Origin of the sequence: Dyadobacter sp. LHD-138 (assembly GCF_030929615.1) — a bacterium.
GTDB lineage: Bacteria > Bacteroidota > Bacteroidia > Cytophagales > Spirosomataceae > Dyadobacter.
The window spans coordinates 1-57,671 of sequence record NZ_JAVFVU010000031.1; the positions used below are offsets into that span (position 1 = coordinate 1).

Genomic DNA, 57,671 nt, shown 5'->3' on the forward strand with positions numbered 1-57,671 from the left:
AGTCGACACAATTGTACTTTCCCGATACGCCGCACCCAATCGTAAATTAAAACTCCCCAATCCAATCCTGGAAATATGAGCCAAGGAGATCGATTGGAGAATTTTCAAGGAAGGCCTATTATTAAACGCAGAGGCAGGCGAGTTTTACGCGGAGGTACAGGAGTTATTTTTGTTTTAGATCACAACAGAAAACCGCGCAACTCAGCGCAGAACTCCCTTTACTCTGCGTTTAAACTCAGTGTAAAGGGAGTTCTGAGGTTTTCTGTTATGTCTAATATTTCAATCATTACCTGAAACAAAGAACAACTCCTGTACCTCCGCGTAAAACCGCTCCCCCTACCTCTGCGTTTAAACTCATCGCTCAATTTCGAAGAACTTTACATCTGCCTTTACCTTTTCCAGAATTTTCTGTGAGCGTTCCGGGCGGGCATCAGTGATAAATACCTGGCCTAAAAATCCGTCATCGATTAATTCGATCAGTTTATTAATTCTGCGGTCATCCAGTTTATCAAAAATATCATCCAGCAAAAGAACGGGTGTTTTTTCCTTTTCTATTTTTAATAATTCAAACTGAGCGAGTTTCAGCGCGATGACAAAAGATTTCTGCTGTCCCTGAGAACCGAATTTCTTCAGCGTTATGCCATCTATTTCAAAAACATATTCATCCTTATGCACACCCTTGCCCGTGCGCTGGGCATGCAGGTCGCGTGAACGGTTTTTCCGGAATTCAGCAGCAAAATCTTCCGAAGCAACTTCGCTTTCATAGGATACCTCCACCTGTTCTTTTCCACTGCTTAAAAACGCATAATACTTCCTGAACAAAGGCAAAAAACGCTCCATGAAAGCGCGCCGGTGCTGATAAATCCGGACCGCCAGCACAATCAACGGCTCGTTATACGTGTCCAGCAAATCTTCATCCAGATAATTCCGTTCGGCAAAGAGTTTTAATAAACCATTCCGCTGGGTCAGAATTTTATTGTATTGTAAAAAATCCGTTAAATATTCCGGGGTTGCCTGTGCCAGTACCCCATCGAAAAACCTTCTCCGCTCCTCACTCCCGTCGCGGATCAGATCGGTGTCATTGGGCGCAATCAGCACCAGCGGGAAAAGTCCGATATGATCACTTAACCGGTCGTAATTTTTTTTATCCGCCATAAAAACCTTCCGCTGCCCACGCTGAAAACTGCATGTGATCTGAATATTTTTATCAGAATCATGAAAAATTCCATCCAGTAAAAAAAAATCCTGGGCGTGACGGATACCGAGCGCGTCCTGGTTATGAAAGGCACTTTTGGTAAGTGTCAGGAAGTAAATAGCGTCTAAAAGGTTTGTTTTACCACTTCCGTTTTCTCCGACAAGGCAATTTACACGCTCTCCAAACGTAAAACCTCTCTCTTCATAGCTCTTAAAGTACGTAAGATGGAGCTTTTCTAACCACATGAACTTCTTTGTTATATAGTTTATGCTTATTTTCGCAAATCATTTGCGTCGTTACCGGCAAAAACAGATCTTGTTCAAACCACTAACTTTAAGACAAAGTTCTGTCTTTATAAACGAGAACCAAATACATGGCCACCGTTACTGAAAAAAAGAAAGCATCAGCCCCCAAATTAAAGCATTCGAAAGAACGCTATATGTTCTGGTTCGAGAACATGTTATTACAACGCCGGTTTGAAGAAAAAGCTGGCCAGCTTTATGGTCAGCAGAAAATCCGCGGATTTTGTCACCTTTACATCGGTCAGGAAGCTTGTTCTTCGGGAGCAGCTACTGCCCTGACAAAAGATGACAAATACATCACGGCTTACCGTGACCATGGTATTCCTTTGGCGTTAGGTACAGATCCAAAAGCGATCATGGCCGAGCTTTATGGTAAAAAGACAGGAACAACCAAAGGAAAAGGTGGTTCTATGCACATTTTTGACAAAGAGCATAATTTTATTGGCGGACACGGTATCGTTGGTGCACAGATTCCTTTGGGAGCTGGTATCGCCTTTGCTGAGAAATACAATAAAACCGGCAACCTGTGTATCTGTTATTTTGGTGACGGAGCCATTCGCCAGGGCGCTTTCCACGAAACGCTGAATATGGCCATGAGCTGGAAATTGCCTGTTATTTTCGTTGTTGAAAACAATGGCTATGCAATGGGAACTTCGGTTGCCCGCTCTTCCAACGTTACTGAACTTTACACATTGGGTGAGGCTTATGATATTCCTTCTGAGCCCGTTGATGGGATGAGTGTGGAAGCAATCCATGAAGCCGTTTCCCGTGCGGCAGAACGTGCCCGTAAAGGTGATGGACCAACTTTCCTGGAATTCCGTACGTACCGCTACCGTGGACACTCGATGTCTGATCCTCAGAAATACCGTTCGAAAGAAGAGGTTGAGGAATACAAACACCGCGATCCGATCGAACAAATCAGAGCCGTCATTCTGGATAACAATCTTGCAACAGCGGAAGATCTTGAAGCAATTGACAAAAAAGTGAAAGAAATTGTAGCTGAATCCGTTCAATTTGCCGAAGAATCTGACTTCCCGGATGCAAAAGAAGCATACACGGATGTTTACGTTGAGAATGACTATCCATTCATCATGGATTAATTTTTGATTATAACGTTATTAAAAAAAACCCGTCGAAACGATCCGACGGGTTTTTTGAGTAATTTCGATTTTTCGTCAATATAAAAGATCGCAATCTTACTTTTCTCCGTATATAGTGATCAATACCTAAATATAGTATGCCCTTAGATCAAGAATTTGAGCAAGAAGAAGAAGGAACAGGCCAGGAGATGTCGTTTATCGGGCATCTTGAAGAATTAAGATGGCATGTTATCCGCGCTGTTGGATCTATTTTAGTTTTTGCTATTCTAGCTTTTGTTTACATTAAGGAAATTTATCATTACGTAATTATCGCACCTTCACAGCCACATTTCTGGACTTACAGAATGTTATGTTTGCTGTCGGAAAAGGTGGGGTATGACGAACTCTGTGTTAAAGAACTTAATTTTAAACTGCAAACCATCGGAATGGGTGACCAGTTTACCATGAGTATGACTTCGGCAGTTATTGCCGGGTTAATATTTGCATTCCCTTACGCCTTCTGGGAAATATGGCGTTTTATAAAACCCGGACTAAAGGCATCTGAACGCCAATCAGCCAGAGGAGCCGTTTTTTATGTAACATTTCTTTTCTTCTCAGGCGTTCTTTTTGGCTATTTCATCGTAACTCCGCTGGCTATCAACTTCCTGGCAAACTACACGTTGGATGAGTCTATTATCAATGAATTCAGTCTTGCATCTTATATCTCGCTGGTTTCTACGCTGACATTAGCCTGCGGTATTGCATTTCAATTACCAATCGTCGTATTTGTTCTTTCGAAAGTAGGCGTTTTAACGCCGAGTTTCATGCGTGAATATCGCAAACATGCCATGATCGTGATTCTGATCGTAGCCGCGGTTATTACTCCTTCACCGGATATTTACAGCCAGATTCTGGTAGCAATCCCGCTATTACTCTTATACGAAGTCAGTATTTTGGTTTCGAGAAAAGTAGAAAGAGAAAAACTACGTGAAGAAAAAGCGATGCAGGGACCATTGTAAGTGGTTCATGGTATCCATTAAAAGAAGAAATTAAAATTTCATACAGACCTCGGCCAATCGGTCGAGGTCTTCTTTTTGGTGTATGGCACTAATCACCAATCTTGTCACCGGCGGATCTGTGGGTTGCGGATAGGAAAAGCAGGAGCAGAGAATTTCATTTTCCTCTAAATGATCAAACAGCTTATTGTCCAGACTGCAAAAAACAGGATAATCTTTTTTGTGAACAAACAGCTTGGTTCGTTTTAACCTTGTGGCGACGTATTGAATATTTGAAAGTAACCGCTGATGCGCCTCAGGATAGGCATTTGTATCTAATAATTTTTTGAGGGCATACATATAAGCCGGAACAACCGGGGAGGCTCCTGCAAAAAACGGGCTTTTACGCACCGTCTCAACGACATTTTCGTCACCCAAAATTACACCTCCTGCAATGCCAATAGCCTTATTTAAAGAGGAAGTTACAATGAGTCTTATCTGCGAAAAAGATGATAACTCCTGATAAACCCCGGTTCCATCCTTCCCTATTACGCCCAATCCATGAGAATCATCGACTACAAGGAAAATCTGCCTGGAAAAAGGGAGTTGCCTGAAAATTGAAAAATCAAAACTTTGCACGAAGGGCGACCCTACCGAATCTGAACAAATGATGTGAATATCGTCCTGATCACTATTCTGAATTCTCCAAACGGTATCTTGCGCCCACTCCTCCCAGCTTACATCATCGCAAATATATTCAAGTCCCCACAACGCGGGGTGCAGATCAGGGGCGTAGTAGCAATGAATTTTGGGCAAATGAAGAAGTGAATCCGGCAAACCGGACACGATAATCCCGGGTAGTTCCTTGACCAACAACTGGCCCGCCCACATCCCTGATGATGTCGTGAGCGCCGCAGGTGCCCCGGAAAATTTCGCTAATGCCATTTCCGTTTCTTCGTAAATACTTAGTCTCAGGCTATTATTTCTGGAACTTCCAAAGTGTGTTCCATACATTGAAAAACCTTCTTTTAAATAGCTTAGAAAGCCTTCGTGATGACCCATGCCAAGATAATCCGTCCCGCTGAACCAGAGATATTCTTTTCCATTATTCAGCCTAACCTTTCGGTCAGGAAGATGGCTGGCTGGATAGATATTCATTTCAGGAAGGCTCCGGTGCCGTTTTCTGAACCATAGATAACCTTGCCGTAGTCAAAGGTCACACCCATAGCCGGATCATTCTTGATCAGCAAGGAACCATCCATGTCGACATAATCCAGCAAGGGAAGTAAATGGGCAATTGCAGAAATTCCGACACTGGATTCGGTCATGCAGCCTACCATGGTTTTCATATCCAGACTTCTCGCTTCTGCGATCATCCGTCTGGCGGAGGTTAATCCCCCACATTTTGTAAGTTTGATGTTAACCCCGTGAAAAAGACCGTAACATTTTACCACATCACTTTCCAGGATGCAGCTTTCATCAGCGATAACAGGCAACTCGCTTTGCACAAAAACCTTTTGCATTCCTTTCACGTCGTCTGCCGGCAGCGGTTGTTCAATAAATTCAACACCCAGTGCTTTCAGCTCCGCTGAAAATCTGATGGTTTGCTCCGCCGTCCATGCACAATTTGCATCCACACGAAACGCAGCATTGGTATGCGACCGCAATTCTCTTACGATCCGGAGATCATCGTCTGTACCCAGTTTTATTTTATAGATCGGCCAGGGAAGTTCCTGCATTTTTGATACCATTTTTTCAACGGTATCAATCCCGATGGTGAAGTTCGTCAGGGGATTCTCATCAATGGATAAACCCCAGCTTTCATAAAGTTTCTGACCCTTTTTCTTGGCGAACAAATCATTCGCCGCTTCGTCCAAAGCACACTGCGCAAACGAATTTGCCGCGAGATAAGGATTTACCTTCGCCCAAAGTGCTTCCGGAGAAGTCAAGGGATCCTGTTCAATGATCGGACGAATGCTTTCCAGCGAAGCGATCATTTTCTCGATCGTCACCCCATAATACGGATTGGAAGTAGCCTCGCCAAATCCGCTGAATCCGCCATCCCTCAGCTCCACAATGAGTGTGGGCTGTACATCTCGGGAGTCGTGGGCGATGGTAAAAGTATGTTTCAGTTCAAGGTTGTAGGGATGGAATAGAATCTGCATACTGTGTCGGTCAGGTATAGGTTACAATCTAATTTCTCATATCAAGTCCCCACGACAGCTTACTGCGCAGCGTATCCAGAAAACTATCGTCCCTCATTTTGATTAGTCGCGCCGTAAAATCAGCTTTACTCACCGTAAGTTCCGTCACTTCATCCACCACCCTGGAACGGGAATCCATCGACACCAGAAAATTATTGCTGCGGCTTTTCACTTCCAGTCTTATGATTGAAGAATCTTCCACGACAAGCGGGCGCACATTCAGGTTATGCGGACTAACGGGGGTAATAATAAAATTCTGGGAATGCGGGACCAGAACCGGCCCACCGCAGCTCAAAGAATACCCTGTTGACCCCGTCGGTGTCGAAATAATCAACCCATCTGCCCAATAAGAATTCAGAAATTCGTCGTTGAGATAGGTATGGACCGTGATCATCGAAGCAGTATCCGTCTTGGTGATCGTGAAATCATTTAAACCAAAATTTCTGCCTTCAAATAAATCTATATTGGATTCAACTTTTACAAGCGTCCGTTCGTCAATTTTGTACTGATTATTTTCCAGTGCTTCAATCATATCGGAAATGCGCTCCGGAGATACCGTTGCAAGAAAACCCAGGCGGCCTACATTGATACCGACCACGGGAATCCGTCTTTTGCCCACATGCGAAATCGTTTCAAGCAGCGTACCGTCTCCGCCCATGCTGACAACCAGTCGGGCGTCAAAAAGCGCGTCCGGGTTGTCGTAAACCAAATGTGAATAATGCTGGATACCCTGGTTATCCAAAAAGGATCGGAACGATTCAGAAAGCTGCACCTCAATGTGGCGACGCATCAACTCACTGAACATAGATTCTATGTACGGGCGGGCAGACTCATTAAAGTTGCGTCCGTGAATGGCTATTTTCATGAAAGAAAAGTATGTGATCCTTTTTGCCCGAAAGATACGGGACAAAATGCCGATTGGCAATGTACTATTCCGGGAAAATTATGTCGCTAAATAACGAAGTAGCATGTCCAGCCGCTCCTGATCCACACTTTCGATCGGATCACTGGCATGTGCTTCTTCAATATCGTATCCAAACCGCTCCAAAGTTGCTATTACAGGCGTAATATTGGTCCGGTTTAATTTTAAAGTCAGCAGCGAGGCATCCGCGGGATGCAACGACTCGCTGGAAGAATAATAGCTGCTAAGCACCTTTACTCCATTGGATTCGATCAAACGGCTGATTTCGGATAAAGAATAATCCCTTTCAGCTATTTTCAAAACAATCACCGCGCCTTTTTCCTGAATACCCAGCTCGCTAACAAATTTTTCGATCAGATTTCTGACGAGAATACAGCCTGTTAGTGCTTTGTTTTCATGAACGACGGGAATGATATCCAGCGCAAATTCATTCACAAGCCGCAGCAATTCATAAGGATGGTTATCCTCGGTCGCGAAGACATCCTCATGCTGGATAATAATCCGGGCAATCGGCTGGGTAGTATCCGCGATATCAAAAAGAATATCCTCGGATACAATTCCTCTGTATATCCCCGAATCTGCCACCACAAGCTGCTTTGTCCGAAATTCATCCATCCAATCCAAAGCTGTACCTACCGTATCGGCAAGTTTCAGTATGGGTATCATGGGATTAATTAACGATGCAGCTAACATAACTGAAAAAGAGTGTTTTTATCGAATCTATGAAAAAACTGGATACCTGTCAACTTTCACGTAAAAAGAATATTTTGTATAACAAAAAAGAGCCGTTAAAGGCTCTTTAAAAAATGACTATTCCACCGGAACCGACACATGTTTTTCTAAAAAGCGTTCTACTATGACATTAAACTTGTCGGGATGCTCCATCATCGGCGCATGGCAGCACTTATCTATAAAGTGCAATTCCGAACCTGCGATGAGACGGTTAAATTCATAACCCACATGCGGTGGTGTAATCGTATCATTCAGTCCCCACACCAATAACGTTGGAACCTTAATTTTATATAGATCTTTTGCAAGATTATGCCGTTGTGCCGACTTGGCAATGCCCACAATGCTCATGCACTTCGGAATACTGGAAGTCGTTTCAAAAACTTCGTCGATAAGGTCTTTGGTCGCTACTTCCGGATCATAAAAAGTGTACGCGACACGTTCTCGGATGTATTCATAGCTTCCTCTTTTCGGGAAAGATCCGCCCATCGAGTTCTCGAAAAGGCCGGAACTTCCTGTCAATACAAGACGCTGGACATTCTCCTGATTTTTCAAAGTATAAAGCAGACCGATATGTCCGCCCAGGGAATTCCCCAGAACTGTCACATTTGTCAGATTTTTAAACGCAACAAAATCTTCCAGAAAGGCCAATAGCGCATCCAGGCCAGCCTCGCGCGGAGGCAGCTCATAGATTGGTAATAATGGAATGATCACCCGATATCGATCAGAGAAACATTCAATAATCCCGTCCCAGTTACTCAAAGCGCCAAAGAGCCCATGCAACAGCAATAATGTTTCGCCCTTTCCTTCGTCGATGAATTGAAACTTGCCTTCTGCATGTACCGTATATTTCATTCTGTTACCAGGGGTTATTTTTTTATTCAGAATTTCTTTAAAAGCGAAAGAGTTCAATTATTTCCACTAAAAATATAGAAAAAAAACAAATGCACTTTTCTGATAGTATACAAAACTAGTTCTTTTTTTTAGATTGTCCTTAGCCGACGGACAATTAATATCATTTTATTTTCTTGTAAATATTATATTAATATATCGTTATTAATAAGATTTACATAGAAAGGTGCAATTTATGATATTAGTTCCCGCGAAGGGCACTGTAAATAAATTGATCTTAATTTTCGCGGGTAAATTTTACTGCAAATTGTCTTAGTTTAATTGTGACGAACTGAGTAAAAGAAAAACCTGATTTGTGAAGATGGTGCAGGTATAATCCTGACCGAATTTACCATTAACCTGTTGAACACCGAAATTTAATAATAAGTAATTTGTATCTGAATTAGAAAAAAATTAGAACATTCAAAAATATGGATCTGGAACTTAGGGACAAGGTGATTATAGTTACCGGCGGTGCGAAAGGTATAGGAAAAGGCATTGCGAAGGTCTTGGCCTCGGAAGGCGCAATTCCCGTCATTATCGGCAGAAATGAAGCGGATAACCTGGAAACCGTCGCAGAAATAGAAAAGGAAGGCGGCAAAGCATTTCAGGTTGCCGCCGAGTTATCCAGGCCGGAAGCCTGCGAAAAAGCCGTGAAAGTAATCCTGGATACCTTTGGCAGAATCGAAGGTGTTGTGAACAATGCCGGTGTAAATGATGGCGTCGGATTGGAAAACGGGAGTTATGAAAAGTTTGTTCAAAGCCTGCACAGCAATTTGATCCACTATTATCTGATTGTCCATCATGCATTGCCCGCTTTGAAAAAATCAAAAGGCGCGATTTTAAATATCGGGTCAAAAACGGCGGAAACCGGCCAAGGCGGTACTTCTGCCTACGCAGCCGCCAATGGTGGCCGCAATGCGTTAACACGTGAATGGGCGGTTGAGTTACTGCCTTATGGCATACGTGTCAACGCCATCATCGTCGCTGAATGTTATACGCCGCTATACGAAAAGTGGATCCGGACATTGCCAAATCCTGAGGAAAAACTCGCTTCCATTATCAGTAAAATTCCGTTGGAAAACCGGATGACAACCGCAGATGAGATTGCCAATATAACTGCATTCTTACTTTCTGCACGGTCAAGCCACACCACCGGCCAGCTTATTCACGTCGACGGTGGCTATGTTCATCTGGACCGTGCCATCAGCGAATAACCTAGTTTCACCCAAATAAATCCTTTACGATGAAATTTTCCATTTTTTCTCTGCTGCTGATCACCGGGATGAGCGTTTCCTTATCCTGTTTTGCCCAAAAGGAAATGCCGTTGTATCCCGGCAAAATTCCTAATAGCACATCGGCAGCAAACGAAGAAACAACGGTGAAAGGCGTTGTAAGGAATGTTTCAAAACCTACACTTTCCGTGTTTTTGCCCGAAGCAGGCACTGCCAATGGCGCTTCCGTGATTATTTGCCCAGGTGGTGGCTATGGCGTTTTGGTCATTGAGCGGGAGGGATTTGAAGTAGCCCGGGCATTTAACAAAATGGGTATCACCGCTTTTGTTTTGAAGTACCGTCTTCCGAGCGATAAAACATTGGAAGACAAATCCATCGGGCCATTACAGGATGCCCAGCAGGCAATAAAGACGGTTCGTGAACGGGCAAGAGAATGGAAACTGGATGTCAGTAAAATTGGCATTATGGGGTTTTCTGCCGGCGGCCACCTAGCCTCCACCGCAGGAACGCATTTTAGCGATCCGCTTATCGAGAATAAGTCCGGTACGAGCCTGAGACCGGATTTTATGATCCTTATTTACCCGGTAATCAGTTTCCTGGATGCGCAGGGGCATAAAGGATCACGGGCCAACCTGATCGGGCAGTCTCCAACCGAGGAAAAAATAAAATATTTTTCCAGCGAATTGCAGGTTCAGCAATCAACGCCACCCACCTTCCTCACACATGCCGGAGACGATACCGTCGTGCCTGTGCCTAACAGCTTAATGTTTTACGAAGCCTTAAATAAAAACAAGATCCCGGCTGATCTCCATCTTTACTCGAAAGGTGAACATGGCTATCTTAAAACGCCGACTTTTGATGTCTGGTTTGGTCAATGTCTGAACTGGATGAAAACAAATCAGTTTATTCCCTGAGCATTAAACCCGAATATTCTCTTTTTTCATCGAATCCAGTTTTTCAAACGGGGAGTTGTTGCTGATATATTCCGGAACAACTTCCTTTAAAACAGCTACCATTTTATCATCATCACCCGTTTCCATGGCTTGCTCCAAAAGCTGCAACAGGCTGCTTATCGTATGGCTGCAAACGGGCCTGAGAAATGCTATCGTTATTTTTGCATGGCGGGTAACACGATGCGCTTCATCATTTCTTAATCGTTCTTCCAAAAGTTTCTCGCCAGGACGAAGGCCAGTGTAGGTCAATTTAATATCAATCCCGGTTGTCAACCCTGCCAATCCGATCAGCTTTTCCGCCATGTTTTTGATCACCACGGGCTCTCCCATATCAAAAACAAAAACCTCCCCTGCCTGACCGACCGTTCCGGCTTCCAATACCAACAGACAGGCTTCCTGCACTGTGATAAAATAACGTGTCATTTCAGGATGGGTTAAAGTAAGGGATGCCCGGTCATTGATCTGTTTAACAAAAAGCGGCAACACAGAACCCTGCGTTCCCAATACGTTTCCAAAACGGATTGTAACAAAGCGGGTTTTTGCAACAGGTTTATCATTAAGACTTTGTAAATACATCTCACAAACCCGTTTACTGGCGCCCATTACGCCCGACGGATTGACCGCCTTATCCGTAGAGACAAAAATAAATTTCTCGGCCTTATACATAACCGATAAATCCGCAAGAAGCTTCGTTCCAAAAATATTGTTTCTGATCGCTTCATACGGATGTTTTTCCATGATCGGCACGTGTTTGTTTGCAGCGGCATGAAAGATAACCTGCGGCCGATATTTTTTAAAAATATGCATCATCCGGTGGTTGTCCGTAACATTGGCTGGCATCGTCTGAACATCCGTTTCGTCCGGGGATATTTCACGAAGCAGCGCATCGAGTTCATAGATCCCGGATTCGTTTGAATCTATCAGCAACAATTGTTTGGGTTTGAAAGCAATAATCTGCCGCATCAATTCTTTCCCGATGGATCCGGCAGCACCGGTGATCATTATTTTCCTGCCTTTTATAAATGCGTTGATATTCCCCTTGTCGAAATCAATCATTTCACGGTCCAGAAGATCTGCCATGTTGAATTTGAGCGGCTGATGCCCGTGGAAATCATTTTCCGGTGTAGGTGTTTTACTGAATAAAAAATCTGCCATAGCAACTATAATTAATGGTTTAATTACGGACTATTAAAGATTTTCCCTAACGTTATGAGCTGACTTAATACTTACGTCGATTTTAAAAAAAGTAACAAAAAAAGAGCTACATCAAGGATGTAACTCTTTCTACGATATATTGTAATGTAAAATTCTTGATCTAAATAAGTCCTTCTAGCAGCCCTGGAGCCAGACCAAACAGGATTGTAAGTACGGTGGCCAGGATCAACACGATCTTGTAAAAAGGTGCCACCCTGATTTCTCCAAGATCGCCCTCTTTCAAGTAAGAAGCAATGATAACGCGGAAATAGTAATAAATACCAACAGTCGACATTAAAACGGCAATAGCCGGAACCCAGATAATCCCTCTATCCGCCGCGCTGCTGAATACGAAGAATTTCCCCCAGAAACCTGCTGTTAACGGGATTCCTGCCAATGATAACATGGCAACCGTCATCACAAAAGCAAGGAAAGGGTTTTGTTTTGCCAATCCGTTGAATGCGTCATAACGCTCATCCGGCTGTCCATCCAGCGTTTTCTCTTTTGAAACCAGCATCAAAACGCCAAATGCTACAATCGTTGACAAAGAATAAGCCACAGAATAAAACACAATGGCGTTCTGTGTTGGTTTTGACAATGCGGTAAGGGCGATCAGCAAATAACCCGCGTGGGAAATCCCGGAATAGGCCATCATCCGCTTAAAGCTGTTCTGAGTTGTCGCCCCGATATTTCCAACCATCAATGTTAGAATGGCGATGACTGCGACAACAATCCACCAGAAATCATAAACACCAGTAAACGAGTGAGACAATAATCTGTAAAGTGCGGCAAAACCAGCAGTCTTTACAATCGTTGACATAAATGTTGTAAAGATCGTCGGCGCTCCTTCGTATACATCCGGCGTCCAGAAATGGAAAGGAGCCGCAGAAACTTTAAACAGCATACCGATCATCAGCAGCAATAAACCTGCATACAAAAGGTAAGAAGGAACCGCTTGTTGTGTCGTAGAAACATAGGCCTGAATAGCGTTAAGGTCGAACGATCCCGTTGCGCCATAAAGCAATGTTATGCCAAAAAGCATGATACCCGATGCAAATGCCCCCATCAGGAAGTATTTCAACGCAGCTTCATTCGAACGTAAATTCCGCTTGTTGCTACCCGTCAGGACATACATGGCAATGGAAAGAATTTCAACACCGATGAACAGCATAATCATATGCTCGAACCCGATCATCATGATCGCTCCTACGAGAGAAAACAGCATCAGCGCGTAATACTCCGCCGGTTCTGCTTCCGCATTATCCTGAAAACCGCCCGAAATGGCAACGATCATAAAAGCAGAAGCCAGTACGATGCCATTAAAAGCCAATGTAAGGTTATCAACCCGGAACATGTCATAAAAATATAACAACGGTCCTTTGTTCCACTCAAAGAAATTAGTCGCCAACGCGATGGCAAGAAAAAGCAAAACAGCTGGCAATAAAATATTCTTCGATTTCGAGAACCCTAGAAAGAGCGTTACGATTCCAAGAACTGACAACAAAACAATGGGATACATAATTATTTATTATCGTTTGTCATTAATAGAGAGCGGTCGGCGGTCAGCTTTCGGCTTTCGGATTATATCAATTAATTATTTTCGCTTCGGAAAATCTATTTTGCAACCAGTTGTAAAAGATGGCTTACCGCCGGTTCGGAAATCGTCAAAAATGTATTTGGATAAATTCCAATCCAAAACACCATAATGACCAAGGGCAACAACACAGCTTTCTCGCTGAATGTCAGATCCTGAAAACCTTCAACCCATTTGGATCTTGACCCGAACATTGACATTTGGAATAAACGAAGCATATATACCGAACCAAGAATGATTGTCAAACCTGCAATGGCTCCCAACCAGCCGTTAAATGCGAAAACGCTTGACAACAACAGGAATTCACCTACGAAACCATTGGTTAGCGGCAAAGCAACGCTTCCTAACAGTAAGATCATGAAATAAACGCTCAGCTGCGGTGCCATTTGGGTAATACCTCCCAATTGATCCAGATTGCGTGTTTTTGTACGCTCCAGAATAATGTCAATCACAAAGAACAAGCCTACCACGTTGATTCCGTGCGCAAGCATCTGAATGATGGCTCCCTGCAAACCATTTGTTGAAGCTGCAAATACTCCAGCCGCCATTAATCCAACGTGGGCGAAAGAAGAATAAGCAATCAGACGTTTCATATCACGCTGCTGAATGGCGATAATCGAACCGTAAATAATGCCGATTACAGAAAGAATAACAGCAAGCATTCCATAAGTCTGCAAACCAAGCGGAACAATTGGAAGCAATAAACGAATCAAACCATAAACCCCCATTTTAAGCATGATACCTGAAAGAAGCATCGTAGCCGGCGTAGGCGACTCGGTATAAGTATCCGGCTGCCAGGTATGGAAAGGAAACAAAGGCATTTTGATAGCAAAAGCAACAAAGAAAGCCCAGAATACAAATCCCTGAGATTTGGCAGATAATTGTAATTGATAGAATGCCGTAATGTCGGAAGTATGTGTCCCCGGCGTCTGGTAATAAAGGTAGATCAATGCAACGAGCATGAACAAACTACCAAACATCGTATAAATGAAAAACTTGAAAGTGATTTTCAGGCGATTTTCTCCACCCCAGACAGCTGCCAGGAAGTAAATCGGAATAAGAGCCGCTTCGAAGAAAAGGTAGAACACGAAAGCATCCGTTGCTGCAAACACGCCAACCAATGCCGCAGACATAAAAAGGATCAGCGAATAAAAGGCCGAACCGTTTTTGTACGTATGCCCAAACGTTGAAAGTATGATAAGCGGCGTTAAAAATGCAGTCAATAATACCAGGAGCAAACTGATCCCGTCCAAGCCTGCACCAAAAGAAATGCCTGCTGATGCAAGCCAGTTGTATTTGAACGCAAACTGAACACCGGCAGCCGGGTCAAATTGAGACCATACAAAAAGGGCCAGTCCCAACTCTGCAAGCGCGCCAATGAGCGCTACCTGTTTTGCCGAATTCGCACCAACAACAAGGGTAATAACGCCAGCCACAATGGGCAAAAGTATTAAAAGAAGAGTAAGCATATTTTCAAGTCAACGGTCAGCAATAAATGGTGAACGGTATAAATATTTAATATGTCAGTTTCAACAAAATGCCTTAAATCAACAACTTCCAGAAAAGGATGATCACAATGCCTAAAACCATTGCAAACACGTAATCTCCGGTAGAACCCGTCTGCGTTTTGCGCAGCAATCCGCCAAGGAATGCGATCAGTCTTGCCGCGCCATTTACAAACAGATCAATAAAGAACTCTCCGAAACTGTATAATACGTTTGACAACATCTTCATTGGCTTTACAAAAACCGCATTATACAGTTCGTCTACATAATATTTGTTGTAAACAAGATTCTGTATCGCTGATTTTTCTTCCGAATCCGGAGCCGGCACACTTTCCTTCTGAACATACATGACGTAAGCTACTATTAAAGAAAGCAATGCTACACCGACTGAAACGGCCATTAAAATGTATTCTTCCGAATGGGTAAGTGTTGTTGGCAGGAATGCCTCCGGATTAATCTGACGGGATGCTTCATACAACGGACTCATAAATTCGGCCAGGTGATGCGTACCATGCAATGCTTCCGGCACACCGATAAATCCGCCCAAAGCAGAAAGTACGGCAAGGATCACCAAAGGAATTGTCATCGATGCAGGTGATTCGTGTAAATGGTGCTCCTGATCATGCGTACCGCGGAATTTTCCAAAAAATGTAAGGAAAAGCAAGCGGAACATATAAAAAGAAGTCATCAGCGAACCCAACACACCCACTACCCAAAGCAATTTATTATGTTCAAAAACGTGCGCTAAAATTTCATCTTTTGAGAAGAATCCTGCAAATGGCGGAATACCGGAAATAGCGATCGTTGCAATCAGGAATGTCAGGAAAGTAACAGGAAGTTTTTTACGCAAACCACCCATCGAGCGGATATCCTGTTCGTCGGACATGGCGTGAATAACGCTACCCGCGCCAAGGAACAATAACGCTTTGAAAAATGCGTGGGTGATTACGTGGAACATCGAAGCCGAATAAGCCATCGCGCCCAAGCCCATGAACATATAGCCCAGCTGACTTACCGTAGAATAAGCCAATACCTTTTTGATATCGTTTTGTAAAAGACCGATAGATGCGGCAAAAAGAGCAGTCGCGCCACCAATAATGCCAACCCATTCAAGCGTTGAAGGAGCCAGTGAATAGAGGACATTTGAGCGGATCACCATGTAAATACCCGCTGTAACCATCGTCGCTGCGTGGATCAGGGCAGAAACCGGAGTTGGCCCCGCCATCGCATCCGGCAACCAGGTATACAATGGAATTTGCGCCGATTTCCCCATCGCTCCGATAAACAGGAACAAGGTGATCGCGATGATCACAGGATCACCAATCTGAAAGCCTGTTGCCTTGCTGAACACTTCAAGGTATTCAACCGAACCAAACGTGGCGATGATGGTGAAAATCCCCAAAAGGAACCCCAAATCACCCACACGGTTCATAATGAATGCCTTACGGGCAGCATCGTTGTAATTTGTATTTTTATTCCAAAACCCGATCAGCAGATAAGAGCAAAGTCCCACACCTTCCCAGCCGATAAACATGATCACATAATTGGACCCCAGTACAAGCAGCAGCATGAAGAAAAGGAAGAGATTCAGATAAGCGAAAAACTTACCGAAACCTTCATCATGTTTCATGTAACCAATGGAGTAAATGTGTATCAACGCCCCTACACCGGTAATGATCATCAGCATCAACAACGAAAGCTGATCGATTTGGAAAGAAAAAGGGATGTTAAGATCGCCGACCGTGATCCAGTTGAAAAGCGGCAGGACAAAAGGAGTGCTTCCAGCAGAAACGAATGCGTTGAAAGCATTCAGGGAAAGAGCAAAACTACCGATAACAGCTAATGATCCGATTATTCCAACTGCACCTTTGGGTATTGAACGGAATCCGATGCCATTGATCAGAAAACCCAGTAGCGGTAATAATGGAATCAGAACTAGTAATGAAGCAGACATATTCTATATTTTGTATATTAACCAATAAGGCTTACCATTTCAATTTATTGAGGAAACCGATGTCCGTATTACGCGTATTCCGGTAAATCATCACGATAATCGCCAAACCTACGGCTACCTCGGCTGCGGCCACGGCCATGATGAAAAACACAAAAACCTGACCGGAAGGATCTGACCGGAAAGATGAAAAAGCGATCAATAACAGGTTGGCAGCATTTAACATCAACTCAACAGACATAAAGATAATGATAGCATTCCGGCGTGTAAGAACACCGATGATACCAATTACAAAAAGTAATGTACTGAGGATGAGATAATATTGAAGCGGGACATTCTGAATAACCTCTGGTATATTCGGGTTCGGGATCATAGCAGATTTACCTTAATGGGTATTCGATTAAAAATAGTCAATAATTTAAAATTTTCAGGGCGGGAGATTTTTTGCTCCCCGCTACTGAACCAATTTTTATATACTGGCAAAAATAGACATAAATACCGCTTACTCAAGTGTAAAGCGAATCTATTATGTTATCTCTGCGTTAAAGCACGCAATTTTATTTCTGTCAGCTTGCGTTTTGTGTCCAGAGGAAATTCCGCTTTCATGAGCCAATCGTAAAAAGAAGGTTCATTTTTCAAAACATCTGTCACACGCTTGCCGTTGTGTTTTCCAAAGTTAAAAACTTCTTCGCCTTTCTCGTTATAAACCATCCGGCCTGCAAAATCGATTAATTTTGAAGCCGTTAGTTCGTGTAAGGCAGCTACGTCATTCCTTACTTCGCCAACTTCCTTTCCGTGCGCATCGATCACCTTCATGCCCTCATAACGCGCAATTTGTCCCTGAAGAACTTCAAAGGTAGCAATCGTATCCGCTTCGGCACTGTGTGCATCCGTAAGAGACTTGTCGCAATAAAATTTGTACGCCGCTGAAAGATTTCTCGGTTCCATCATATGATAAATCCGCTGCGCATCTACAGTACGTCGGTTTTTGATATCAAACTCAACACCAACGCGTAGAAACTCTTCTACCAGCATCGGAATATCAAAACGGTTGCTGTTAAATCCGGCCAGATCACAACCTTCCAGGAAAGTTGCAAGGTTTTTTGCAAGCATTTTAAAGGTAGGCGCATCCTTCACATCTTCATCATAGATGCCGTGTATCAGACTGCTTTCCAACGGAATAGGCATCTCCGGATTAACCTTACGGGTACGAATTTCGGTCTCCCCATTTGGTAAAGCCTTCACCACCGATATTTCTACGATCCGATCCCGGGCAATGTTGACACCGGTAGTTTCAAGATCAAAAAAAGCAAGCGGCTTTTTAAGATGGAGGCTATGCATAAGGCTACTTTAATTTGGTTTTCGCGGCGCGAAGTTACGCTTTAAAGGGACATAGGCCAAAAAAGAATTTAGTTTATACAGATTATAAAATAGTGCATTTAAGCGTATCCTAAATAATTAATCCATCCAGGCGTAAGATTTTGTAACCGCTTTTTTCCATCCTTTATATAACGCCTCTCGCTTAGACGCTTCCATATCGGGGTTCCAGGTATGGGCGATGGCCCAATTGCTTTTCAGTTCATCCGTGTTTTTCCAATAGCCCACTGCCAGCCCCGCCGCATAGGCCGCACCAAGCGCTGTCGTTTCAGCAATGGCGGGCGAAACAACCTGGGTATCCAGCATATCCGCCTGAAATTTCATCAGCAGCTGGTTCAACACCATCCCGCCATCCACACGAAGCGATGACAATTGAATACCCGAATCCTGTTCCATCGCATTGACGACATCAAGCGTCTGATAGGCCGTTGCCTCTAAAACAGCCCGGGCTATATGTCCTTTATTAACATATCGGGTCAATCCGGCTATAACACCACGTGCATCATTCCGCCAGTATGGAGCATACAAACCTGAAAATGCCGGAACAAAATAAGCCCCTCCGTTATCTTCCACCGTCTGTGCCAGACTTTCGATATCGCTGCTTTTTTCAATCAATCCCATATTGTCGCGCACCCACTGTACCAAGGCGCCCGTCACCGCCACGCTTCCTTCCAAAGCATATTGAACAGGCTCATTTCCAAACTGATACGCAATGGTCGTAAGTAATCCGTTGTCAGACATTTTGATTTCATTTCCTGTATTCATGACCAGGAAACAGCCGGTACCGTAGGTATTTTTTGCCATACCAGGCTCGAAACAGGTTTGTCCGACCAGGGCTGCATGCTGATCGCCCAGATCACCGGCAACAGGGACTCCGGGCAAAACTTCATTGGTCACATGACCATAAACCTCACTGCTGCTTTTGATTGCCGGTAACATCACCGCCGGAATTTTGTAGGCCGTCAGCATATCTTCATCCCACTGCAACGTATGCAGATTCATCAGCTGCGTACGGCTGGCGTTCGTCACATCCGTTACGTGAATTCCGCCATGCGCCCCGCCCGTAAGATTCCAGATCAAAAAGGTATCAATATTGCCAAAAAGCGCATCGCCCTTTTCTGCGTCGGCACGCAGGCCTTCAACGTTTTCTAAAAGCCATTTTAATTTCAATCCACTGAAATAAGTAGAAACCGGCAGGCCCGTTTTATCGCGAAACTGATTTAAACCGCCTTCCTTCTCGTATTTCGCAACCAAATCCGTTGTACGGGTATCCTGCCACACCAGTGCATTGTAATACGGTTTTCCCGTGCGTCGGTTCCAGACAACCGTCGTTTCCCGCTGGTTGGTTATACCAATTGCGGCAATATCAGCCGCCGTGGCCGAAGCCTTGATCCTGGCAATGGCAATCACTTCCAGCGTATTTTTCCAGATTTCTTCTGGATTATGCTCAACCCAGCCCGGTTGCGGATAAATTTGTTCATGTTCCTTCTGTCCGACAGAAACAATATTCCCCTGATGATTAAAAAGTATGCAACGTGTACTCGTTGTCCCCTGGTCAATGGCGGCAATATATTTTGACATAATGGTATTATGATTGTCTTTATTTGTAATATGTCAGTAAATAAGGAAATTTTGGCGGGATGGACAAATGTTAGAAGCGGTGCATCGGACATTTATGTTCGTTTTCCATATTCTACCATAAATACATCCGGTTGATAGACACAAAAGACATATCCCCACCAAGCGTTCCGATGGAACGCCAAACAAGCCCGTTGATTTAATTTTTCTACCCACCAAATATGCCTATGGCATAAAAAATAAGATTCCGGAAAATAGAAGCGCAAGAAATATGAAATTACTATTGATAAACAAATGGTCCGATCCATGTACCAGAGGTACATTTCGTGGGTAGAAAGCATGGATGGATTTAGGGCAAGCGTTCCATCGGAACGTCTCGCGGCTTGGTTGATTTAATTTTTCTACCCACCAAATATGCCTATGGCATAAAAAATAAGGTTCCGGAAAATAGAAGCGCAAGAAATATGAAATTACTATTGATAAACAAATGGTCCGATCCATGTACCAGAGGTACATTTCGTGGGTAGAAAGCATGGATGGATTTAGGGCAAGCGTTCCATCGGAACGTCTCGCGGCTTGGTTGATTTAATTTTTCTGCCTACCAAATATGCCTATGGCATAAAAAATAAGATTCCGGAAAATAGAAGCGCAAGAAATATGAAATTACCATTGATAAACAAATGGTCGGATACATGTACCAGAGGTACATTTCGTGGGTAGAGAGCATGGATGGATTTAGGGCAAGCGTTCCATCGGAACGTCTCGCGGCTTGGTTGATTTAATTTTTCTGCCTACCAAGTATGCCTATGGCATAAAAAATAAGATTCCGGAAAATAGAAGCGCAAGAAATATGAAGTTACCATTGATAAACAAATAATCGGATACATGTACCAGAGGTACATTTCGTGGGTAGAAAGCATGGAGGCATGATGGCCAACCGTTCCATCGGAACGTCTCGTGACCGGAATTCTCTTCCTACGAAAGATGGGGTAAAACCCGATTTTTTGAGAAATTACATTGATATTTGAAATACCTTTTTTAAATCATTAAAAATCAAATTGCTGTCATCAAAACCCTTCAACAAATCCTTTTTAAAAAAAGCAACCCTGTTACTCGGCTGCTTCATGATACCATTTTTTCTGATTGATTTTATTTTTCCTTTCAAACCAAAAGTCCAATACGCAACCCAGATCACAGCCCAGGACGGAACCCTTTTACATGCTTTTTTGAGCAAGGATGACAAATGGCGGCTCTATACCAATATCTCCGAAATCACGCCTCTTTTGCAAAAGGCGCTGATCCACAAGGAAGATCAATATTTCTATTACCATCCGGGTATTAATCCTTTCGCCATGCTGCGGGCTGCCGGAAGAAATATTTTTATGGGAAGAAGAACATCCGGAGCCTCTACCATTACCATGCAGGTTGTCAGGCTTTTAGAGCCTGAAAAAAGAACCTATCTGAACAAATTTATCGAGTCGTTCAGGGCCATTCAGCTGGAATTACACTATTCAAAAGAGGAAATTTTACAGCTATACCTTAACCTTGTTCCTTACGGGGGTAATATCGAGGGGATCAAGGCTGCTTCCCTCCTCTACTTTGGGAAACCTCCTCAATTGCTTAGTTTGGCTGAAATTACTGCATTGACTATTGTCCCCAACCGCCCATCGAGCTTACGTCCGGGGACAAGAAACGAAGCACTCACACGCGCCCGAAACCTTTGGTTAACCCGTTTTGAAGAAGATAATCTCTTTGACAAAAACACCATCCGTGACGCGATGAATGAGCCGTTGGTTGTGAAAAGGCTCATTGCACCGAAACAGGCTCCACATCTCGCCTTACGGCTTAAACAGGAATTTCCGGATCAACCCGTGATCCGGTCCAATATAAAAGTGCAGGTCCAGCATCAGATCGAAGAACAGGTTAAAAACTACGTCAACCGGCTGCAAACCATGAATATTCATAATGCAGCCGTTATGGTTATCAACAACGAAACCATGGCCGTTGAGGCTTATGTTGGTTCTGCCGATTTTAACAATCCGTTTGATGGCGGGCAGGTCGATGGAATCCGGGCCATTCGCTCTCCCGGCAGTACTTTGAAACCGTTGCTGTATGCAACCGCTTTTGACAAAGGAATCATCACGCCAAAAACCATCCTGAATGACGTTCCAAGCAATTTCAGCGGCTATGAACCCGAAAATTTCGACCAGCATTTTAACGGTCAGGTTACAACTGAATTTGCCCTGGCCAATTCCCTCAACATACCGGCAGTTAAAATTTTAAAAGAAGTAAGCACACCCGTTTTGATTGATAAACTTAAAAAAGCCAATTTTCAAACGATCCGAAAGCAGGCAAAAGATCTGGGTTTGTCCATGATCTTAGGCGGTTGCGGTGTGACCCTGGAAGAGCTAACCCGGCTTTTTGCAGCCTTCTCCAATGAAGGAGACCTAAAACCTTTACGGTATACTTCGGAAATGGTTTCTCCCAAAAAGGGCGAAGCGCTTGTTTCCAAAGAAGCGACTTTTTTGTTGAACAATATTTTGACCCAGGTCACCAGGCCGGATTTACCAACAAATTTTGATAACACCTATCACCTGCCAAGAATAGCCTGGAAAACGGGGACTTCTTATGGCAAACGGGATGCATGGAGTATCGGTTATAACCGGCGGTATACCGTGGGTGTCTGGGTTGGTAATTTTTCTGGTGAAGGTGTTCCCGAGTTAAGCGGCGCCAATACGGCAACGCCTTTGCTGTTTTCCATCTTTAATACTCTGGATTATAATTCACCAAAAGGCTGGTATCAAATGCCCGCCAATGTAGCTTTAAGAAAGATCTGTGCAGCAAGCGGAGATATCCCCGGAGACTTCTGCGCCCATCAGATCACGGATTATTACATCATAGGCGTTTCACCCTATCACAGGTGCCAGCACCTTAAGTGGATTTTCACCGATCCGAAAGGCAAAATTTCTTATTGTACCTATTGCCTTCCAGAAAAAGGTTATATCCGGAAAACGTATCCCAACCTGGCACCTGAATTGATCGCCTATTATGAGTCCACTAAAATCCCTTACCAAAAACTTCCGGCGCATAATCCTTCCTGTGAGCGGGTTTTTCACGAAGGGTCTCCGCTGATTGTCAGCCCTAATGACGGAAGCGAATATTTTATTCAAACCAACGAACCGCAACAGATCCAGTTAAGCTGCCAAACCGGGATTGATGTCCAGGAGGTTTTCTGGTATGTGAACGACAAACTTGTCAAACGTTCTTCACCGCATGAAGCGGTATTTATTAGCCCGCCCGTTGGACGTGTCAAGATTTCTTGTAGTGATGATAAGGGAAGGAATTCGGATATAACGATTCTGGTAAAGAAAATTTAATCAGGATCTTTTATAGGTTATTACGGTGCGCGGCACCTACGCCAAAGAGTAGCTCTATCGCTTTGCTACAATGATTGCGGTGCTATGCACCTGCCTCACCGATTATCATGACCGGTTACCATAAATATTTTGAAGCTCTGCCAATCGTCTTAAGGTGCAGAGCACCAAAATATTTGTAGAAGTGGTAAAAATCGATCCTACTGGATAAGGTGCACCGCACCGAAATAGCAAACTTCTCTAAACCTAAATCGCAGGCTCGTCTTCCTGATACAAAACCTGCATCAGTGTCTGCCCGACTGCCTTCAAAGTTTTTGGATCAATGTTTTCCAACGTATCGTGTGCCGTGTGCCACTGATCAAAAAAAGTATGTTCAGGGTCATTTTGCTTCATGTGAATGATATCGATCATCGGAATTTTTGCCGTTTCATTAACCGGCAAATGGTCGTCAGTAATCGAAGGACCGGCCTTATCCAGGAAAAAATTACTATATCCCAACTGACTGGCAACGCCCCAAACCTTTCGTACAATCCCGTCTGCTAAACTAACCGAATATCCCTCTTTTGGGAAAGTAGCACCCTTTGCGCCTACCATATCCAGTAGCACACCAAAATAAGCCGTATAATTCGGGACATGTTTATTGGCCGCCCAATACTGAGAGCCCAGACAAAATCCACTAAACTTATCAGTAGCTTTATCAGAATTACCCCAATCTTCCGCATCGAAAAGAATAATATCAACACCAAGATTTAGCTTTTTATCCGTGGAAGAAAGCACCCGTGCAATTTCCAGCAAGACACCCACACCACTCGCTCCGTCATTGGCAGCGAGAACAGGCTTCGTCTTGTCGACAGCATCCTGATCAGAAAAAGGCCGTGAGTCCCAGTGCGCGCTTAGCAGAATTCTTGTGGATGCTTTGGGATTAAAACTCGCAATAATATTTCTGGCATTCAGCTTTTTGCCGTCGTAAGTCGTAGGCGTAAATGGCTGTTCTGTTACCTCTAATCCATATTTTTTAAATGTGGCAACCAGGTAATCCCCGCATGCCTTATGTGCAGACGTGTTGGGAACCCGTGCGCCAAATTCAACTTGTCTTTTTACGAACTGAAAAGCAGAATCCGCATTAAACTCCGGACTGGCGACAAGTTTTTCCACTTGCTCGCTGCTTTGTTCTGAACTCGTTTTTGACTTACAACCATATAGAAATACCAGGCCGGTCAAAAAACATCCAGAAAAAATAATCATTAACGACTTCATTCTCATCACACTGTTACTCTTCATAAGCCCAATCCACACGAAGCTTGCTATCCCGGATCACCAGTCCCTGCAATTTGAAATAAGTCCTGATTTCATCCACTTTCTCATAGTTCTGCACCGTTTTGTATTCGCGGTATAAATTCAGCATACCATCCAAAACCGCATGTCCTTCGCTCAGTTCTTCTTTCAGACCTAGTACATTTTCGATGAAAATGATAAAGTTTTCGAGTAGTGATGTAAAAGTTGACTCACCCAGAGCAGCCGATTTAACCTGATTCATGTTCAGCATATTCACATATTTGAGCATGTTAAAAAGGTTAGCAACCGCTACGGCCGTATTCAGATCATCATTCATGGCATCATAAAAGCCCTGAATTGATTTTTCAATATCTTCTATTTTTTTCTCATCACGGGCTACCTCTTCATCCGTATATTTCAACATTTTGGCCAGTCGCATACCGTTAGCCAAACGTTTGTATCCTTTTTGAGCGGCTTTTAGTGCTTCATTAGAAAAATCAAGCGTGCTGCGGTATTGACTTTGCAGCATAAAAAAGCGAACCGTCATCGGACTGTAAGCCTGATCCAGCAATTCATGGTCGCCCGAGAAAAGCTGACTTGGCAGAAACGAGTTATTCAGCGATTTCGACATTTTTTGTCCGTTCACTGTCAGCATATTCGTATGCATCCAGTAGCGTACAGGCTCCACATTTGTAAGCGCTTTTCCCTGCGCGATTTCACATTCGTGGTGCGGAAATTTCAAATCCATTCCGCCGCCGTGAATATCAAACTGTTTACCTAAATATTTGGCACTCATACAAGTACACTCCAAATGCCAGCCGGGAAATCCCATTCCCCAAGGAGAATCCCACTGCATGATATGCTCAGGACTTGCTTTTTTCCAAAGCGCAAAATCGAGCGGATTCCGTTTTTCAGATTGTCCGTCCAGCGCACGCGTCTCGTTCAGAAGATCTTCTAAAATCCTTCCTGAAAGTTTTCCATACTCATTTCCGGCGTCGTTGTATTTTGTAATATCAAAATAAACAGAACCATTGGATTCATAAGCCGCCCCCTTGTTGATCAAAGCAGTAACCGCCTCGATTTGCTCAATCAAATGGCCTGTCGCCGTTGGCTCGATGCTTGGCGGACGCAAATTAAATTCAGCCGAAACGTCGTGAAAATCGTTGGTATAACGCTGCACAATTTCCATGGGCTCCAGCTGTTGCAGCTTCGCCATTTTCCCGATTTTATCCTCCCCTTCATCGCCGTCACCAACCAAATGCCCAACGTCGGTAATGTTCCGCACATAACGAACTTTGTAACCGATGTGTGTCAGGTAGCGATAAAGAATATCAAAAGATAAAAAAGTACGGATGTTTCCAAGGTGAACATTGTTATAAACCGTCGGTCCGCAGACATACATGCCTACATAAGGCGCAGCAAGAGGTTCAAACAAATCCTTTTTACGGGTAAGCGTATTGAATATTTTGAGTGGCTGGTACGTTTTATCAGTCATGAATATTTTACTTTCTTATAGTCTATTTTAGTAACTTATCTTTCAGGTTTCAAAAGTCTGTTTTCAACCCAGCTAATTATTTTCTCTGCTTTTTCTACTCCGAATTTCGCTAAATCGGCGCTTGGCGAACCTTCATAACCCATATCCAGGTGTAAAACCTGGTAACCCGTCCTCTTTGTTGGCATTGTTCCTGAGAAACCCTTTTGCATTGTCGATATGTCTCCTGGCTTCGGTAATTGACTCCATGATCAGTGCGCTAATTTGATGACAAAATAATTGATTTAACTCAAACTGATTAAGAAGTCTTTCACACTACATTTCACGTTGCCTGACAAAAATAGCAAATAACTCAGGATTGACCGCCAACTGATTAGCATTATGCAATCCTTTAAATATGCTATTCGGCTGTTTTTAGTATCTTCGCAGCGTTTTTGTCCTTAAATCAAAAATCGAAACATACTTAAAATCAATACTATACTACCTTATGAGTTTATTAACAGTTGGCTCTGTGGCCTTTGATGCCCTTGAAACACCTTTCGGAAAAACCGATAAAATCATTGGCGGTGCGGCAACATATATCACTTTGACCGCTTCATACTTTACCAAAAAAAATAATTTGGTAGCCGTTGTCGGCGGTGATTTCCCGAAGGAAATGGTTGACCTGCTTGCAAAACACGGAGTGAATACTGAAGGTTTAAAAACAATTCAGGACGGTAAAACTTTCTTCTGGTCAGGGAAATACCACGAAGATATGAACACGCGTGATACGCTGGAAACACAGCTGAATGTAATGGCGGATTTTGATCCGGTTATCCCTGAATCCTACCAGACTACAGAGTATCTGATGCTTGGAAATACAGTGCCCGCGACGCAGAAAACGGTTATCGAGCGTATGGCAAAACGTCCAAAACTGATCATGCTGGATACGATGAATCTTTGGATGAACATCGCGCTGGACGATTTGAAAGATGTTTTGAAACTGGTTGACGTATTGACAATCAACGACGAAGAAGCGCGCCAGCTCTCCGGCGATTATTCTTTACGCAAAGCTGCTGCTACGATCATGGCGATGGGACCTAAAACTTTGATCATCAAAAAAGGTGAGCATGGTGCGTTGTTATTCCAGGGTGACAGAATTTTCTTCGCTCCGGCCTTGCCTTTGGAAGTAGTTTTTGACCCAACCGGAGCAGGTGACTGTTTCGCAGGCGGATTCATTGGATATCTTGCCAAAACAGATGATATCTCGTTTGAAAACATGAAACGTGCCATTATTTACGGTTCGGCTATGGCCTCTTTCTGTGTTGAGAAATTTGGTACAGAACGTATGGTTAACCTTACCCAGGAAGAAATCAATGCGCGTGTTCAGGAGTTTGTAAAATTGTCGAGCTTCGAAATAGTTTAGCGTTTCTCGGCGGTCGGTTCTCGGCTTTCGGATTAATGGCTCAATAAAAAGGTCTGTGAAAACGGAGATTTCTTTCTCTTCAATTCACAGGCCTTTTTTCATAGGTCCACATCAGTAGCCTTTATTATTCAAAATTAAGTATTGTTCCGGGGCTTAACAGCCTTTATTTAATCCATAAACCAGTACTGCAATGTCTTTTTTCAAGTCTAATATCCTGTTGACACTTGGGCTTCTTAGCTGTTTTTCGATAAAGGCTGTCAGCCAGACCCCGCCAAACGAATTGCCCGCAAGTAAACATAAGCTGATTGTCATTGCCCATCGCGGAAACCATACAAACGTTCCGGAAAACACCTTAGCTTCTATCCATGAGGCAATTAAATTTGGTGTTGATTATGTGGAAGTTGATTTACGGACAACCAAAGATGGTCAGCTGATCATCCACCACGACGGTACCGTTGACCGGGCTACCAATGGAAAAGGTAAAGTAAATGAGCATACCCTGGCGGAAATCAAAAAACTTCAGGTTTATAACCACAACCATAAGACGCACCACATTCCTGAGTTTCATGAGGTTTTGAAATTGTGTAAGAACAAGATCAATATTTATCTCGATTTCAAAGATGCTGACGTAGCGCAAACCTGGAAACAAATTCAGGAAGCCGGCATGGAGAAACAAATTGTGGTTTACATCAATAAGAAAGAACAATATCCGCAGTGGAAAACCATTGCGCCAAAAATGCCTTTGATGACGAGTGTACCCGATGAAGTGAAAAGTCAGGACCAGTTAACGGCATTTTTAAACGAAGTCAAAATTGACGTTGTGGATAATGTAGTCAACCCCGCAATAAAAGAGTTTCTTCATTCCAGAAATATTTCTGTGTGGCTGGATGTTCAGGATCCAAAGGAAGGTCCCGACTCATGGGCTGCTGCATTAAAAAAAGGTGTGCAGGGTTTGCAAACGGATCATCCGGAGGCTTTGATTGAATATTTGAAAAAAAACGGGTTACGATAGGTCAGGACCTGAGCGGCTCCAGGGGAGCCCCCTGTTTATAGATAAATATGTCTTATGCCAGATCCTAACTCCGTAGAGTTCCCTGATTATTTCAAGGAGACTCCTTGGAGCCGGGACCTGCAAGTTTCCCAGCAATTGCTATAAACAGGAGACGACTATGTCGTCATACTACCAATAAATCTACCCCAATTCATTTTACAGAATGCTACTGATTTAATCCATAACAGAATATCTTTACGCCACAAAAATTTAAATTTTCCTTAACATGCCAAGACAAAATATTCTTACGGGCTCACCGTGGGAGGACAAAATGGGTTACTGCCGCGCCGTACGCATCGGTAACATTGTAGAAGTTTCAGGAACCGTTGCTATTGTGGACGGAGAAATCGTGAAAGCCGATGATGCCTATGCGCAAACCAATAACATCATTGAAAGAATTGCAAAAGTGCTGGAAGAAGCAGGCGTTTCGCTAAAAGACGTCGTGCGTACGAGAATCTTTACAACCGACATCACGAAATTCGATGATATCGCCAGAGCACACGGTGCTTTTTTTGGAGAAGTAAAACCAACAACGGGTATTTATGAAATCAGCAAACTGGTCTCTCCGGACTATCTTGTTGAAATTGAGTTTACAGCCGTAGTTGAATAAATTATAGAAAAATGGGTTGTACGAAATAATTCGTACAACCCATTTTTTTAGCTAAATAATGCCATGATATCATCCTGGCTTAGTTTTTTGATAAAACCAGCCTCTCCGCCTACCAGGTCTTCGGCCAATTCCTGCTTACGTTCCTGAAGCAATAATATCTTTTCTTCAATGGTATCCTTACAGATCATTTTATAGGCGAACACCTTGCGCGTCTGCCCGATCCGGTGCGTTCTGTCAATAGCCTGACGTTCCACCGCCGGATTCCACCAGGGATCCATCAGGTATACATAATCCGCCTCAGTCAGGTTAAGGCCGACACCACCTGCTTTCAGACTCATTAAGAAAACGCGGCAATTCTGGTCATTCTGGAAGCGGTTTACACGTCCTGCACGATCGACCGTCTGACCATCCAGATACTCGTAAGGAATGTTAACCTTCTCCAAATGCTGCCGTATCAGGTCAAGCATGCCAAGGAACTGGCTAAATATTAATATTTTATGGTTGGACGCATTTTCCTCTATTTCACGGGTAATCTCTTCCAACTTAGCAGACTCATTTCCATAATCCACATCATCCGAAAGCAACAAAGGCGAATCACAGATCTGACGCAGTTTAAGCAATGCTTCAAAAATAAGGAAGTTGCTTTTGTTTAAGCCATCCGTTGCCAGTTTCTCCGCAATTTGCAGTCGGTACTTCTCACGAATTGTTTCATAAACCTTCCGTTGCTTCTTGCCCATTTCACAATACAGAATCGTTTCTGTTTTGTCCGGCAGATCCGTTGCAACCTCCTCCTTCGTACGTTTCAACATAAAAGGATATACCAGACGGCGTAATTCCTCGGACTTCACCTTGTCCTGAAACTTGTCAATCGGGTTGGCATATTCTGCACGGAAAAAGTCGGCATGACCCAATAACCCCGGATTTAAAAACTCAAACTGAGAGTATAAATCGAAGGTATTATTCTCAACTGGTGTACCCGTCATGGCCAGACGATTGTTCGATCTGAGTAATCTCGATGCCTTTGCAGTCAACGAATCCGGATTTTTGATCGCCTGCGATTCATCCAGTACAATATAATTAAACTGTATTTTCTTTAACAACTCCACGTCACTTCTCATGGTGCCATAGGTTGTCAGGATAATATCATATTCTTCAAAAAACTCAAGATCCTTCCGACGGTCCATACCCCTGTGTACATACAGTTTCAGATCCGGCGTGAACTTGGCCGACTCTGCCTGCCAGTTGAAAATCAGCGTAGTAGGCACTACGACCAAATTCGTAGACTCAGGGTTTTTGTTTTTCTGATGTTGCAGGAATGTCAGCATCTGTAAAGTTTTACCTAAACCCATGTCATCAGCCAAACATCCTCCCCAGCCAAATTCTTCAAGAAAATTCAGCCATTTATATCCTTCTTCCTGATACTGACGCAGCCTCGCATTGATATTTTCAGGAAGCGGTACACTTGGTATTTCTTTAAAATTCAGGAGCTTTTGTTTTTTCTCCCAAAGTTCCTGCAAAACTTCTTCGTTGTCAATTTGAGAAGCAAGCTCCTCAATCAACGAAAAGTGAAATTTAGACAAATGAACTTCGTCACCATCCACCCGGCCGAATTTCAGCAGCGGTTCAAGTTTCTGGATCCACTCCTCAGGCAAAATGCCCATTGAGCCGTCTTTAAGCTCAACATAATTCTGCTTTTTCAATAACGCTTTTTTCGCATCCGCCAGCGTTACCTGCTGATCTCCAAAACTGATCTCGATTTGCATATCAAACCAGTCAATTCCGGACGAAGCCCTGATCTGTACTTTTCCGCGGTTGGGGTTAATCCGCATTTTTTTCAGGTCTTTAAAACCTAAAAGCTGCACTTCCTTTTCCTCAACCGTATCAACGAAATGGAATAACCATCCTTCTTTCATTACCTCCTCGAAAGGAATAAAGAAAAACGGCTGATCTGGCTGCTGTGCAAATTCAGGATGAAGGGATTTGACCCACTCCCAATGTGCCTTTTCAGCGGTTATGTCGCGTTCAAGCAGCTGGATCTTGTTGTCTTCAAAGCCTGCTTTCGTTCTTTGATTGTCGTGAATCAGTTCCGTTTCCTCCGCTTCCGCATCTCCCTCATAAACATAGGTCGGTACAATCAGCAGATTGGCTTCATCTTCTTTCAGATATATTCTGCCTTTCACATACTTCATCGAGCTCGTTGCCAACTCGTGACGTGTCTGGAAAATAACCTCGAAATGTTCCGTAACCGGCATTACCCACTCCTTCATGAAACTTTCTGCATGATCCTTCCGCACCCGGATTTTATATCCGTTCTGGCGCAGATAATCAACCATTTCAGCATCATTGATACTTTCCCAACGGAAAAGTATTTCGCTCTTATGAATTCCCAGCCAAAAGCTCTCAAAAGTGCCTGCTACCAATTTCAAATCAACCGGCCGCCCTTTTTCGATCTCCACATAGGGATTCAGGCTTATGAATTCCTGATCCTCGGTCAGTACAAAAAATAACTTTGCAGGGGTTGGATGGAGTTTTACTTCCTGAAGCTGGTTTTGATTCGTCACATAATCGTTTTCAGTAATGAACAGTCGCTCACCGCTCAAATCCTTGAAAATCCGAACGATCTGACGTCCCACCCATTTATGTGCTTCACTTTGATAATCCGAGGACTCGTCACTTAAATGACCAATGGCCTGGCCACGGCCCTTCATATATTTCTGAAGTCCCTCCGGACTGAACTGACGTGCAATTCTCACCAATCTGGAATCGCCTGCGGTCAATACCGGAATTTCCTCAGGTAAATAAGCCGTACCGGATCCACCGGCAATGCTACGGATATGCGTATATTTTTGTGTTTTAGCGCTGCTTTTTGCAGAAAAAATACCAAAACCAACATCCAGTAAGCTGTCAAAACCGCGTGGCCAGAAAACATACAACGAAAGACGTTCATCACCTGAATGTGAATCGTTATCGGTAACCTGATAAGTCGGTAATAAATCAGGAATAACCTTGTCCCGCAACTGCTGCCAGTTTTGATACACACCCACTTTTTGAATCCCCTTATCCTGTCTGATCAACTGCAAAGCACCGCTTGCATCAATTTTGAAATCAAACTTTCCTTCCAGGTTGTCTTCCAGGTTATAGCCGTATTCGGCAAGAAGGTTCTGCTTATCCTCCGTCCAGTCACGCATCATTTCAAACGCACGCTCGCCAAACTGATCGCGTAGTTTCAGCAGCGCACTCAGTTTATGCTCACAGAGCGGCACATACAGTGTCTGATTACACGTACAGGCAGTTTGTATCTGATTTGAATTGGGTATTTTGGTAAATTGTACTGAAAACTCCTGGTCTTTGAGATTCACCTTACAATCAGCAAATCCGTCACGTGTAGCAATGATATCTACTTTGGAGATTTGGTTGCGGTTATTCCAGTGTTCACGCTGCACAAGATCTTCGAGATACGGATCCTTCAGAGAAGGCAATATCACCAGGGTATCTGCCATTTCGTGGGCCGTAGGCTTCACATAGGCCGGCATTTTATCCAGAACATACAACGTCATCGCAATCCGATGCTTGCAAAGGCCGCCATAGTCATGGGTGCACGTACAGGAAGTACTTATATTCGGGGTAAGAAAATCCTGAATTGTAATCACATAATCACGGACCGAGTAATCACTTTTTACTTTGAATTCGGCATAACCTCCTCCATTGTAATCCAACTTCACAACGCTATAGCCTCCGCTACTGAAAATTGATCGTCCTTGTGATAGTGTTTGGCCCTCAGAGTTTCTTCTTAAAAACTGTGATAATCGCTCCTTCCTCTCGTTGTCCATTTATCCTTGAAACTCGTTAAACCGCAAAAGTACGGTTTGTTTCTGTTTTTGTGAAGCCCGTTCTAAAAGTATAATGGAAATTGCATTAAAAAACCTTCTATAGTGCAACTATGCTCTATAATTTAATCCGACTTTTCAGAATAAAATCGGTGGAAGCTATTTTTGGAATTTTATTAGGTGCTTGGAATTGCCTGTTCGAACCACCTATTTTGCATAAGGCTGATCAATAACGCCTATGTATGAAGACTTCAGACGACCGCTCAGATATTTTTGAATATCCTTGCCCACATTGGGATACATCAGCCGTTTTTCGAGTTCAGAAAAAGGAAGCCATACCACTTCCAGCGCGGTCGTTTCAGCAGGATTTAACACCGGCACCCCCTCCCCGATTTTCGCATTGAAAACCACATGAAGTGTCTCCTTTTTCATTTCGCTCCACAAAACCTCGCCACAAAGTGCCATTTCGCCGATTTCAATCTTTATGCCCAGCTCTTCCATCAGCTCTCTTCGCAATGCTTCCGGCAAGCATTCGTCCGGATCCGGGTTTCCTCCCGGGAGTGCATACACTTCCTTTTGGCCATACTGATAACGCATGGTTAAAACGGTTCCTTCCTGAATGATGATAACTGCCGGACGTACTTTCATGTGTGATTGGGCTTCGTGCACCGGCAAAATAATAACTTTCCCGATAAGTTATTCCCCAATCACCATTTTTTCGATCAGAAGCATAAATATATGTATCACTTTGATGTGTATTTCCTGAATACGGTCTGCGTAACCGAAATGGGGAACACGGATTTCTACATCGGCTAAACCGGCCAGTTGCCCGCCATCTTTACCAGACAGAATTACCACCTTCATTCCTTTAGCCTTTGCCGCTTCCACGGCCCGAATAATATTCGCGGAATTGCCACTGGTGCTCAGCCCCAAAAGTACATCCCCTGACTGGCCAAGCCCCTCTACAAATCTTGAAAATACATATTCAAAACCAAAATCATTGCTCACGCAGCTCAGATGACTGACATCAGAAATAGCGATTGCAGGCAATGCACGGCGATTGTTACGATAACGCCCGGTTAGTTCCTCTGCAAAATGCATGGCATCGCAGTGCGAGCCACCGTTTCCGCACGAAATAATTTTATTATTGCTTAAAATCGCTTCCGCCATCAAAGACGCCGCTTTTTCAATTTTTTCTATCTGAATCGGATCACTTAAAAATGCATCGAGAACAGTTTGTGCTTCCCGAAGTTCCTGACTAATAATATTCTGGTATCCCATACTGGTAATTTGAACAAAATCTTTTCAACAATTAAACAAATGTATCTAATAACGGTACGCTGGCAAAAGCAAATGCAAAACCGGCCGGAATTATCGCTAGATTTTTACTGCCCGAAGCACGTGCCATTTTTTCCCCGGCCCTTTGTGTTTTTCCACTGAAAATCCCACGGCAGCCAGCGCTCTTTTTACAATTCCTTTGGATGAATATGTTACTAATACGCCGCCAGGCCTCGTTTGGGCCGCTATTTTGGAAAGTATTTCTTCTGTCCAAAGTTCAGGCTGTGCTTTGGGATCAAAGGCATCGTAGTAAATTACATCGAAAAGCTCGTCCGCAGCAAATTCCTGTAAGGTCAGGTGTTCTTTTCTGAACCGGAAATATTCTGACATCTGGTGCGTCACGCCCCATTCAGCCTCATGCAGTTGCATCAATCCGCTTTCGGAAGTCACCGTTTCATAGTTCAGTTTCGAAGCCTCTTCCAATGCAACGGGAAAGGCTTCCACACCGGTATAATAAATCTGCTTGCTGTAATGTTTGGCAGCCTGCCAGGTAAGAAAGGCATTTAATCCCGTCCCAAAACCCATTTCAAAGACATGTAAAGGTTCCTGCGAAGTTTCAAGAAAAGGAATTAATCCAAGATTCATATAAATGTGTCTGGACTCTTTAAGCGCGCCAGACACAGAATGATAATGCTGATTGTATTGAGAATTGAATAAGGAATGTGATCCGTCCTCGGTCAATTTTAAACGTTCCAAAATAAAGCCATTGATTAAGTTGTGGCTTTAAAAATACTCAAATCATTCTTCGCAGCGTAATCCTGGTAAAGAAAATATTACCATTCCGCTTCACAAGCAAGTCTATATTCCTGCCATCGCCGCGCTGCATGAGCTTATAAATCTCGCTTACATTCAACTCAGCCGCTGCGTGATCATCAATAAACAAGAGCTGATCTCCCTCCAGCAGTCCTGCAAGTGAGGCTGGTGATTTTTCCTGCACATGATTGATAAAATAGGAATGCAAATCGCTGCCCTCGGCACGGATTTCCATACCACTCATATCATGTTCAAATTTCTCCCTCAAGCGGCTCCTGACCGGCTTCAAAACCATATAGCCCTCGTGATAATTCATCGTGACTTTGAATCTCCTCAGCAGCTCGCAACCAATATTTCCCTGACGCTCGACATTGGCGCCCATCTTGGCACTGAACCCGGCACTGTCAGGGAAAGAGGCAACAATGTTATCAAGCTCAAAACGCCCCAGCTTCATTTTGTCCACACGGGCCAGATTCCCATTGATAACGCCATTCAATCCTCTGCCCAGCTGCGCCCGGATCACTTTTTCAGGCAGACGATACGTTTCTTTCGGTGTGTTATTCAGCAGCAAAGCGTGACCGGCACCCGTATCGATCAGTACACGGATCGGTTTTTCCCTGCCGTCGGCAAACAACGTTACGGCATCGGTAAACGGTTTCGTGTCTTCGATAATGATTGGATGTTTGTCGCCTTTGCTTGGCTTGTATTTATAATTTCCGTTTTGTGTCAGCAATAGCTCTCTTCTGGAAAAGTCGATTGTAACAACGAAATTGTTGAATATATCATAACCAAAAATCCCGTGAACGGGCACACCAACATATTCCGACAAACGCAGAAAATCCTGTTCTATCACGACAATATTTTGATGATTCGCTCTGAGACGCCCCATTGCAAACCGGTTATCAATAGCGACATGTGCTGCGATCGATTTTCCCTCGCCCGCACCTGAAAGATTGATCTTGCGGGTCAGCCTTAACTTATCGGGCCGTAAAATATTCGGATCGGTAATAATGATGGAACTTACACCCGTATCCAGAATGAAGCGTAATGAATCGACGTCATTGATACGCGCGTAAACTAAAATGAGATTGGAGTGAAGTTCAAAAGGAATACGTGCTGTCTTATGGTTTTTGTCCAAAAAATAGCCATATTTTTCGTCCGCATTGTCAGTGCCATCCACGGATGCCGCTCTAGCGGCTTCAGAAATAAAAAGTGTGCTGATTAACAATAACCAGATAAAAGTTTTCATCGTGGCCTCCTTTCTTTTTAACCTTGATATCTATTTTATTTTCATAAATTAAACGGTCTCATTACGAATGATTTACGCCCTTTATGTGGGCACAAGTATTCATTTTACCAAAATCGGTCTCTTATGTAAAAATAGCTTATTATTCTATAATAAACACAAAAAAATCTTCGTATTTCATCATTGTGCTGAATATATTTTTAAGAGAGAATAGAATACCGGAAATGAGGAAATAATGGTAAGTTTGTAGCGCAAAATGAAGATTTAACACAATAAAATTAATTATGCGAAAAAAAATAGTTGCCGGTAATTGGAAGATGAATAAGCTTGCAGATGAAGCAGTTGCTTTGGCATCTGAGCTTGTTAATATAGCAAATGATGAAGTAAAAGGAGACGTAAAAGTGATTCTTTGTCCTCCTGCCATCTATCTGACGACTCTTAAAAAATATATCGAGACTGCACCGAACTTTGCAATCGCTGCTCAGAACTGTTCAGATAAAGCATCGGGAGCGTTCACAGGTGAGATTTCAGCAGCTATGCTTCAATCCATCGGTGTTGGATATGTATTGATCGGACACAGCGAACGTCGTCAGTATTTCGCTGAATCGAATGAATTACTTGCTGCAAAGGTTAACATTGCCCTTGAAAACGGTGTTTCGCCGATTTTCTGCTGTGGAGAATCTTTGGAACAAAGACAAAATGAAGATTATATCGGATTTGTAAAAAATCAGATCACGGAAAGTCTTTTCCACCTTTCTGCTGAGCAGTTGCTTTCTGTGGTTATCGCCTACGAACCAATCTGGGCGATCGGCACAGGCCTGACTGCCAGTGCAGAACAGGCTCAGGACATGCACGCAGCATTGCGTGCACACATCGCAGCTAAGTACGGAAGCGAAGTGGCTGAGGAAATTTCGATCCTTTACGGAGGAAGCGTTACAGCGGCCAGCGCCGATGAACTTTTTGCATCTCCTGATATCGATGGAGGCCTTGTAGGAGGTGCTTCGTTGAAATCCCGCGAGTTTATCAACATTATCAAAGCGAGATAATCAAAACGAAAAAGGGTTATCTGTTACGGATAACCCTTTTTTCCATTCTTTACCCGCAGTTTTATATCTGGGTAATTACAAATTCCACCCGTCGGTTTTTCTTCCTTTCTGCCTCCGATCCATTTTTCGCAAGCGGTTTTGTAGCCCCAAATCCTTTTGCCTCTATACGCTGCGCATCGATTCCTTTGTTGATTAAATAGGTTTTAACGGACCTGGCCCTGTTTTCAGATAATTCCAGGTTTTTGTCAAAATCACCCACGTTATCCGTGTGTCCTTCCACCCTGATCCGGATATCCGGGTTTTCCTTCATCATTTCCGCCAGCCTGTCAAGCTCGGCAAAAGATTCAGTCAGGAGGGTAAATTTCGATGTTTCAAAATAGATATTCGGCAACGAAATCGTTTCTCCGACAGCCAATGGCGTCAGGTAAATATCTTTCGTGAAGGATCCTTTTGCGGATGAATCGGCAGGAGCCAGACTAAAATTAGTCCCATAATATCCCTTCGCCAAAATACGAAATTCATAAGTCGACTTGGGATCAATACCGATCCGGTAATTTCCGGAAGAAGATTTGAACTGCAGAGAATCGCCCTTTTCTACATACGTGATCTGGGCAGGAATCTGGCTTTTTGTTTTAGCATCGTAAACAGTCCCTTTGATCATGGCAAATTCCTCCTCCACGACCACCGGAGACGGCTTTTCTTCGGTTTTCTCAGCCGGTTTGACTTCTGCTACGGACGGTTTGGGCTTTTCTTTCTGGGGAATGGTCTTCGCTACTGCTTTGGAATTTTTCTTCAAAGGGTTTTTAACCTTAACTCCGTAGAAGTTCCAGGTCGTTTCCGTTTTACTTTTTGGACGTCCTTCATAAAAATCAAAAACCTCAATACCTGGTGAAAGTCTTTCAAAATAAGCGACGAAATTAACCGTATCTCCAGCGTTAACTTCCTTTCTCATTTCTGTGGGGATGTCCTTTGCCTTGATCAGCTTAAATTTTGTGTTAATATCTCCCGGCTTATACAAGCGTGTTTCAGGATCCAGCCCAATTGTAGATGATGTCATTCCCGGTCTCTGTCCAGGCATTCTTCTAAAAAACGGATCCAGTTGTCTGTTTCCTGGCATTTCCACTTCAACAAACTGCATGTAAATGATCGTATACTGATCCGTCAGCTCAACGCGCTTGATTTTTACATAATCCGCCGATTGTTCCTCCACGGCCGGGTTTTCAGTTATTTGCCCGAAAGTAGCAGTAAGTGAAAGCACAATCGCGCAAATAAAGGTCAAAAGCGATTTATAAGTCATGGTTATTCATTGTTAATTTTTACGAATTAACTTCAAAAACACCGGAGCACAGGGGATAGTTTGTTAAAAATTGTTAAACCGCTTTCTCCGCTATTTAAAAGGGATAAAAGAAGCCCAGAAACCGGGGTCATAACGCTCCCAGGCATGACAGGCAAAAGGCAGTTTCCTGCCTGTGATCTCAAACGTAGCGGCCGGACTTTTCTCAAAAGAGAACTGTAACGCCTCCTGCCAGGTCGGCAGTTTCAGAAACAATTTCATTGGAATCAGCCTCGTTGCCTCCTGAGAAAACAACATATCCTCATTTCCCAGCCAGGCCGGATAAAATAAATTGTAAATTTTCAGATAACGCAGAAAAGCCGGGATCCGGCGAAGTGATAACCCTCCGTTCAGCACAAATCGGTTGCTGGAAAGTGCGTTGGCAAAAGTGTCTCTGGACGCTGCGGGCAACTTATCATATTCTTCCCGGTGCAGAGAGGGAGCACCTATGTAGTCAAATCCTTTGCGACACCATTCCGTAAGTTCATCACGGAAAACGTAGGCATCCAGCTGATAGATCAGGATATATTCATAATCTGAAAAAGATTTATAAAATCCTTCCCAGACCATCAAACGGTTGTACGCATCGATTCCGTTAAAATAAGCGTCGTCAAAAGAAATAAACTCGATGGAAGGAAATTCCTCTCTCAATTCAGGAAAATCAAGGCTATCAGGCTTGACTATTTTCACCGGATAGCTGGATAAAACCTTCATGCATTGCCGTAAAGACAATTTTTCCGGCTCGGTCAATACCAACTTATAAACGGGAATAACGACAGCAACTGAAAGATCCTGATGCGCTGATTTCACTGGTTCGTGCGATTAATTACTCAAACAGATCACCAAAGACCGGTAACCACCAGTCTTTACTGCTAAAACTATATTTTCCGTTGATCATATCCGTCACCACGGGAACAAACCGTCTCACCCGGTTCTTGGGAAGATTTGCCCTTTTACTGAAATGGTTCTTCGCCGCACGCAATTTCCGTAGCTTATCTTTTGGATAAAGCGGAACCTGCAACAGCAACAAATAAAGTTCCTCAAGCTTATCGGCCTTCTCCTGTAATGGAATCAGTTTTTCATCCCTGTCCCTTGAAAACCGGTCCCTGAATCGTACATATTCAACCTTCGCTCCGAAACCAACCTGCTGACTCGCGTGAATCCGGTATGAAACAAGCGGCTCATTGATAAATTCGATCTTTTCCTGAAGGCTTAAAATCATGGCGATATAAGCATCATGAATAAAATCAGGAATATGTGTTGGAAAAGGCATCAACGCCGGCAAAGCAGATTTCCTGATGGCAAGCGTAGCGCCCGTCACGACAAATCCTTTAAACAGAATTTCATGGGATTCCCCATGCATCCATTTATTCTGGGCCGCTTCATTAAACTCAATCTCCTCCCAGATCGTATGGCCGGTCGGTTTTGAGTCGTCATCCATAATCATGGCGTCAGAGAAAACGGCATCGATTTCCGGATGCGCCTCAAAATAGGCGATTTGCTTTTTGACTTTATCTTCCCGCCAGGCATCATCCTGATCAGAAAAAAAGATTATATCTCCACGACAAAGTGAAAGGCACTTTTCAAAATTCTTGGTAGAGCCCAGGTTCTTTTCATTCTGATGAATGAAAACCGGGAAAGGTAATTTTTCAGAAAACGATCTTAAAACCTGAATGGTGTCATCCGTTGACCCATCGTCACACACAACCAGTTCATCAACAGGGACTATCTGATTGGCAATGCTCTCCAACTGCTCCGGCAAAAATATTGCCCCGTTGTAAGTGCACATGGCCACTGAAATCATATTGTGTATCGAAAATTTGAATTACAAAAACGACGCAAGTTACGAGCCTATTACATTTTTTCCATACTTTTAAACTTGTAACTTATTAAAATGATCTCTTTTCTTCCTCTGTATCAGCGAGAACAAATTTTAGTTTATTTTCTGAAATTCAACGTACTATCTTTAAAACCTCATAAAAAATATCGCCACCTATAAACTAGTTTGATTATACTTGTCAAAAACCGACTACGTATTCCCCCTTTAAAAATTTGAGCCATTAACAGTAAATTCCAATGCCGATAGAAGATCAATTGAAAAAGGCAATCATCCAAATGCCGCAGAAAGAAAAGGATAAGTTGTTAATCCGTCTTATCACAAAGGACACTACACTCACTGACAAACTCTATTTTGAACTGATTGAAGAATCATCAACCATTACAGAAAGACGGGAATCGATTATGGCCCGGGTCCTCAGATTATCCAAACATACGCAGGATACGCCTGGGTGGATTATGATGGACCTGAGAAGTTTGAGCGGTGACATTGCTTATCATGTAAAAGTAACCAAAGACAAGCTGGGCGGACTGGAATTAAATATTTTTCTGCTTAATACCTTTTTGAACCAATATGCAGACAAGCTTCGCGTATATTCTTCACGATCAGATAAATGTGCCTTATACATCGCTAAAAAGGCCCTTACGATCATGAACGCACTGAATAAGCTTCAAGATGATTACCGGGTGGATTACAAAAAGGACACAAACCAGATGCTGGCACTGGTGCATCAGCTGTGTTCCAAAATGTACGCCAGGCAGTTCAATGTCCCTGAAGAATGGGAATAAACCCGGTTTTTAAATGTTAATCCTGAGATAACAGACTAGTCCCTTTTTTTATATTTCTTGTCACCCGAAAAGCAATTTGTCCAATGAACGGCAAAACAACAGCATTACTAATCATTGATACGCAGTTTGATTTCTGCAATCCGAAAGGCACATTGTATGTTCCTGGTGCAGAAAATGATGTTGAAAGAATAGCACAGCTTATTGCCAATTATGGAGGGCATATCAATCAGATTTTTGTAACGCTTGACACACACCGGGTACTGGATATTGCACACCCTTTATTCTGGGAAGATCCTAACGGAAATACAGTCGCTCCTTTTACTTTAATTACGTCACAGGCAGTAAAAGCCGGAAAATGGACTCCCCGTTATGAGAAGGAATATGTTTTATCCTATCTGGAAAAACTGGAAAATGAAGGTGAATTTAAACATTTCATCTGGCCGGAACATTGCCTGGTTGGCTCACGTGGCGCGGCACTGGACGACACCATCCTGGATGCCATACTTGCCTGGACGCATCGTACCGGTACGGACTATAAAGCAATCATAAAAGGCACAAACCCATTCACTGAGCATTTTGGAATATTCCGCGCACAGGTTCCCATTCCTGGGGATGAAGAAACTGAGCTGGATCAGAATCTGATTTCCGAGCTGGAAGCATTTGACGAGATCATCATTGTCGGTGAGGCGCGGTCACATTGTGTGGCTACCAGTATCAAACAAATCCTGGTTTATGCTCCCGCCCTGATTCCCAAAGTTAAGGTACTGACAGACTGTATGTCTGATGTAACGGGATGGGGGCATCTGGCCGATCCGATTTTCAGTGAAGCGCAGGAAAAAGGTATTGTATTCAAAACATCCAAAGATATATTCACAACCTCATGAAATTCTTTTGTCTGCGTCACAGGTCCTACTTTCTGCCTTTTTTTGTTATATGGGCAATACTTGGCTTTCTTCAGATCCTGTTTTCCCAGAATTTTCTGATCCTGTTCGTCAACAAACACTGGACATCTCTGGCAGACATTTTTTTCAGGAATTTCACCTACGTTGGTGATGGCGCTTTCATTTTAGTTTCCGGGTTAATAGCTACCCTTTTTTCTTACCGGTTGGCCGTAAAAATATTCCTTAGCTATGCGGTTTCGGGCATTTTTGTTCAATTTTTGAAGTCAATGATTTTTACTGAAATCTATCGGCCACCCAAGATTCTTGCTGAAATACTGCCACTCCTGCATCAGGTCGATGGTGTTAAACTGCATCATTTCAACAGTTTTCCTTCGGGTCATACCACTTCTGCCTTTGCACTTTTTACCGTTCTCGCGCTGGAATGCAAGTCTTCCGCGCTGAAACCTTTGTTGCTGATCCCGCCGTTATTGGTTGCTTATTCGCGCATGTATCTTTTGGCCCATTTCCTTGGCGATGTGTATGTGGCGGCTTTTGTAGGCATTCCGATATCCGTGCTCATTTATTTTTACATGAATCAATATTGGGAAACACAGTCCAATCCACGGCTTAATGGCGGACTCACGAAGTTGTTTTAGTATAAGTTTTCATACCAACATCACGGCATCAACACACTGATTAATGCTTTTAACTGAAACAGGTCGAAAAATCTTTCTTGGTGTATTCGTATTCTTCGGCTTTCTGTGGGGTATTGGCAATGCGCCGTTGTTTGACGAAGACGAAGGCTTTTTTGCAGAAGGAACCCGGGAAATGGCAGTACGCGGAGATTTCATTTCCACATTTGTAAACCAGGAACAGCGGTTCGACAAACCTCCCCTGACCAACTGGCTTCAATATGGTAGTGCACAGTTATTCGGTTGGAACGAGTTTGCCATGCGCCTCCCCTCCTGCCTGGCTTCCGTCGCCTGGATGTTATTGATTTATCTTTTCACTCATAAGAAACTCGGCGAAAAAGCGGCTTTTTTTGCAACACTGATGGCCACCTCGTCCTTGCAGATTACCATCGTGGGTAAGGCAGCGCTCGCCGACGGGCTCCTGAATATGGCATTAACCGGCGCCATGTTTTCATTGTTTGAAATCATCCATCACTACAATCGAAAATACATCTGGGCCTTTTATGTTTTTACCGGAATTGGTTTTCTTGCCAAAGGACCCATTGCCGTATTAATTCCGGGAGCCGTTTTTATGATTTATCTGGTCAAATGGAAGTCTTGGAAAGCCATTCTTCGTTTGTTCAGCCCCGTTGGAATTTTGCTTTTTATACTGATTGCAGCGCCCTGGTATATGCTGGAATACCAGCAGAGCGGGGAGGCCTTCATCAGCGGTTTTTTTCTCAATCATAACGTCAACCGTTTTCAAACCGCTTTCGAAGGACATTATGGCGGAATACTATATTTTGTACCCGTTCTTTTGTTGGGACTGCTTCCTTTTACGGCTGTTGTTCTCAAATCTTTTAGCAAAATCGGCTATATCTGGTCGAAAAAATGGCTTTCTTTTCTGTTGATCTGGTTTCTGTTTGTCTTTGTTCTCTTTTCCCTTTCCGGTACGAAACTTCATCATTACATTATTTACGGTTATTCGCCTTTGTGTGTGCTGGGAGGCTGGTATGCGTCCGGCAATAACCGTTTGCCTATTGTCTGGCCTGCTTTTATTTTGCTGACCATATTGACCATCATTCCTTTTCTAATCCCGCAGATCATACCAAAAATAGACGACGCCTATACGCTGGATGTCCTGCAAGGTGTTTCTGCTGAGTTTGATCTCTATTACACTGCTTATATGGCGATAATGCTCGTTATCCTGGTGATAACCTGGGTAAAAAAAGACTGGGACAATCAATGGCGCATGGGGATTACGGGGTTTGTCATTTTAATTACGATCAATGTTTTATGGATGCCGCGGTTGGGCGCCTTGCTTCAGGAGCCCGTAAAAGAAGCCGCGCTGACCGCTAAAAAACTTGGGCATAAAAATGTGCTAGTATTCAATCACTATAATCCCAGTTTTCATTTTTATTCCGGCCTGTACGCCGAAGAACGCGAACCCCTTGCCGGTGAAATTGTTTTTGCAAGAAAACACCGTTTGAAAGATTTTCCGGTAGAGAAAGTGTTTTACGAAAAGTATGGAATTATCCTGGCAAGAATCGGGAAAACACAGAATGATATTGAGAGTATCAGAAAGCCATAATTAATTGTCACAATTTTTCGCCATCCGGTAATCCGCGCTAGGAAAGGCAAACTAATTCAACGATTTTTGGGTTAATCTTAAGATCGGGGTATTCAAAAACCCGCGCTAATCGACCTGATTTTCTACCATATGATGCAATTACCTGTGACCCGGATTGATGCTTCTCAATTTGACGAATTAGATCCGAGAAAATATATTCTGATTAAAGGTGCACGTGTCAATAACCTGAAAAGCGTTGACGTGGCCATTCCAAGAAATAAGCTGGTTGTTATTACCGGACTTTCAGGTTCCGGAAAATCTTCTCTTGCTTTTGACACGCTGTTCGCGGAAGGCCAGCGGATGTATGTCGAAAGTCTGAGCAGTTATGCGCGCCAGTTTTTAGGTCGTATGGAAAAACCTGAGGTGGAATACATCAAGGGAATTTCTCCGGCTATCGCTATCGAGCAAAAAGTAAATACGAGAAATCCCCGTTCCACGGTCGGTACTTCAACCGAGATTTATGATTATCTCAAACTTCTTTTCGCGCGGATCGGCCACACGTATTCCCCGGTTTCGGGAGATTTGGTACGAAAAGATTCCGTTACGGATGTGGTAAATTATATGCTGGATCAGGAAGAAGGCACCCGGGTTCTGATCGTGACACCGCTGCTCGTGCGCGATGGCAGATCCATGGCTGACGAACTGACCATACTGCTCTCAAAGGGTTATAACCGGATCATGATAAACGATGAGACGGCTTATATCGAGGAAGTACTTGAAAAACCAGAGGCATTTCCCCTTGAAGGAAAAGATATTTTTATACTGATTGACCGCGCTTCTGTCCGCAAGGATGATGAGGATACCCAATATCGCCTTTCTGATTCTGTTCAAACGGCCTTTTTTGAAGGTGAAGGTGCGTGTTACGTGCAGGTTGTCGGTGGAGAGCAAAGGGTATTTTCTGACAAGTTTGAACTCGACGGAATCGTTTTTGAAGAACCAACCGTCAATCTTTTCAGCTTCAACAATCCTTTCGGGGCTTGTCAACGTTGTGAAGGTTTTGGTAAGGTTTTAGGCATAGACCCCGAACTGGTTATTCCGGATAAAAATCTTTCTGTTTACGACGGCGCCATTGCGCCCTGGCGTACGGAAAAAATGAGCGAATGGCTCGTGCCACTTGTTCGCAACGGGATCAAATTTGATTTCCCGATTCACAGACCTTACAAGGATTTAACGCCTCAGCAAAAAGAATTACTCTGGACTGGTAATGAGTACTTTCAGGGGATCAATGATTTTGTCGCCGAGCTTGAATCACAAACGCATAAAATTCAGTACCGTGTTATGCTTTCGCGTTTCCGCGGACGCACGACCTGTCCGGATTGCCGCGGCTCCAGACTGAGAAAAGATGCTTCTTATGTAAAGGTAGGCGGCGCTTCCATTACCGATCTTGTGCTGATGCCGATTAAGGATGTGATTACTTTCTTCAATTCGATGGATATCAGTGAACACGACAGAGGCATTGCCAGACGTATTTTAACTGAAATTGAAACCCGGCTGGATTATATGAACCGTGTCGGTCTGGGCTATCTGACTTTAAATCGTCTGACAAATTCACTTTCCGGCGGGGAATTCCAACGGATCAAGCTGGCCACTTCGCTTGGCAGCGCGCTGGTGGGCTCCATGTATATTCTGGATGAACCTAGTATTGGTTTGCATCCAAGAGATACGCAAAGACTGGTGGGCGTACTCGAATCGCTCCGTGATTTGGGCAATACCGTCATCGTGGTGGAACATGAAGAAGAAGTTATGCACGCCGCGGATCAGATCATCGATATTGGCCCAGAGGCTGGTACAGGCGGTGGAAATCTTGTTTTTCAAGGAAATTGGGAAGAAATTAGGGAACTGAAAGCCAACGGGAAAGTGCGCGGCATGCAATCGCATACGCTTGATTTCCTCCTGGGCGAAGATGCTATCCCGGTTCCTTCGGTTCGGCGAAAAACCTTGCATTTCCTTGAAATTAAGGGTGCACGTGAGAATAACCTGAAAGATCTGGACGTAAAAATTCCGCTGAATAACCTCACCGTTGTAACCGGGGTGAGTGGTTCAGGAAAATCGACTTTGATCCGGAAAATTTTATACCCGGCTCTGATGCGTCTCAAAGGCGAATTCAGTGAGGAAGTTGGGAAATTCAATGAGCTAAGCGGAAGTCTTGACCGCATTGACGCGATTGAAATGATTGACCAGAATCCCATTGGAAAATCATCCCGCTCCAATCCTGTAACCTATATCAAAGCTTACGACCATATCCGTCAGATGATGTCTGATCTGCCATTATCGAAAGCGCGTGGTTATAAACCTTCTCATTTTTCATTCAATGTCGATGGGGGGCGCTGCGAAATTTGTCAGGGCGAGGGACAGGTGAAGGTGGAAATGCAGTTCATGGCGGATATCTACCTGACCTGTGAAGGTTGTAACGGAAAACGTTTCAAGCAGGAAATTCAGGAAGTACAATATGAAGGAAAAAATGTTTCGGATATTCTGGATCTGACGGTCGATGAAGCGATTGCTTTTTTCAAAAAATCAGAACCAAAACTGGCCGATAAATTAATGCCTTTGCAGGAAGTTGGCCTGGGTTATGTTGGTCTGGGTCAATCGTCCAATACACTTTCCGGCGGAGAGGCGCAGCGTGTAAAGTTAGCCTCGTTCCTTGGTAAAGGCTCTTCGCATAAAGGTAAAACCTTGTTCATTTTCGATGAACCTACTACTGGTCTTCATTTTCATGATATCAAAAAATTATTGAAGGCTATTAACGCGCTGGTCGACCAGGGTGACAGTGTGATCATCATTGAGCACAATATGGAAGTCATCAAGTGTGCCGACTGGGTTTTAGACCTGGGGCCGGAAGGTGGTGAAGGCGGGGGTTATCTCACTTTTGCCGGAACTCCCGAAGAAATGACTAAACTCGAAGGAAACTATACCGCTGATTTCCTGAAAGATAAGGTCTGAAATCAGCACCTGGAAAAAATTTAGTTGAAGTTGGAATAAAAATTGGAATTGCGAAATAAGTCACATAGATTTATGACACAATTCCATTTTTTTATTGATAGGAATATGTCAGAAACTAAGATGTTTAACGATAGAGCAGCGCCTTATGGAGCAGCGCCGGCCTCTGATTTCGCAGTGATTAGAGCTTCACGTGAAGGTGTTGACCGATCTTTGGTTGATACTGTGTCTAACATGGTAAAACTCACCGATAACGAAATGGCTTATCTTTTGGGCATGACACCCAGAAACCTTCACCGCATACCTAACGACAAACGCCTGGGAACAGATGCTTCTGAAAGATTACTCCTGCTGAAAAATGTCCTGATCCATGCTTTGGATATTTTTGAAGGCAGAGACACTGTGGTGCGCAACTGGCTGAGAACACCTCTCAGCGAGCTGAACGATCAAAGTCCGTTACAAATGATGGATACGATAACCGGGTTTTCATTGGTGGACGATGTGTTGGGCAGGTTAGATTACGGTTTACCCGCCTGACAACTTATGCCGATAGTCTACCGCATTATCCGGGAAAAATTTCTTGATCAATCTTTGTCAGCCGAAGGCAGCCGATTGTTTGGTGCGCGCTGGAACCCAAAGGGGGTGGGAATTCTCTACACCACTACAACGCCTGAACTGGGCCTCGTGGAAACATTAGCCCATGCACCCGGCGTCCGCTATGAAGATTTACCTGTCTATTGGCTTTCAACAATAGAAATTCCGGACAATATCCGGTTTTATGCCAGAGAAGAGATGCCTCCGTTTTGGCAGGATAAAAATTATGAAAGAACGCAATACTGGCTGAACAGCTGGCTAAAAAAACCCGATGTTCTTGCCATTGCGCTGCCATCGGTTATCGTGCCATTTTCGCATAATATGCTTTTACACCCCAAACATCATTTGTATCAACAGATCCGGTTGGCCGGCCAGGAAAAAATTCCGATTGACCGACGTCTCTGGCGCATAAATGAGTAAAAATAATTTTCAGGATTCATTTTAAATTTTGGCGAAGTGATAGCCCGAAGACTTTAAAAATAGTACTTATCTTAAAGTAAAGGCATCACTTTTAAGGCTTATTGGTAGAATAACAAACATCGAAACCATGAAATTATATAAAACCGAACACGGTATAATTCTTGAAAAGGAAGATCTCTTTTATCGCTTACCAGAAACGAACTGGGATATTGTTGTAAATCGTGATGATCTGCATGGCTGGCTGACGCTTCAGTCCGAAACGTTGATTTCTTTAACCTTCACGGACGAACTCCCGATGCCGGAAGTGCTGGCACCTATCGGGACCCAGGAAGTATGGGCCTCTGGCGTAACCTACACGCGTAGCAGGGAGGCGAGAATGGAAGAATCAGAAAAGGCAGGTGGCGGCAGTTTCTACGACCGCGTTTACGATGCTGAGCGACCTGAGCTTTTCTTCAAATCTACTGCATGGCGCGTTGTTGGCAACCATGGGACGGTACGAATCAGAAAAGACTCGACCTGGGACGTTCCTGAACCGGAGTTAACCTTGTTCGCTTCATCATCCGGGACACTGGTTGGCTATACGATTGGCAATGACATGAGCTCAAGAAGTATCGAAGGGGAAAATCCTCTGTATCTTCCGCAGGCAAAATCTTACACCGGCAGTGCTGCGTTGGGGCCTTGTCTGTATATTCCGGAAGAACCTTTATCGTCGGATACAATTATCGACCTTTCGATCGTCCGGGGAAGTGAAGAAGTTTTTAACGGAGAAATCACGCTGTCACAGATGAAACGTAAGGCTGATGAATTACTTCGTTTTCTATTCCGTGAATTGTCTTTCCCCGTTGGCTGCTACCTGATGACCGGTACCGGTATCATCCCTCCATCTGATTTTACACTTCACGTTGGCGATGTGGTGCACATCACCATTGAACCGATCGGAACGCTGACCAACACCGTTGGTTGATATAAATCACAAAAAAGCAGGTATGACCCGAAAATCATACCTGCTGGCCTTAATACACAATTTTATATAACGACCTGAAAACAACTTTTACGATTTAGCCAGGGATGGAGATCCGATGAAGGCATAAATCACTTCTTTAATCAAACCGGCCAGTTTAGTCGCGATAGAGTTATTTCTTTCACAGTTTTCTTCACGCTCGAAAAGCAATGCCGGCGCCTCTTCCAGTATTCTGTCATTAAGCGTCACCATACTGCTCATTTTCGTAGCCAGATCCTTCGTATAAGAAATGGCCGACTCCCCTGTCAATTGGACCACAACGGATTTGTTGATCACTGTTTTGGCAGGCGTGTGTTTATTTACATGCTCCTTTACCGAACGGAATTCTTTCCCAGCCTGAAGCTTTTTGTGTGCAACAAACATATTGTGGGAATATCCGGTTGCGCCTGCCTGAAGGCTAAAAAGAACAAGTACGATAAATAATTTTAAAGTTTTCATGGCTCTGTTATTTCAGTCGTTTACAAAAAAAGTGTTTTAAATCTTTGTAACTCATTGACAGTACAAATATATATGTTTTATAAGGTACATTGCAATACATAGTACCTTGTTTTTAACATTTTTTTTTATTTTTTTTTCAAACATGCCTACTTTTCTCAATGAACGGTCTGTCAGACGGTTGAGAGATGGAAAATTAGTAAGAAAGGTTGCATGGGTAAATAAAAAAATGCCGAACCGCAGGAATTAATATACCAACTGCACAAAAAAGAGGATCAAGATAAAACGTCGTTTCCTAGAAAACACAAAATATCGGCCCAGGGCACGTCACCCCTGAACCGATATTTATGTCATTTTTATGTGGTTCCCGGGAGGATTTCAACTATTCCGAAACCTGAGCCATTCTAACGTCATTGTTATGGAAATACGCTTTCAATTTTAAAAAGTAGGATTCAAAAAAATAATAACTCAGCGAGGCTACGGAATAGGTGAAAACCAAACTTCCGAGCAGATTCACCATCCAGTATCTCGTAATAAAAAAGATCTCGAATAGTTTAAAACAAAAAGGATGAAAAACGTACAGTCCATAACTTACTTTCCCGGTATAAATAAACGGCGTTTGGGATAGCAGTTTTTTCAGCCAGTTGTTTTCCGATAAACAAATTACAAAACCGATCAGACTGCAATAGGACAGAGAGGTTTGTAAAAAAACGATTGAATTGGCAATGGACGGGTCAAGAAACCGGTTCAGCACCCACACCATGTTGATGGGTATCAGTATCAAAAGAAAATAAATGGCCTTGCTGCCTTTCAGAAACCCATTGTATTCCAGAACCGCCAGTATAGCTCCGATCGCAAGATCGTCCATTCTGGTGAATGTAAAATGGTGAACAAGCGGATAATAGTTGCTCAGGTAGATTCGCAGTACAAAAGCAATGATAATAATCGCCGAAATCCAGAGGATAACCGCTCTTTCGTGGAGGTAATAAATCAAAAACGGCCACACGAGGTAGAAGTGTTCTTCAACGGCTAAGGACCAGAATTGCCCGGGACCGTCTGACTTCCAGCCAAATGTGGTTGAAAAATCCTGAAGATATATCCAGTAATAAATCTGAAGACCAAATTCAGGAATAGCGCCTCCAAAAAATAATGGCGTCAGGTAATAGATAATCAAAAACAGATAATAAAGGGGAAAGATCCGGAGCGATCTTCTGACAAAAAAGTTGTAGAAATAATTTTTACTTTCTCGGGTCGATAATAAAATCCGGGTTATTAAAAATCCTGACAAAACAAAAAAAAGGGTCACCCCCGTTTCGCCCATCAACGCTATTCTTTTTAATAAAAGCAGCGTCTTACTTGTTGTGTTCAGATCAGAAAAAAAATGGAAAAACATTACCATTAAAATAGCAATTGCCCTAACCCCATCCAATTCTTTGTAATAGCTTAGTTTAATTTTTTTGTCCCCTAAAACCATTAATGTTTAAAGATTAACGTAAACAATTTAAATGAAGAGTGGGTTGACAAAATTCTTACTATTTTTCAAGCCGCAGCATGCAGTGGCATAGCTGCGGCTTGAAAATAATTATTTCTCTCTGAAGAAAATCGTGATCGGTACACCTGCGAAATCAAAGTTTTCACGCATTCTGTTTTCCAGGTAGCGCAGATACGGATCTTTCACATGTTTTGGGTTACTACTGAAGAACACAAAAGTCGGTGAAGGTGTCGGCAGCTGAATCATATACTTGATATTGATATACTTACCGCGGTGTGCCGGTGGCGGATATTTTTCAATCTCAGCCTGCATCACATCATTCAGTTTTGACGTGCTGATTTTCTTCGTTTTATTTTTATAAACCTGCATCGCCATTTCCATCACCTGGTGAATACGCTGTTTTTCAACAACGGAAGCAAAGATGATCGGCATGTAGTTCATCGGTGCAAGTTTTTCCAATAGCTGCTTTTTAAATGTGTCAGCTGTTTTGGAATCTTTTTCGATAAGATCCCACTTGTTCACCATGATCACGATACCTTTTTTCGCTCTGTCAGCCTGACCGATGATGGTGATATCCTGTCCTTCCAAACCTAATGTTGCATCCAAAAGAATGATACAAACATCGGATTCTTCCATGGCCTTGATCGACCGGAGTGTAGAATAATATTCGATATCTTCATTCACACGGGATTTGCGGCGCAAACCAGCCGTATCCGTTAGAATGAACTCCATCCCGAAAGCGTTGTAATGCGTGTGAATCGCGTCACGTGTCGTTCCGGCAATGTCCGTTACAATACTGCGGTCAGTTCCTGTTAAAACGTTCAGGAAAGACGATTTTCCAACATTCGGACGGCCCATGATGGCGATACGCGGAATACCTGCTTCCGGATCTTCAATACCAGGCGTTTCAAAATGTTTGATTACCTCATCCAGCAAATCACCGGTTCCAAAACCTGTTTGCGCAGAAATAGGATAAATCTGATCCCCCATTCCAAGTTCATAAAACTCAGCTGCCGACTGGTAACGATCCGTTGTTTCAGCCTTATTGGCAACCAGATAAACCGGTTTGTTGAAACGGCGTAATACGTTTGCAAAATCTTTATCAAGATCGGTAAGTCCGGTCATGGTATCCACCATAAACAAAACCACGGTTGATTCCTCGATTGCAAGTTCAACCTGATCCCGGATTGCTCCTTCAAAAATATCTTCCGATCCCACAACATATCCTCCCGTATCAATTACGGTAAAATACTGGTCCGTCCATTCACCATAACCATAGTGACGATCGCGTGTAACACCGCTCTGGTTATCCATGATGGCCTTACGGCTCTCGATCAGACGGTTAAAAAGTGTAGATTTACCCACGTTCGGGCGCCCTACTATTGATATAACATTTGCCATTTTTATTTTTCTAATCCCTGGCCTCAAGTTTTGACCAGAAACCCATTTTATTTTTTATCTGAATAATAGAACCCCGATTGTCAGGATCTGAATGACGGATGGTGCAAAGTCCTTACTCTTCATATCCAAACTGACGAAGCTTATTCTCCTTGCTTCTCCAATCCGGTTCTACTTTTACGTGTTGTTCAAGGAAAACTTTTTTGCCAAAAAATTCTTCCATGTCCTTGCGTGCCTCGCTGCCTATTTTTTTCAGCATCACGCCTTTTTCCCCAATGATAATCCCTTTTTGGCTTTTACGCTCAACAAGAATCTCGGCCCGGATCACAATCATATCGTCGCGTTCCTTAAATTCTGAAATAACCACCTCGCTGCTGTATGGAATTTCCTGGCGGTAGTTCAGAAATATTTTTTCGCGAACGATTTCCGAAGCAAAGAAACGTTCAGGTTTATCGGTTAGTTCATCTTCATCGAAGTATGGTGGATGAAATGGTAACCGGGTAATAACCGAATCAAACAAAGTTTGCACGTTAGCATTCAACAGCGCAGAAATCGGAATAATTGCAGCAGGCTGAATTTCTTTTTCCCACTCTTCTGTTTTACGCTTTAATTCTTCCTCGTTTGATAAGTCAATTTTATTCAACACCAAAATAATCGGTGCCGTTGTTCTCTGAAGCAAAGGTATCACTTCATGATCTGCTGCTTTTTCGCCAACTTCGGTAACAAACAATACAACGTCAGCATCTTCCAGCGATCCTTTTACAAAGGTCATCATGGAATCGTGCAATTTATACGCTGGTTTTACAACCCCCGGCGTATCGGAATAAACAAGCTGGAAAGGTATTCCTTCATGTTTTCCATTCAGGATCCCCATAATACGGTGACGTGTTGTTTGTGCCTTGGACGTGATGATCGACATCTTCTCCCCCACCAGCACATTCATCAAAGTGGATTTACCTACATTAGGTTTACCTATAATGCTCACAAATCCGGCACGAAAGTCGCGGAGAGCAATTGGATTTTCTATATTTTCGTTCATAAGATTTTTATTGTATTTCGTTGATTCAGAAGTATTCTTAATTCTTACAACAACGAAATTATTAAGGTGTTACAGTCAGCTTATCGTCCAGCATTCGGTTAATATATTGCTGTGCAAAAGCCTTCACCTGTAATTCCATTGGGCCTTGTATGGCGGGTAATTTATCCTTTAAATTATTTTTCAAGAGCTTATCTTCCTGATAATTATACAAACCTACGGTTTTCTGTCCATCAAATTGCAATATATATGGACCATTGAACCATTGATATACACCATCGTAGTTTACCGCGAAGTTAATCGGCGGTTTTTTGAAGATGTTTTTACCAAACGCAAAATAGGGTTTATCGTAGTTGAGGTAACTTAAAACCGAGGGCATAATATCGATTTGCTGCACCAGTGTGGACGTATCGCGGCCCGCCAGTGTGCTGTCGCCCGGGGCATAAAAAATAATCGGTATAGAGAAATTCCCAGCCGAAGTTTGGTATTCAGGGTAATGTGCAAATGTTGCAGCGTGATCTGCGGTGATGATAAACAGCGTATTTTTATACCAGGGCATCGTCTTCGCTTTAGCAAAAAACTTTTTCAGTGCGAAATCCGAATAACCCATGGTCTGATAAACCGGCAGCGGTCCCTTGGGGAATTTACCTTCATAGCGCTCCGGCACTTTATACGGGTCATGCGACGAAACCGTAAACATCGTGCTCATGAAAGGTTCCTTGAAGGTCTCCATTTCATTTGCCCAGAACTGCAAAAATTCTTCATCCCAGATTCCCCAGATACCGTCGTAGTCTGCGTCGTTGTTATACTCCGTTTTGCCATAATATTTTTCAACGCCGATCAGATTCACAAAAGCCTGGAAACCCATCGACCCGTTCGGAGCTCCGTGGAAGAAGGATGTTGAATAGCCTTTTGATCTTAATATTTCCGGGAAACTTGGCAGTTTGTTATCCGTATAGCGCATCGTCACGAACGGCTCCTTGATACCCGGAATGCTCGTTAAAACCGACGGAATCGCTTCAATCGACTTCGCCCCATTGGCAAAGGAATACCAGTTCACCTTGCTGTGCTGCATCAGCGAGTCGACAAATGGGGTATAACCCTTGTAAGTCCCGTTTTCAAGATGCCGGTTGTAGCCGCCCACCATCTCTTTTCCAAAACTTTCCCAGATCAGAATCACGACATTCATGGGTTTGAAAGTCGGCTGACCTGCCTCAGGCGTATGTACGGGATTGAAAACTTTATCCGCATCGGCATATCCGGCAAAATATTTCGCACGTTCATAATCGCTTCTGCGAAGCGTTTTATAAATGCAAAACGGCGTATTGAGCACAATGAACATTTCTTTGGGTTTCTGCACATATTCACCGGCATTACTCAGCGTAATAGGCCGGATGCTATGCGCAAATCCTCCGCGGACGCCACCAATAAACAGGTAAACGATTGCGCCCATCCAGGCTGCATGCACGAGAAAAAATCCCCACCAGGGTAATTCCGGACGACTTCCAACCCTGATCATCTTCGTGATCTTAACCAGCGAAATCACCAGCAGAACCCATATCACGGCAACATACCAATACCGCACAATGAACCCACCGAAAAGCGCTCCCATGTTATCCTGATTGGAAAATTCCTTCAGGACTGACCAGGTTGTCCGTTTGATCGTAAAACGATAATAGATAAAATCCATGCAGTTTGCCATTAAGGCAATGCTGTTGGTCACGATAAAAAGATAGTCAAGAAATTTCTGGTAGCCCTTCCGGTATTTAAACGTGAAAGGAAGGCACATTAAAAAAATGAAAAGAATATTGGTGTAAAAAACGGCGACGATGTCAAATTTTATCCCACCACCCGTCAAACGCAAAGCATGTGCAAAAGAAATTGCAGGAAAAAAAACAGCGTTGAAAGCATAAAATAAAATGCGGCAAACCATGAACAAAATCATGACCCAAAGTATCCTAAACAGCAGTACAACGTGAATACGCCCCCTTAACGCGGCGGGTGACAAAGAAAAATTCATATATAATTGGCAGGTGTCAGAAGGTCGATGAAAATATTTTTTTAATCTTTTTACAAAAATAGTTGTTTTTATTGAAACATTAGTCGTATGTTTGCACTCCAATTCAACGACACCGCGGGATGGAGCAGTTGGTAGCTCGTTGGGCTCATAACCCAAAGGTCGCTGGTTCGAGTCCAGCTCCCGCTACAACGAAGAAGCCTAATCAATTCAAATTGATTAGGCTTTCTTCTTTTACGGCTGGATGAATTCTATAACAGGTCCTCAACGAACCCCCACAACTGTTGGCGTTCGTATTCCTGCTTTAACCTCTCCACTCACATAAAACCATTGATCCTGGAAAAATACCACAGGCAGGGTCACCCGTGAAAGTATCTTGTTTTGTTCACCAATGTACTCCCAGCTATCGGTTTCCGGGAAATAATATAGCAAGCTCTTTGTGATTCCCGGATGGGTTGCCGGATTCCTGTATTGTGCAGTTACGGCATCTACCCCACCCCAGAACAAAAACTTGTCTTGCAACACCGGAAGTAAACTGCCACCGGCCGACATACCTCTGGGCATTGACGCCAGTTCTTCCCAGTGTGCCGTCCATCCTCTCGCACTTTTTTCAAGCGTCATCCGGTAGCTATCCAGCAAAATGGATCTAAACTTCTCTTTTTTTGAATTGAAACCCACGGTCTCCCCACCAAACATATAACCTTGTCCTTTATAAAAGCTACAAACCGGAAAGATCCGTTCAGGTCCCGGCCATGCCTCCAATTCGAGCCAGCCTGCCGACAAATCTGTGAGATCGAGCCCATAGCACTTTTTTAACGCGGAGCCGGCAGGAGACTCATTTCCTCCAAATACAACGATCACATCACCCAGGAGTCCTCCGCCCATGTTGGCAAGTGTGATCGGCAGATCAGGATAATCCGAGTACAGGACTTTTTTACCATCCCATTCATAGCCCTTTACATGGCGGAAATGTCCGTTTTCATGGCTCCCTCCCACCAGGATCACTTTATTTTTGTAAGACACCGAAACACCATATCCTCCCGGGAACGGCATCTTTTCCTTTGCTTTCACCCAGGTACTGCCATTTTTCAGCACATAAATGTCATCATACCATTTCTTTTTGCCTCCTTCCCAAGGATATTTATCGGGAAAGTTGGCTCCGCCCATGGCAATCAGCGCATCGTTGCTCACACCGGCATACATGCCGGCAAAGCCCTGCTGATCGGGAAGGTCAGGTAAAGCACTCCATTTTACTGCCGTCTGTGCAACGGCATGTTCTGTAATCATGATAATCAATAAAAAACGCCAGCATTTTAAAAAATAATTCATAGCCTTCACTCTTTGTCGTGAAAATAAACGGTCAGTTCAAAAACAGCACCCGGCCCTGGCTCGCCGTATCCGCCGGTAACCAACAGGGTTTTAATTTGAGGTGCATCGGCGATAAAACAAAGATTACTCGTCAAAGGCAAGGAAGTTTCTACACTTTGCAGGAGAACCCCATCCGGGGAAATTACCTGCACCATACCCATACCATAATGGGCCACCCACAAACGGCCTTCCTGGTCCATGGCCAAACCATCCGGTAAATTGTCCGTCATTACTCCGGATGTATGACGGGGCAGCTCCACAAAAACTTCCACGGCCTTTTTGGTGATTCCAGGCGCACTTAATTCAATACGTAGGATGCGGTTCCTGAAGCTTTCTGCGACAAACAAGTATTTTTCATTCCGTGAAAGTACCAGACCGTTGGCATAATCTATCCCCTCCGCCAGAAGATATTCGCCTCCGTCATAACCTTTAAAAAAGACCTTCCCATTTTCCCGAATCGAATCGGTAAAGTATACGTTACCCCGCGAATCGGCAACCAGGTCATTGGGCGTACTAGCCTTTACACCCGCGCAAACGCCTTCGACGAGATATCCCATAAAATTTCCGGAAGGACTGTACCGGCTTATGGCCGAAGATCCGCTATCGCAAAACCAGTGCTCGCCGTTGGCCAAAATGATCTGTCCATTGGGGCAAGGCGCCTTAGCCCATTCACTGTAATGCCCGTCCAC

General features: G+C 43.5%; 48 protein-coding genes and 1 tRNA gene (1 of these 49 running past the window's edge). 18 read left to right on the plus strand and 31 right to left on the minus strand.

What is annotated here, in order from left to right:
• Nucleotides 1–354: 354 nt before the first annotated feature.
• The gene (gene recF, locus RB622_RS21330) at nt 355–1,440 is read right to left on the minus strand and encodes a DNA replication/repair protein RecF (protein ID WP_308048693.1); all 1,086 of its coding nucleotides are present in this window, start codon (nt 1,438–1,440) and stop codon (nt 355–357) included.
• Between the two features lie 128 nt (nt 1,441–1,568).
• On the opposite strand from recF, the gene pdhA reads away from it, so the two are divergent.
• Both pdhA and tatC read left to right on the plus strand, forming a co-directional pair.
• Nucleotides 1,569–2,597 (plus strand): pyruvate dehydrogenase (acetyl-transferring) E1 component subunit alpha, encoded by a 1,029-nt coding sequence (gene pdhA / locus RB622_RS21335; RefSeq protein ID WP_308048695.1) that lies wholly within the window; start codon nt 1,569–1,571, stop codon nt 2,595–2,597.
• Nucleotides 2,598–2,734: 137 nt separating this feature from the next.
• Nucleotides 2,735–3,595, plus strand: a complete 861-nt coding sequence (gene tatC / locus RB622_RS21340; protein ID WP_308048696.1) for a twin-arginine translocase subunit TatC — start codon at nt 2,735–2,737, stop codon at nt 3,593–3,595.
• A gap of 30 nt (nt 3,596–3,625) precedes the next feature.
• Here tatC and RB622_RS21345 read toward each other — a convergent pair whose 3' ends face one another.
• The 5 genes from RB622_RS21345 to RB622_RS21365 form a co-directional block, all read right to left on the minus strand.
• A complete protein-coding gene (locus RB622_RS21345; protein ID WP_308048697.1) occupies nt 3,626–4,729 on the minus strand; it encodes a pyridoxal phosphate-dependent aminotransferase family protein in 1,104 nt (367 codons plus the stop codon).
• Nucleotides 4,726–5,736, minus strand: a complete 1,011-nt coding sequence (locus tag RB622_RS21350; protein ID WP_308048698.1) for a dipeptide epimerase — start codon at nt 5,734–5,736, stop codon at nt 4,726–4,728. The genes RB622_RS21345 and RB622_RS21350 overlap by 4 nt, the downstream gene beginning before the upstream one ends.
• A 28-nt stretch (nt 5,737–5,764) precedes the next feature.
• The gene (locus RB622_RS21355) at nt 5,765–6,640 is read right to left on the minus strand and encodes an NAD kinase (RefSeq protein WP_308048699.1); all 876 of its coding nucleotides are present in this window, start codon (nt 6,638–6,640) and stop codon (nt 5,765–5,767) included.
• Nucleotides 6,641–6,718: 78 nt separating this feature from the next.
• Nucleotides 6,719–7,390, minus strand: coding sequence for a CBS domain-containing protein (locus RB622_RS21360; protein WP_308048700.1), 672 nt, complete (start codon nt 7,388–7,390; stop codon nt 6,719–6,721).
• A gap of 117 nt (nt 7,391–7,507) precedes the next feature.
• On the minus strand, nt 7,508–8,281 hold the full coding sequence (locus RB622_RS21365; RefSeq protein ID WP_308048702.1) for an alpha/beta hydrolase: 774 nt from the start codon (nt 8,279–8,281) through the stop codon (nt 7,508–7,510).
• Between the two features lie 467 nt (nt 8,282–8,748).
• On the opposite strand from RB622_RS21365, the gene RB622_RS21370 reads away from it, so the two are divergent.
• Together RB622_RS21370 and RB622_RS21375 are read left to right on the plus strand one after the other, a co-directional pair.
• On the plus strand, nt 8,749–9,534 hold the full coding sequence (locus tag RB622_RS21370; protein WP_308048703.1) for an SDR family oxidoreductase: 786 nt from the start codon (nt 8,749–8,751) through the stop codon (nt 9,532–9,534).
• Nucleotides 9,535–9,563: 29 nt separating this feature from the next.
• Nucleotides 9,564–10,466, plus strand: coding sequence for an alpha/beta hydrolase (locus tag RB622_RS21375; RefSeq protein ID WP_308048704.1), 903 nt, complete (start codon nt 9,564–9,566; stop codon nt 10,464–10,466).
• A gap of 3 nt (nt 10,467–10,469) precedes the next feature.
• On the opposite strand, the gene RB622_RS21380 is transcribed toward RB622_RS21375, so the two are convergent.
• The 7 genes from RB622_RS21380 to glpK all read right to left on the minus strand — a co-directional run bounded on the left by RB622_RS21380 (nt 10,470) and on the right by glpK (nt 19,707).
• Entirely contained in the window at nt 10,470–11,660 is a 1,191-nt protein-coding gene (locus RB622_RS21380) for a polysaccharide biosynthesis protein (protein WP_308048706.1), read from the minus strand.
• A gap of 160 nt (nt 11,661–11,820) precedes the next feature.
• Complete coding sequence (locus RB622_RS21385; protein WP_308048707.1) at nt 11,821–13,218, minus strand: NADH-quinone oxidoreductase subunit N; 1,398 nt, start codon at nt 13,216–13,218, stop codon at nt 11,821–11,823.
• A gap of 95 nt (nt 13,219–13,313) precedes the next feature.
• Entirely contained in the window at nt 13,314–14,762 is a 1,449-nt protein-coding gene (locus RB622_RS21390) for an NADH-quinone oxidoreductase subunit M (protein ID WP_308048708.1), read from the minus strand.
• Nucleotides 14,763–14,835: 73 nt separating this feature from the next.
• Entirely contained in the window at nt 14,836–16,752 is a 1,917-nt protein-coding gene (nuoL, locus tag RB622_RS21395; RefSeq protein WP_308048710.1) for an NADH-quinone oxidoreductase subunit L, read from the minus strand.
• 31 nt (nt 16,753–16,783) lie between these two features.
• On the minus strand, nt 16,784–17,122 hold the full coding sequence (gene nuoK / locus RB622_RS21400; RefSeq protein ID WP_090336813.1) for an NADH-quinone oxidoreductase subunit NuoK: 339 nt from the start codon (nt 17,120–17,122) through the stop codon (nt 16,784–16,786).
• A 158-nt stretch (nt 17,123–17,280) separates the two neighbouring features.
• Nucleotides 17,281–18,090 (minus strand): exonuclease domain-containing protein, encoded by an 810-nt coding sequence (locus tag RB622_RS21405; RefSeq protein ID WP_308048711.1) that lies wholly within the window; start codon nt 18,088–18,090, stop codon nt 17,281–17,283.
• Between the two features lie 117 nt (nt 18,091–18,207).
• Nucleotides 18,208–19,707, minus strand: coding sequence for a glycerol kinase GlpK (gene glpK / locus RB622_RS21410; protein ID WP_308048712.1), 1,500 nt, complete (start codon nt 19,705–19,707; stop codon nt 18,208–18,210).
• 1,121 nt (nt 19,708–20,828) lie between these two features.
• On the opposite strand from glpK, the gene pbpC reads away from it, so the two are divergent.
• Nucleotides 20,829–23,081, plus strand: a complete 2,253-nt coding sequence (gene pbpC, locus RB622_RS21415) for a penicillin-binding protein 1C (RefSeq protein WP_308048713.1) — start codon at nt 20,829–20,831, stop codon at nt 23,079–23,081.
• Nucleotides 23,082–23,324: 243 nt separating this feature from the next.
• On the opposite strand, the gene RB622_RS21420 is transcribed toward pbpC, so the two are convergent.
• Genes RB622_RS21420 through RB622_RS21430 form a run of 3 tightly spaced genes read right to left on the minus strand, consistent with a single transcriptional unit; the run spans nt 23,325 to nt 26,057 of the window.
• Nucleotides 23,325–24,323, minus strand: a complete 999-nt coding sequence (locus tag RB622_RS21420) for a M28 family peptidase (RefSeq protein ID WP_308048714.1) — start codon at nt 24,321–24,323, stop codon at nt 23,325–23,327.
• A gap of 25 nt (nt 24,324–24,348) precedes the next feature.
• Nucleotides 24,349–25,848: a cysteine--tRNA ligase gene (gene cysS / locus RB622_RS21425; protein ID WP_308048715.1), complete on the minus strand. Its 1,500-nt coding sequence runs from the start codon at nt 25,846–25,848 to the stop codon at nt 24,349–24,351.
• A gap of 35 nt (nt 25,849–25,883) precedes the next feature.
• Nucleotides 25,884–26,057, minus strand: coding sequence for a DUF5618 family protein (locus RB622_RS21430; RefSeq protein ID WP_308048716.1), 174 nt, complete (start codon nt 26,055–26,057; stop codon nt 25,884–25,886).
• A gap of 275 nt (nt 26,058–26,332) precedes the next feature.
• Between RB622_RS21430 and RB622_RS21435 the strand changes: the two genes are divergently transcribed.
• The 3 genes from RB622_RS21435 (at nt 26,333) to RB622_RS21445 (ending at nt 28,911) form a co-directional block, all read left to right on the plus strand.
• The gene (locus RB622_RS21435; RefSeq protein WP_308048717.1) at nt 26,333–27,250 is read left to right on the plus strand and encodes a PfkB family carbohydrate kinase; all 918 of its coding nucleotides are present in this window, start codon (nt 26,333–26,335) and stop codon (nt 27,248–27,250) included.
• A gap of 190 nt (nt 27,251–27,440) precedes the next feature.
• Nucleotides 27,441–28,262 (plus strand): glycerophosphodiester phosphodiesterase family protein, encoded by an 822-nt coding sequence (locus RB622_RS21440; RefSeq protein ID WP_308048718.1) that lies wholly within the window; start codon nt 27,441–27,443, stop codon nt 28,260–28,262.
• Between the two features lie 265 nt (nt 28,263–28,527).
• Nucleotides 28,528–28,911 carry a RidA family protein gene (locus RB622_RS21445; RefSeq protein ID WP_308048719.1) on the plus strand — a complete coding sequence of 128 codons (384 nt, stop codon included), beginning with the start codon at nt 28,528–28,530 and terminating at the stop codon, nt 28,909–28,911.
• Nucleotides 28,912–28,958: 47 nt separating this feature from the next.
• Here the strand turns inward: RB622_RS21445 and RB622_RS21450 are convergent, their stop codons facing one another.
• The 5 genes from RB622_RS21450 to RB622_RS21470 all read right to left on the minus strand — a co-directional run bounded on the left by RB622_RS21450 (nt 28,959) and on the right by RB622_RS21470 (nt 36,078).
• Nucleotides 28,959–32,633 (minus strand): DEAD/DEAH box helicase, encoded by a 3,675-nt coding sequence (locus RB622_RS21450; protein WP_308048720.1) that lies wholly within the window; start codon nt 32,631–32,633, stop codon nt 28,959–28,961.
• A 312-nt stretch (nt 32,634–32,945) separates the two neighbouring features.
• A complete protein-coding gene (locus tag RB622_RS21455) occupies nt 32,946–33,386 on the minus strand; it encodes an NUDIX hydrolase (protein WP_308048721.1) in 441 nt (146 codons plus the stop codon).
• A 48-nt stretch (nt 33,387–33,434) separates the two neighbouring features.
• Nucleotides 33,435–34,019 (minus strand): D-sedoheptulose 7-phosphate isomerase, encoded by a 585-nt coding sequence (gene lpcA / locus RB622_RS21460; RefSeq protein WP_308048722.1) that lies wholly within the window; start codon nt 34,017–34,019, stop codon nt 33,435–33,437.
• A 96-nt stretch (nt 34,020–34,115) separates the two neighbouring features.
• Complete coding sequence (mnmD, locus tag RB622_RS21465) at nt 34,116–34,772, minus strand: tRNA (5-methylaminomethyl-2-thiouridine)(34)-methyltransferase MnmD (RefSeq protein WP_308048723.1); 657 nt, start codon at nt 34,770–34,772, stop codon at nt 34,116–34,118.
• 37 nt (nt 34,773–34,809) lie between these two features.
• The gene (locus tag RB622_RS21470) at nt 34,810–36,078 is read right to left on the minus strand and encodes an aspartyl protease family protein (protein ID WP_308048725.1); all 1,269 of its coding nucleotides are present in this window, start codon (nt 36,076–36,078) and stop codon (nt 34,810–34,812) included.
• A gap of 281 nt (nt 36,079–36,359) precedes the next feature.
• Here RB622_RS21470 and tpiA point away from each other — a divergent pair, with 281 nt between their 5' ends.
• Nucleotides 36,360–37,121 carry a triose-phosphate isomerase gene (gene tpiA / locus RB622_RS21475; RefSeq protein ID WP_308048726.1) on the plus strand — a complete coding sequence of 254 codons (762 nt, stop codon included), beginning with the start codon at nt 36,360–36,362 and terminating at the stop codon, nt 37,119–37,121.
• Between the two features lie 61 nt (nt 37,122–37,182).
• Here the strand turns inward: tpiA and RB622_RS21480 are convergent, their stop codons facing one another.
• The 3 genes from RB622_RS21480 to RB622_RS21490 form a co-directional block, all read right to left on the minus strand.
• Complete coding sequence (locus RB622_RS21480) at nt 37,183–38,418, minus strand: OmpA family protein (protein WP_308048727.1); 1,236 nt, start codon at nt 38,416–38,418, stop codon at nt 37,183–37,185.
• A 90-nt stretch (nt 38,419–38,508) separates the two neighbouring features.
• Nucleotides 38,509–39,264, minus strand: a complete 756-nt coding sequence (locus tag RB622_RS21485; RefSeq protein ID WP_308048728.1) for a DUF5672 family protein — start codon at nt 39,262–39,264, stop codon at nt 38,509–38,511.
• Between the two features lie 16 nt (nt 39,265–39,280).
• Entirely contained in the window at nt 39,281–40,258 is a 978-nt protein-coding gene (locus RB622_RS21490) for a glycosyltransferase family 2 protein (protein WP_308048729.1), read from the minus strand.
• Nucleotides 40,259–40,530: 272 nt separating this feature from the next.
• Here RB622_RS21490 and RB622_RS21495 point away from each other — a divergent pair, with 272 nt between their 5' ends.
• From RB622_RS21495 to RB622_RS21530, 8 genes are all read left to right on the plus strand, one after another.
• Nucleotides 40,531–41,079: a hypothetical protein gene (locus tag RB622_RS21495; RefSeq protein WP_308048730.1), complete on the plus strand. Its 549-nt coding sequence runs from the start codon at nt 40,531–40,533 to the stop codon at nt 41,077–41,079.
• Nucleotides 41,080–41,162: 83 nt separating this feature from the next.
• Complete coding sequence (locus RB622_RS21500) at nt 41,163–41,963, plus strand: nicotinamidase (protein WP_308048731.1); 801 nt, start codon at nt 41,163–41,165, stop codon at nt 41,961–41,963.
• The gene (locus RB622_RS21505; protein ID WP_308048732.1) at nt 41,960–42,616 is read left to right on the plus strand and encodes a phosphatase PAP2 family protein; all 657 of its coding nucleotides are present in this window, start codon (nt 41,960–41,962) and stop codon (nt 42,614–42,616) included. The genes RB622_RS21500 and RB622_RS21505 overlap by 4 nt, the downstream gene beginning before the upstream one ends.
• A gap of 43 nt (nt 42,617–42,659) precedes the next feature.
• The gene (locus RB622_RS21510; RefSeq protein WP_308048733.1) at nt 42,660–44,222 is read left to right on the plus strand and encodes a glycosyltransferase family 39 protein; all 1,563 of its coding nucleotides are present in this window, start codon (nt 42,660–42,662) and stop codon (nt 44,220–44,222) included.
• Between the two features lie 129 nt (nt 44,223–44,351).
• Complete coding sequence (uvrA, locus tag RB622_RS21515; RefSeq protein ID WP_308048734.1) at nt 44,352–47,204, plus strand: excinuclease ABC subunit UvrA; 2,853 nt, start codon at nt 44,352–44,354, stop codon at nt 47,202–47,204.
• 105 nt (nt 47,205–47,309) lie between these two features.
• A complete protein-coding gene (locus tag RB622_RS21520; RefSeq protein ID WP_308048735.1) occupies nt 47,310–47,738 on the plus strand; it encodes an antitoxin Xre/MbcA/ParS toxin-binding domain-containing protein in 429 nt (142 codons plus the stop codon).
• Nucleotides 47,739–47,744: 6 nt separating this feature from the next.
• Nucleotides 47,745–48,215 carry an RES family NAD+ phosphorylase gene (locus RB622_RS21525; RefSeq protein ID WP_308048736.1) on the plus strand — a complete coding sequence of 157 codons (471 nt, stop codon included), beginning with the start codon at nt 47,745–47,747 and terminating at the stop codon, nt 48,213–48,215.
• Between the two features lie 127 nt (nt 48,216–48,342).
• The gene (locus RB622_RS21530) at nt 48,343–49,179 is read left to right on the plus strand and encodes a fumarylacetoacetate hydrolase family protein (protein ID WP_308048738.1); all 837 of its coding nucleotides are present in this window, start codon (nt 48,343–48,345) and stop codon (nt 49,177–49,179) included.
• An 87-nt stretch (nt 49,180–49,266) separates the two neighbouring features.
• Here the strand turns inward: RB622_RS21530 and RB622_RS21535 are convergent, their stop codons facing one another.
• The 5 genes from RB622_RS21535 to RB622_RS21555 form a co-directional block, all read right to left on the minus strand.
• The gene (locus RB622_RS21535; protein ID WP_308048739.1) at nt 49,267–49,674 is read right to left on the minus strand and encodes a hypothetical protein; all 408 of its coding nucleotides are present in this window, start codon (nt 49,672–49,674) and stop codon (nt 49,267–49,269) included.
• Nucleotides 49,675–50,053: 379 nt separating this feature from the next.
• Entirely contained in the window at nt 50,054–51,145 is a 1,092-nt protein-coding gene (locus RB622_RS21540; protein ID WP_308048740.1) for an acyltransferase, read from the minus strand.
• 108 nt (nt 51,146–51,253) lie between these two features.
• Nucleotides 51,254–52,564, minus strand: coding sequence for a ribosome biogenesis GTPase Der (gene der, locus RB622_RS21545; RefSeq protein WP_308048741.1), 1,311 nt, complete (start codon nt 52,562–52,564; stop codon nt 51,254–51,256).
• 112 nt (nt 52,565–52,676) lie between these two features.
• A complete protein-coding gene (era, locus tag RB622_RS21550; RefSeq protein ID WP_308048743.1) occupies nt 52,677–53,600 on the minus strand; it encodes a GTPase Era in 924 nt (307 codons plus the stop codon).
• 61 nt (nt 53,601–53,661) lie between these two features.
• Nucleotides 53,662–55,617, minus strand: coding sequence for a sulfatase-like hydrolase/transferase (locus tag RB622_RS21555; protein ID WP_308048744.1), 1,956 nt, complete (start codon nt 55,615–55,617; stop codon nt 53,662–53,664).
• Between the two features lie 113 nt (nt 55,618–55,730).
• Here RB622_RS21555 and RB622_RS21560 point away from each other — a divergent pair.
• Nucleotides 55,731–55,803: transfer RNA gene (locus RB622_RS21560), tRNA-Met, on the plus strand.
• Nucleotides 55,804–55,878: 75 nt separating this feature from the next.
• Here the strand turns inward: RB622_RS21560 and RB622_RS21565 are convergent.
• Nucleotides 55,879–56,901 (minus strand): hypothetical protein, encoded by a 1,023-nt coding sequence (locus tag RB622_RS21565; protein WP_308048745.1) that lies wholly within the window; start codon nt 56,899–56,901, stop codon nt 55,879–55,881.
• A 47-nt stretch (nt 56,902–56,948) separates the two neighbouring features.
• Nucleotides 56,949–57,671, minus strand: the 3' portion of a protein-coding gene (locus RB622_RS21570) for an SMP-30/gluconolactonase/LRE family protein (protein ID WP_308048747.1). Its footprint extends 123 nt past the window's final position; 723 of the gene's 846 nt are visible here — the last part of the coding sequence; its start codon lies beyond the right edge, outside the window; its stop codon occupies nt 56,949–56,951.

What these genes read in the sequence shown, in the direction of transcription:
- recF (WP_308048693.1), bottom strand. Translation starts at nt 1,440, where the DNA reads ATGTGGTTAGAAAAGCTCCATCTTACGTACTTTAAGAGCTATGAAGAG.
- pdhA (WP_308048695.1), top strand. Translation starts at nt 1,569, where the DNA reads ATGGCCACCGTTACTGAAAAAAAGAAAGCATCAGCCCCCAAATTAAAG.
- tatC (WP_308048696.1), top strand. Translation starts at nt 2,735, where the DNA reads ATGCCCTTAGATCAAGAATTTGAGCAAGAAGAAGAAGGAACAGGCCAG.
- RB622_RS21345 (WP_308048697.1), bottom strand. Translation starts at nt 4,729, where the DNA reads ATGAATATCTATCCAGCCAGCCATCTTCCTGACCGAAAGGTTAGGCTG.
- RB622_RS21350 (WP_308048698.1), bottom strand. Translation starts at nt 5,736, where the DNA reads ATGCAGATTCTATTCCATCCCTACAACCTTGAACTGAAACATACTTTT.
- RB622_RS21355 (WP_308048699.1), bottom strand. Translation starts at nt 6,640, where the DNA reads ATGAAAATAGCCATTCACGGACGCAACTTTAATGAGTCTGCCCGCCCG.
- RB622_RS21360 (WP_308048700.1), bottom strand. Translation starts at nt 7,390, where the DNA reads ATGTTAGCTGCATCGTTAATTAATCCCATGATACCCATACTGAAACTT.
- RB622_RS21365 (WP_308048702.1), bottom strand. Translation starts at nt 8,281, where the DNA reads ATGAAATATACGGTACATGCAGAAGGCAAGTTTCAATTCATCGACGAA.
- RB622_RS21370 (WP_308048703.1), top strand. Translation starts at nt 8,749, where the DNA reads ATGGATCTGGAACTTAGGGACAAGGTGATTATAGTTACCGGCGGTGCG.
- RB622_RS21375 (WP_308048704.1), top strand. Translation starts at nt 9,564, where the DNA reads ATGAAATTTTCCATTTTTTCTCTGCTGCTGATCACCGGGATGAGCGTT.
- RB622_RS21380 (WP_308048706.1), bottom strand. Translation starts at nt 11,660, where the DNA reads ATGGCAGATTTTTTATTCAGTAAAACACCTACACCGGAAAATGATTTC.
- RB622_RS21385 (WP_308048707.1), bottom strand. Translation starts at nt 13,218, where the DNA reads ATGTATCCCATTGTTTTGTTGTCAGTTCTTGGAATCGTAACGCTCTTT.
- RB622_RS21390 (WP_308048708.1), bottom strand. Translation starts at nt 14,762, where the DNA reads ATGCTTACTCTTCTTTTAATACTTTTGCCCATTGTGGCTGGCGTTATT.
- nuoL (WP_308048710.1), bottom strand. Translation starts at nt 16,752, where the DNA reads ATGTCTGCTTCATTACTAGTTCTGATTCCATTATTACCGCTACTGGGT.
- nuoK (WP_090336813.1), bottom strand. Translation starts at nt 17,122, where the DNA reads ATGATCCCGAACCCGAATATACCAGAGGTTATTCAGAATGTCCCGCTT.
- RB622_RS21405 (WP_308048711.1), bottom strand. Translation starts at nt 18,090, where the DNA reads ATGCATAGCCTCCATCTTAAAAAGCCGCTTGCTTTTTTTGATCTTGAA.
- glpK (WP_308048712.1), bottom strand. Translation starts at nt 19,707, where the DNA reads ATGTCAAAATATATTGCCGCCATTGACCAGGGGACAACGAGTACACGT.
- pbpC (WP_308048713.1), top strand. Translation starts at nt 20,829, where the DNA reads ATGATACCATTTTTTCTGATTGATTTTATTTTTCCTTTCAAACCAAAA.
- RB622_RS21420 (WP_308048714.1), bottom strand. Translation starts at nt 24,323, where the DNA reads ATGATTATTTTTTCTGGATGTTTTTTGACCGGCCTGGTATTTCTATAT.
- cysS (WP_308048715.1), bottom strand. Translation starts at nt 25,848, where the DNA reads ATGACTGATAAAACGTACCAGCCACTCAAAATATTCAATACGCTTACC.
- RB622_RS21430 (WP_308048716.1), bottom strand. Translation starts at nt 26,057, where the DNA reads ATGCAAAAGGGTTTCTCAGGAACAATGCCAACAAAGAGGACGGGTTAC.
- RB622_RS21435 (WP_308048717.1), top strand. Translation starts at nt 26,333, where the DNA reads ATGAGTTTATTAACAGTTGGCTCTGTGGCCTTTGATGCCCTTGAAACA.
- RB622_RS21440 (WP_308048718.1), top strand. Translation starts at nt 27,441, where the DNA reads ATGTCTTTTTTCAAGTCTAATATCCTGTTGACACTTGGGCTTCTTAGC.
- RB622_RS21445 (WP_308048719.1), top strand. Translation starts at nt 28,528, where the DNA reads ATGCCAAGACAAAATATTCTTACGGGCTCACCGTGGGAGGACAAAATG.
- RB622_RS21455 (WP_308048721.1), bottom strand. Translation starts at nt 33,386, where the DNA reads ATGAAAGTACGTCCGGCAGTTATCATCATTCAGGAAGGAACCGTTTTA.
- lpcA (WP_308048722.1), bottom strand. Translation starts at nt 34,019, where the DNA reads ATGGGATACCAGAATATTATTAGTCAGGAACTTCGGGAAGCACAAACT.
- RB622_RS21470 (WP_308048725.1), bottom strand. Translation starts at nt 36,078, where the DNA reads ATGAAAACTTTTATCTGGTTATTGTTAATCAGCACACTTTTTATTTCT.
- tpiA (WP_308048726.1), top strand. Translation starts at nt 36,360, where the DNA reads ATGCGAAAAAAAATAGTTGCCGGTAATTGGAAGATGAATAAGCTTGCA.
- RB622_RS21480 (WP_308048727.1), bottom strand. Translation starts at nt 38,418, where the DNA reads ATGACTTATAAATCGCTTTTGACCTTTATTTGCGCGATTGTGCTTTCA.
- RB622_RS21490 (WP_308048729.1), bottom strand. Translation starts at nt 40,258, where the DNA reads ATGATTTCAGTGGCCATGTGCACTTACAACGGGGCAATATTTTTGCCG.
- RB622_RS21495 (WP_308048730.1), top strand. Translation starts at nt 40,531, where the DNA reads ATGCCGATAGAAGATCAATTGAAAAAGGCAATCATCCAAATGCCGCAG.
- RB622_RS21500 (WP_308048731.1), top strand. Translation starts at nt 41,163, where the DNA reads ATGAACGGCAAAACAACAGCATTACTAATCATTGATACGCAGTTTGAT.
- RB622_RS21505 (WP_308048732.1), top strand. Translation starts at nt 41,960, where the DNA reads ATGAAATTCTTTTGTCTGCGTCACAGGTCCTACTTTCTGCCTTTTTTT.
- RB622_RS21510 (WP_308048733.1), top strand. Translation starts at nt 42,660, where the DNA reads ATGCTTTTAACTGAAACAGGTCGAAAAATCTTTCTTGGTGTATTCGTA.
- uvrA (WP_308048734.1), top strand. Translation starts at nt 44,352, where the DNA reads ATGATGCAATTACCTGTGACCCGGATTGATGCTTCTCAATTTGACGAA.
- RB622_RS21520 (WP_308048735.1), top strand. Translation starts at nt 47,310, where the DNA reads ATGTCAGAAACTAAGATGTTTAACGATAGAGCAGCGCCTTATGGAGCA.
- RB622_RS21525 (WP_308048736.1), top strand. Translation starts at nt 47,745, where the DNA reads ATGCCGATAGTCTACCGCATTATCCGGGAAAAATTTCTTGATCAATCT.
- RB622_RS21530 (WP_308048738.1), top strand. Translation starts at nt 48,343, where the DNA reads ATGAAATTATATAAAACCGAACACGGTATAATTCTTGAAAAGGAAGAT.
- RB622_RS21535 (WP_308048739.1), bottom strand. Translation starts at nt 49,674, where the DNA reads ATGAAAACTTTAAAATTATTTATCGTACTTGTTCTTTTTAGCCTTCAG.
- RB622_RS21540 (WP_308048740.1), bottom strand. Translation starts at nt 51,145, where the DNA reads ATGGTTTTAGGGGACAAAAAAATTAAACTAAGCTATTACAAAGAATTG.
- der (WP_308048741.1), bottom strand. Translation starts at nt 52,564, where the DNA reads ATGGCAAATGTTATATCAATAGTAGGGCGCCCGAACGTGGGTAAATCT.
- era (WP_308048743.1), bottom strand. Translation starts at nt 53,600, where the DNA reads ATGAACGAAAATATAGAAAATCCAATTGCTCTCCGCGACTTTCGTGCC.
- RB622_RS21555 (WP_308048744.1), bottom strand. Translation starts at nt 55,617, where the DNA reads ATGAATTTTTCTTTGTCACCCGCCGCGTTAAGGGGGCGTATTCACGTT.
- RB622_RS21565 (WP_308048745.1), bottom strand. Translation starts at nt 56,901, where the DNA reads ATGATTACAGAACATGCCGTTGCACAGACGGCAGTAAAATGGAGTGCT.